28 protein-coding genes and 4 CRISPR repeat arrays (1 of these 32 cut by a window edge) are annotated in these 50,075 nt (G+C 54.8%); of the genes, 19 read left to right on the top strand and 9 right to left on the bottom strand.

The window, feature by feature from the left end:
* The 12 genes from E6C55_RS01525 to tnpA form a co-directional block, all read left to right on the top strand.
* Window positions 1-1,320: the 3' portion of a sensor histidine kinase gene (locus E6C55_RS01525; RefSeq protein ID WP_168735395.1), read on the top strand. 414 nt of this gene lie to the left of the window's left edge; the window shows 1,320 of its 1,734 coding nt (coding positions 415-1,734); the start codon falls outside the window, past its left edge; its stop codon occupies window positions 1,318-1,320.
* Window positions 1,321-2,215: 895 nt separating this feature from the next.
* A complete protein-coding gene (locus E6C55_RS01530) occupies window positions 2,216-8,239 on the top strand; it encodes an Ig-like domain-containing protein (RefSeq protein ID WP_136367993.1) in 6,024 nt (2,007 codons plus the stop codon).
* Between the two features lie 68 nt (window positions 8,240-8,307).
* Window positions 8,308-9,702 (top strand): BNR repeat-containing protein, encoded by a 1,395-nt coding sequence (locus tag E6C55_RS01535; protein WP_136367994.1) that lies wholly within the window; start codon window positions 8,308-8,310, stop codon window positions 9,700-9,702.
* 91 nt (window positions 9,703-9,793) lie between these two features.
* Entirely contained in the window at window positions 9,794-11,188 is a 1,395-nt protein-coding gene (locus E6C55_RS01540) for an MDR family MFS transporter (RefSeq protein WP_136367995.1), read from the top strand.
* A gap of 129 nt (window positions 11,189-11,317) precedes the next feature.
* Window positions 11,318-13,013: a CRISPR direct-repeat array (repeat unit 33 nt; unit sequence ATTTCAATCCACGCAACCCATACGGGTTGCGAC).
* 458 nt (window positions 13,014-13,471) lie between these two features.
* Window positions 13,472-15,781, top strand: a complete 2,310-nt coding sequence (locus E6C55_RS01545; RefSeq protein WP_168735396.1) for a helix-turn-helix domain-containing protein — start codon at window positions 13,472-13,474, stop codon at window positions 15,779-15,781.
* A gap of 234 nt (window positions 15,782-16,015) precedes the next feature.
* The gene (locus E6C55_RS01550) at window positions 16,016-16,927 is read left to right on the top strand and encodes an ABC transporter permease (protein WP_230986461.1); all 912 of its coding nucleotides are present in this window, start codon (window positions 16,016-16,018) and stop codon (window positions 16,925-16,927) included.
* 1 nt (window position 16,928) lies between these two features.
* Window positions 16,929-17,822 (top strand): carbohydrate ABC transporter permease, encoded by an 894-nt coding sequence (locus E6C55_RS01555; protein ID WP_136367998.1) that lies wholly within the window; start codon window positions 16,929-16,931, stop codon window positions 17,820-17,822.
* Between the two features lie 65 nt (window positions 17,823-17,887).
* Complete coding sequence (locus E6C55_RS01560) at window positions 17,888-19,483, top strand: extracellular solute-binding protein (RefSeq protein ID WP_230986462.1); 1,596 nt, start codon at window positions 17,888-17,890, stop codon at window positions 19,481-19,483.
* A 152-nt stretch (window positions 19,484-19,635) separates the two neighbouring features.
* Window positions 19,636-20,994 (top strand): FAD-dependent oxidoreductase, encoded by a 1,359-nt coding sequence (locus E6C55_RS01565; protein ID WP_136367999.1) that lies wholly within the window; start codon window positions 19,636-19,638, stop codon window positions 20,992-20,994.
* A 125-nt stretch (window positions 20,995-21,119) separates the two neighbouring features.
* Complete coding sequence (locus E6C55_RS01570) at window positions 21,120-24,356, top strand: hypothetical protein (protein ID WP_136368000.1); 3,237 nt, start codon at window positions 21,120-21,122, stop codon at window positions 24,354-24,356.
* The gene (locus E6C55_RS01575) at window positions 24,353-26,647 is read left to right on the top strand and encodes a family 78 glycoside hydrolase catalytic domain (protein WP_211093503.1); all 2,295 of its coding nucleotides are present in this window, start codon (window positions 24,353-24,355) and stop codon (window positions 26,645-26,647) included. The genes E6C55_RS01570 and E6C55_RS01575 overlap by 4 nt, the downstream gene beginning before the upstream one ends.
* A gap of 155 nt (window positions 26,648-26,802) precedes the next feature.
* A complete protein-coding gene (tnpA, locus tag E6C55_RS01580) occupies window positions 26,803-27,219 on the top strand; it encodes an IS200/IS605 family transposase (protein ID WP_136368001.1) in 417 nt (138 codons plus the stop codon).
* Between the two features lie 396 nt (window positions 27,220-27,615).
* A CRISPR array of direct repeats spans window positions 27,616-28,466; the repeat unit is 33 nt; unit sequence ATTTCAATCCACGCAACCCATACGGGTTGCGAC.
* Window positions 28,467-28,990: 524 nt separating this feature from the next.
* Here tnpA and E6C55_RS01585 read toward each other — a convergent pair.
* Both E6C55_RS01585 and E6C55_RS01590 read right to left on the bottom strand, forming a co-directional pair.
* Window positions 28,991-29,296: a nucleotidyltransferase domain-containing protein gene (locus E6C55_RS01585; RefSeq protein ID WP_136368002.1), complete on the bottom strand. Its 306-nt coding sequence runs from the start codon at window positions 29,294-29,296 to the stop codon at window positions 28,991-28,993.
* Window positions 29,275-29,661 carry a HEPN domain-containing protein gene (locus E6C55_RS01590; RefSeq protein WP_136368003.1) on the bottom strand — a complete coding sequence of 129 codons (387 nt, stop codon included), beginning with the start codon at window positions 29,659-29,661 and terminating at the stop codon, window positions 29,275-29,277. The genes E6C55_RS01585 and E6C55_RS01590 overlap by 22 nt, the downstream gene beginning before the upstream one ends.
* 272 nt (window positions 29,662-29,933) lie before the next feature.
* A CRISPR array of direct repeats spans window positions 29,934-33,339; the repeat unit is 33 nt; unit sequence ATTTCAATCCACGCAACCCATACGGGTTGCGAC.
* A gap of 391 nt (window positions 33,340-33,730) precedes the next feature.
* Here E6C55_RS01590 and cas6 point away from each other — a divergent pair.
* The 7 genes from cas6 to E6C55_RS01625 are packed head-to-tail and all read left to right on the top strand — an operon-like array spanning window position 33,731 to window position 43,163.
* Entirely contained in the window at window positions 33,731-34,639 is a 909-nt protein-coding gene (gene cas6, locus E6C55_RS01595; RefSeq protein ID WP_136368004.1) for a CRISPR system precrRNA processing endoribonuclease RAMP protein Cas6, read from the top strand.
* A gap of 15 nt (window positions 34,640-34,654) precedes the next feature.
* Window positions 34,655-35,590 carry a DUF6602 domain-containing protein gene (locus E6C55_RS01600; protein WP_136368005.1) on the top strand — a complete coding sequence of 312 codons (936 nt, stop codon included), beginning with the start codon at window positions 34,655-34,657 and terminating at the stop codon, window positions 35,588-35,590.
* The gene (locus tag E6C55_RS01605; protein WP_136368006.1) at window positions 35,587-37,134 is read left to right on the top strand and encodes a Cas10/Cmr2 second palm domain-containing protein; all 1,548 of its coding nucleotides are present in this window, start codon (window positions 35,587-35,589) and stop codon (window positions 37,132-37,134) included. Before E6C55_RS01600 ends, E6C55_RS01605 begins: the two co-directional genes overlap by 4 nt.
* Window positions 37,131-39,314, top strand: coding sequence for a hypothetical protein (locus E6C55_RS01610; protein ID WP_136368007.1), 2,184 nt, complete (start codon window positions 37,131-37,133; stop codon window positions 39,312-39,314). The genes E6C55_RS01605 and E6C55_RS01610 overlap by 4 nt, the downstream gene beginning before the upstream one ends.
* Window positions 39,311-40,726, top strand: a complete 1,416-nt coding sequence (locus tag E6C55_RS01615) for an RAMP superfamily CRISPR-associated protein (protein ID WP_168735397.1) — start codon at window positions 39,311-39,313, stop codon at window positions 40,724-40,726. Before E6C55_RS01610 ends, E6C55_RS01615 begins: the two co-directional genes overlap by 4 nt.
* On the top strand, window positions 40,723-41,337 hold the full coding sequence (gene csx19 / locus E6C55_RS01620) for a type III-D CRISPR-associated protein Csx19 (RefSeq protein WP_136368009.1): 615 nt from the start codon (window positions 40,723-40,725) through the stop codon (window positions 41,335-41,337). The genes E6C55_RS01615 and csx19 overlap by 4 nt, the downstream gene beginning before the upstream one ends.
* Complete coding sequence (locus tag E6C55_RS01625; RefSeq protein ID WP_136368010.1) at window positions 41,334-43,163, top strand: RAMP superfamily CRISPR-associated protein; 1,830 nt, start codon at window positions 41,334-41,336, stop codon at window positions 43,161-43,163. The genes csx19 and E6C55_RS01625 overlap by 4 nt, the downstream gene beginning before the upstream one ends.
* 721 nt (window positions 43,164-43,884) lie before the next feature.
* On the opposite strand, the gene E6C55_RS01630 is transcribed toward E6C55_RS01625, so the two are convergent.
* The 7 genes from E6C55_RS01630 to E6C55_RS01660 form a co-directional block, all read right to left on the bottom strand.
* On the bottom strand, window positions 43,885-44,397 hold the full coding sequence (locus tag E6C55_RS01630) for a P-loop NTPase family protein (protein WP_136368011.1): 513 nt from the start codon (window positions 44,395-44,397) through the stop codon (window positions 43,885-43,887).
* A gap of 50 nt (window positions 44,398-44,447) precedes the next feature.
* Complete coding sequence (locus E6C55_RS01635) at window positions 44,448-45,035, bottom strand: DJ-1/PfpI family protein (protein ID WP_136368012.1); 588 nt, start codon at window positions 45,033-45,035, stop codon at window positions 44,448-44,450.
* 134 nt (window positions 45,036-45,169) lie between these two features.
* Window positions 45,170-45,608: a CRISPR direct-repeat array (repeat unit 34 nt; unit sequence AATTTCAATCCACGCAACCCATGCGGGTTGCGAC).
* A 322-nt stretch (window positions 45,609-45,930) separates the two neighbouring features.
* Entirely contained in the window at window positions 45,931-46,458 is a 528-nt protein-coding gene (locus E6C55_RS01640) for a YfiT family bacillithiol transferase (RefSeq protein ID WP_136368013.1), read from the bottom strand.
* 92 nt (window positions 46,459-46,550) lie between these two features.
* Window positions 46,551-46,805, bottom strand: coding sequence for a hypothetical protein (locus tag E6C55_RS01645; protein ID WP_136368014.1), 255 nt, complete (start codon window positions 46,803-46,805; stop codon window positions 46,551-46,553).
* Between the two features lie 49 nt (window positions 46,806-46,854).
* On the bottom strand, window positions 46,855-47,316 hold the full coding sequence (locus E6C55_RS01650) for a GNAT family N-acetyltransferase (protein WP_136368015.1): 462 nt from the start codon (window positions 47,314-47,316) through the stop codon (window positions 46,855-46,857).
* 1,164 nt (window positions 47,317-48,480) lie between these two features.
* Window positions 48,481-48,735, bottom strand: a complete 255-nt coding sequence (locus E6C55_RS01655) for a hypothetical protein (protein WP_136368016.1) — start codon at window positions 48,733-48,735, stop codon at window positions 48,481-48,483.
* 241 nt (window positions 48,736-48,976) lie between these two features.
* Window positions 48,977-49,504: a GIY-YIG nuclease family protein gene (locus E6C55_RS01660; RefSeq protein ID WP_136368017.1), complete on the bottom strand. Its 528-nt coding sequence runs from the start codon at window positions 49,502-49,504 to the stop codon at window positions 48,977-48,979.
* Window positions 49,505-50,075: the final 571 nt, after the last annotated feature.

Genomic DNA, 50,075 nt, shown 5'->3' on the forward strand with positions numbered 1-50,075 from the left:
GACGAGAACGTGCCGTTCGAGAACACGTTATTAAGCCTTCGCTTGACGAACAACCGGCTACCGTTATGGGTGGAAGCGCACGAAGACGAGTTGTTCGATTCGAAGACCAGGGTGCTGAGCCTGCTGCTCGAGCCGGCCTCGCGCGGAGCGAACGGGGATATTCGCGTCATCGTGAACGTCTCCGAGGAAGCGCTCCGTCAGTTCATTACGGACAATCTCGAGAAGGAGAGCGGTCAATTCCTGTTGTTCAGCGAGAGCGGACAACAGGTTATCGCGCCTTCCGGAGAAGCCGAGGAAGCGGCGGCCGATCCCGGATTCGCAGCCGAGCTGAGCGGGGAAGGCGGGTCATTCCGCTATCGGAAGGGCGATCGGGATGAACTCGTGAATTATTCTCGCATTGATTTTCCAACCAACTGGGTGCTTGTGTTCCTGCAGGATCGTCAGCTTGTCTTCCGGGATATTCGTTCGATCCAATGGGGCGGTCTTGCGGTGTTCTTCGGCTTGGCTCCCTTGGCGTTGTTCCTGGCCGGGCGAATGGCGGTGCTGCTGCTTCGGCCGCTTCATCAACTGCAGCTTCTCATGCGAAGGGTCGAGGACAACAATCTGAATGTGCGCTACAGCAGTCCGTACCGGGATGAATTCGCTCTGGTAGGGTTGCGGTTCAATCAGATGCTGGAGAAAATCGGGGAGCTGATCGGTCACGTGACGCAAGCGGAGAGGGAGAAGCGGCTGCTGGAGATCAAGGCGCTTCAGGCGCAGATCAACCCGCACTTCCTGTACAACACGCTGAACACGATCCTGTGGAAGTCGGAGACGGCCCGCCATGGCGATGTGCAGGAGATGATCGTCTCGCTGTCGCAATTGTTCCGCCTCGGCTTGAACAACGGACAGGAGATGACGCCCTTAGGCAAGGAACTGGACCACGTGACCGAGTATATGCGGCTCCAGCAGCAGTGCTATGAGGATCTGTTCGTCTTCGAGATCTCGGTGAACGATGAGGAGTTGCTTGATCTGCCCGTTCCGAAGCTGCTGCTGCAGCCGTTGGTTGAGAACAGCATTCTGCACGGCTTCGAGGAACTGGAGGATCTCGGGCTGATCTCGATCTCCGTTGTCGGGAGCCCGGACTGGCTGATCATTCGGATTGCGGACAACGGCAAGGGCTTCGAGACTGCCGAGCCGGAGGGAGGCTACGCACTCGGCAATATCCGAAGAAGGCTGCTGCTCTACTTCGGCGAGACGGCGACGATGACGTTCCGCAGCCGCCCGTTCTCGTGGACCGAAGTCGAATTGAAGCTGCCTATGGCTCAACTGAGGTTCTGACGGGGGACAAAGTGGACAAACCCGCTCACGGGTATACGGCCTCACTTACTCATCCAACCGCGCATCCGCTACTTATCCGCCACTCATCCGCCACTCATCCAACCACTCATCCAACCACTCATCCATCCGCGGCTCCCCCACTCTCGCATGCCTTCGGGCATGTTTTTTGTGGAAGCGGGGGGACCCGTCATGCAAGAACAGCTGTCATCCCCTGCCAAGAACAGTTGTCACCCCTGCCATGAAAATATTGCGTATGCGGTCATCCGAACCGTGCCATATCCCCTCCGGAGGCATTAGGTCTCTTCTCCCCTTCGTTCAGGATAGGGCACATACGGCGATCACCCGGCGGCGGCCGGTTGACGGCGATGGTGGGTACGGCCACTGAGGTGCATGCAGAGGAACAGGCCGATCTGAGACCGAAGACGATAATCGTAAGGGGAGGTTCCTGAGCCGCGGGGAGAAGAGGCATAAGCGTTCAAAAGGGGGACAGTCCTCTTGTTATAACCATAATGTGGAATTTATTCGGGCGGATTTTTGGGTTGGCGATACTTGTCTCAATGCGTTACAGACCGCCATTAGGAGGGAATAGCCACTCCCTGACGGTTCCTCTTGTTGGCCAAACAGTGACGGCAGCGGCAAGAGGAAGGAAGAGAGCAGGATTCCTCCCTTCGAATCATCGGATATTGCCTTCTCCTCAGGAATGTAAGCGCTACAATGAGAAGCGAATCGGCAGCGAAAGGGGGGCGGCCGGAGAGAAGGAGGGGAGTGGGAATGGCGAGGAAAGGAACGGAGAAGAACGGCAGGGGAAAGCAGCAGGGAAGGGGAAGGAGAGGGGAAGGAGAGGCATTCTTGGCACAGGTGGAACAACTTTAACGGGGAAACGGAGCGGACAACAATGAGTCGGATCATGGCCATGGACAGAAGAACGGTTGCAATGGGGCTGCTGCTGATCTGGGTAACCGGATGGTGCCTGGGATGGCTGACGCCGGCGAGGGCTGATGCCGAAGAGGGGGCGTCGATGCTGGTCAACGGCGGTTACGAGACGTTGTCGGGCAGCGTTCCGGCAAGCTGGACGTTGTCGATCAACAGCGGCACCGTAACGATGAGCGCAGATGCGGCGATCTTCCGAAGCGGCGGCCGCGCGCTGAAGCTGACGGCGGGATCGGTGTCCCGCGGTTCGGCTTATCAGCGGGTGAACGTGCAGGAGAAGCGGTATTATCGCATCTCCCAATGGGTTAGAACAGAGAGCGTAACGACCGGAACGACCGCCGATTACGGGGGCTCCATGCGGATTCAGTTCCAGAACGGAAGCGGAGTCAGCACGGGAGCGAGCGTCATCTTCGGCAGCGTGAAGGGCACGTCCGACTGGACGGAGCTGCAGACGATCGTTTACGCTCCGGCCGGGACGACGCGCATCATCGTGGAGAGCTTCCTGTGGGGGGCATCCGGCACGGTCTGGTTCGACGATGCCAGCATGGCGATAGCGGACAATCTGCTGCTGAACGGCGGCTTCGAGGGGACGACTTCCGGCCTGCCTGCCGGTTGGTCGACATCGACGTTCACTGGCGTCTCTTCTGCGGCGCTCGACACAGACGTCTTCCGGACGGGGCAGCAGTCCGTTCGCATCGAGGCGGAGGAGACCGCCAGACGATCGGTCGGGCAGACGTTCACAGGGGTTCAGGAGGCGCAGTATTACGATTTGAGCTACTGGGTCAAGACCGAGGGAATCGTCTCGAGCGATCTCGGAACGGCGGTGAGGGTCGACTTCTTCGGCAGCGGGTCGACCCCTCTGCTGAGACAGTTCCTCGGGGCGAGGACGGGCACGTCCGATTGGTCGCTCGTCAAGGCAAGGCTGCAGGCGCCGGCCGGAGCGACAAGAGTCATCATCGATGCGTTCCTGTGGAACGCGTCGGGCAAGCTGTGGGTCGATGACGTCAAGCTGGCCCACGTCAAGCCGGTCACCGGGCTGACGCTGAGCGGGGGGCCGGGCGGCTCGATGGACATCGGGCAGACGCTTCAGCTCACGGCTGCGGTCAGCCCGTCCGATGCGAGCAATCCGCTCGTGAGCTGGACCAGCTCCAATCCGTCGGTAGTCGGGGTAGCGAACGGCCTGCTGACGGCGAACGGGAACGGGAGGGCCGTCATAACGGCTTCCTCCGACGACAACCCCGAGCTGTCCGCTCGTTATTATGTCGCGGTCGGCAGTCCGTACGTTCCCGTCACCGGCCTCGCCATCGACGAGCAGGAAGCTGCGCTGGAGGTCGGTGAGACGATATCGCTGCATGCGGCCGTGACGCCGAGCGATGCGATGAATCCGACCGTGAGCTGGAGCAGCTCCGACCCGGCAACGGCAACGGTGTCGGCGAACGGCATCGTCTCAGGTGTGAAGGCGGGCGAGGCCACCCTTACGGCGACAAGCGAGGAGGGAGCATTCACAGCTTCGATTGTCGTGACGGTGAACGCTCCGACGGCGCATCTGGTCAACGGCGGCTTCGAAGCTGTGACGTCGGGGTCGGCGGACAAGTGGACGGACCGCAGCGCGGACGGATGGACGAACGTAACCTTCTTCGATCAGAGCGTTCCCACGGTTACGGTCGACGAGACTATTGCCCATACCGGCAGCCGCTCGTTGCGAATATCGGCTTCCCCGCAAGGGAAGGCGACGGTGTCGCAGATGACGACGACCGTCTCCGGCGGAGAGGTGTATCGCATCGGCGGCTGGATCAAGACGAGCGGTGTGACGAATCGGGCCTTCCTGCGCACGATGTTCACCGATGCCGGGGGAGTCTCCTCCAGCTTCCTGACGGCCAGCGTCACCGGCACGCGCGATTGGACTTACGTGGAGCATGATGTGACGGCGCCGGCGAATGCGGTGAAGCTGGAGGTGAGCGCCTATTACGATACGGGCGCGGGAACGGCCTGGTTCGACGATCTTCAGCTTCGGCGCTGGATACCGGTGGAAGGCTTGCAAGTCAGCCCGGACATCGTTGCTCTGTCGCCGGGAGAGACGGCAGCGCTTCAGACGACGGCTCTTCCCGCCCTTGCGAGCAATTCCGCCGTACGGTGGAGCAGCTCGAATTCGGGAATTGCAACGGTAGCCGATGGGATCGTTACAGCGGTCGCCGCAGGCAAGGCGGTCGTGACTGCCGTATCGGACGAGGGAAGCTTCGCGGCCAGAACGGTTGTCGCCGTAGGCCCGGAGCCGGAGGTGCTGGAGCCGAGGACGTACGAGATTGCGCTCGGGGAAGACGAGGACCGTGCGATTGTGTTCGACGTCGCGGATAGCGAGGGACGGACGCTCGCCTATGAAGCGTTGTCCTACCCGCTGCATGGTTCGATCTCGATCGACGACAGCGGGGCGGCCAGCTACCTTCCCGACCGCAATTATAACGGCGACGATGTCCTGGAAGTCGCCTATACGAACGGCAGCGGAGGAATCGGCAAGGCGACGGTGCTGCTGACCGTGCTTCCCGAGGAGGACGCTCCGTCCGCATCTGCGGGGCAGGCATCGACTGTCCGGACCGAAGCCGTATCGGGCGCGGCGTCCGCCGCCGACCCCGACGGGGACGCCCTGACCTACTCTGTCGTCGACGGGCCTCTGCACGGGACGGTCGGGATGCAGCCGGACGGAACCTGGACGTATACGCCGCAAGGGAGCTTCGTCGGCCTGGACAGCTTCGTCTACCGGGCGAGCGACGGGGAGTTGTTCGCCGATGCTTCGATAGCGGTCTATGTCGGCCCTGCCGGCAGCGACGTGCTGGCAGGGCTGGACGTCCCGGCCCAGCATCCGAGGCTGATGGCGACGGCGGACGACTTCGCATCCATCCGCTCCTTGATCGGAACCGACGAGAACATGAGCCGATGGTTCGGCAACGTGAAGGCCCAAGCGGGCGTCATTATCGCCAGCCCGACGTCGCAATATGTGAAGCCGGACGGTCTGCGGCTGCTGGACACTTCTCGCGAGGTGCTTCGCCGCATGCAGGTGCTCGGCCTCATGTACCAAGTGACCGGCGAGGCCAAGTATGTTACTCGGGCCTGGGCCGAGCTGGAGGCCGCCGCCGGATTCCCGGATTGGAACGCATCGCGCCACTTCCTGGATGCGGCAGAGATGACCCACGCGTTCGCGATCGGCTTCGATTGGTTCTACGAGGCTTGGACGGCCGAGCAGCGAGAGACGATTCGCGATGCGATCGAGGAGTACGGGCTTCGAGAGGCGCTTAAGGAATATGACAATCCCGTCAACTGGTCGATCGCGACGACCAATTGGAACTCGGTGTCCAACGGCGGCATTGCTCTCGGCGCGCTTGCCATTGCGGACGAGACGCCGGCGTTGACCGCCCTGTCGGGAAGGATTCTCGAGGAAGCGATCAAGTCGCTCCCGGCGATGCTGAACGAATACGGCCCTGACGGCGGTTGGCCGGAAGGCACGATCTACTGGGAATACGGCACACAATATGCCGTCTATCTGCTCTCCGGACTGCAGACGGCCGTCGGAACGGACTTCGGCCTGTCGGAATTCCCGGGCTTCGCAGACGCGGTTGACTTCCCTCAATACATGAACGGGACCAAGGGAACGTTCAACTTCGCGGATTCTTCGCCGGACGTCATTCATTCGCCGGTTGCGCTCTGGTTCGCCGACCGCTTCTCGAAGCCGGAGGATGCGGGGTATTACCGCTCGGTCAGCACGGCCGGCAGCGGTTCCGTTCTGGAGATGCTCTGGTACCGGCCGGAGCTGTACCAGAGCCCGCAGGAGCCTGAATCGCTCGACCGCCTCTTCGAGCACGTCGGGGCGGCGACGCTGCGAAGCTCGTGGAATGACGAGAACGCGTTGTTCGTCGGCTTCAAGGGAGGAGACAACGGCGTCAATCATGCCGATCTGGACAACGGAAGCTTCGTTCTCGACGCTCTGGGCATGCGGTGGGCAGTCGATCTCGGAAGAGACGATTACAACCTGCCCGAATACTTCTCGGGCAAGCGGTGGACGTATTACCGCAAGCGGGCCGAGGGGCATAACACGCTGTCGATCAATCCCGGCTCGGGACCGGACCAGAGTCCGCAAGGGAGCGGAACGTTCGAGAAGTTCGTCGGGAATGCGGGCGCGTCCATGGCGGTTCTCGATCTGACGGACGTCTATCCCGACGCGGTGTCCGTCAAGCGGGGCATGACGCTCGACAAGGAGCGGACGGAGGTGCTGATTCAGGACGAAGTGAGGCTCCGTCAGCCATCGGACGTATGGTGGTTCATGCACACCCCCGCAGAGATCGAGGTGGCGGCCGACGGCAGATCGGCCATGCTGACGATCCTCGACCGCAAAGTATGGGTGCAGCTTATCGGAGCCGAAGGAGCGGGCTTCGAAGTCATGGCGGCCGATCCGCTGCCAGTCTCGCCCGATCCCGACGGCCAGGCGGATAACGGCAATTACCGCAAGCTGGCGATTCACATGAGTGGCGTTGTTCAGGAGACGTTCGCCGTCCGGTTCGTGCCGTTGGCGCCGGGAGACGCGATCCCTGCCGAAGCGCCGAGCCTTGTACCGCTTGCGGACTGGGAGCTGCCGGGAGGCGAGGCGCCGCGGCTGTCGCAGATCGCGGCGGACGGCGAGCCGCTCGCGGACTTCGCGCCGAACCGCTATCTCTACGAGATCGAGCTTCCGGCCGATGCCGGGCAACCCCCTGCGCTCACGGCTTCCTCGGTTTCCGCTTCGGCGCAGGTTGCCGTCTATCAAGCGGCGGAGTTGCCGGGCGTTGCCAAGATTGCGGTGACGGAGGGAGGAAGAGAAGCGGTCTATACGGTCAGCTTCACCCGCGCTCCGGTTCCGATCGTTCCGGTCGTCACGACGCCGGAAGAGATGTCTTCCTATGAGCGGATTCCGATCTACGGGGTGTCCGTCAGCGGAATGGACCAATCGTATGCTCCGTCGAGAGCGACCGATCTTGACCTGAGCGCGGAATCCCGTTGGTCCGATTCCGGGGAATCATGGATCAAGTTCGATCTCGGCGACGTTCGCGACATCGACAGCATCGCCCTGGCGTTCTTCAAGGGAGACGCGAGGACGACCCGCTTCGACCTGATGGCTTCCGAGGACGGCTTCCTCTGGCATCGGTTGTTCTCGGGAAGCAGCACCGGGACGACGCTGAATTACGAGCGTTACGATCTGCCGGGAACAAGAGCCCGCTACGTGGCCGTATTGGGGCATGGCAATTCCGAGAATAACTTCTCTAGCTTCACCGAGATCGGCTTCTATCGAATGACGGATTCGGAGGAAGGAGAGGGAACAGGGGAAGACAATTTGACTCCGGGAGATGAAGGCTCGGAAGACGATGGGCAAGCGGTCGTCCTAGCTGCGGGCGCTCCGGGCCAGCCGGTCCTCTATGACGATTCAGGATGGTCTTCGGGGCTGAGGGACGGGAACTATGCAATAACCGCACAGATGTGGTGGGGGAACAACGGGACGCTGTATCGGTTGTACGAGAATGGCGAGTTGATTGAACAGCGGCAGTTGGATGACGCTACCCCGCAGGCTCAATCGGTAACGGCGAACATCGAAGGCCGCCCGAATGGCACCTATGTCTATACGTGCACGCTCAGCAACATCTTCGGCGCAACGGATTGCTCTCCTCATACGGTGACCGTCACCGACGCGCTGCCCGGAATGCCGACGCTCTCAAGCGACAATTGGGATCGGGACGGGAACTATCGAATCGCGATGGATATGTGGTGGGGAACGAACGCCACGGTTTACCGATTATACGAGAACGGGGCGCTTATCGACGAACAGGCACTGTCGAGCCGGACGCCTCAAGCGCAGTCGGCAGTCACCGTCTTGTCGGGGAAGGCTCCGGGTATCTACAGGTACAAGGCGGAGTTGGCCAATTCCGCCGGTTCGACCTTCGGAACGGAGATCGAAGTAACGGTTAGCTAACGAATCCGAATCGGGACGGTCCCGGCAGCCGAGAGAAGCTCCGGGACCGTCCATAGGGGGAGAGCGCAATGACCTATCGACCACGTTGGAAGAAGCTCGGAGCGGCTGCGATCGTCGCGACGCTTCTGGCAGGTGCATCGCTTGGGGGCTTCCCGGCCGGCGCAGTTCCGGCCGTCACCGTTGCCGGAGGCGTGGTCATCGACAGCCAGGTCCACGTCCTGAATACAGCGCCGTTCGATCAGGACAAAGTGATTACGTACCAAGGCTATCAATATACGATTTATTGGGATAGCGACTACAAGCTGGTCCTCTCACGGCGGAAGCTGTCGGACAATAGCGTGCAGAGCATCGTATTCGCGAATACGGTCGACAATCCGACCGACGGCCATTACAACACGACGATCGGCATCAGTCCGGGAGACGGGCGACTGCACCTCTCTTACGGCCACCACAACACAACGCATCATTATCGAGTGTCGTCGGCAGCTTGGCTGACGTCGCCTCCGGCAACGATATCCACCTCTCAATTCGGCGCCGAGACGCACCAGACGACCTCCGCGACGGAGGATAGTATCACGTATCCTCGCTACTTCAACGACAAGAACGGCAAACTCTATTTTTCCTACCGGTATGGGGGTTCCGGGGACGGCGAGGATTACCTGAACAAGTATGACAGCTCCACCGGCACATGGACTTCAGTCGGCAAGCTGTTCTCCAAGTCCGGGACGTACGTCGGCGCACTGGGGACCACCGTCTCCCGGAACGCCTACGTGGACGATTTTATTTTCGATGACGATAACCGTCTTCACATGACTTGGACCTGGCGGGAGAGCTACGTATCCCATGCGTGGAATCACGACATTCATTACGCCTACAGCGACGACTACGGGGTGACCTGGTATAACAATGCAGGGACGAAGGTTGCCGATCTGGCGGCGGGGGACCCGATAGCCATCGGCGATCCGGGGCTGGTTGTCGTCTCCGTGCCGCAGAATAGCTGGCTGATCAATCAGGGGACGATGGTGGTCGATGCCGACGGGCAGCCGCATCTGTTCACGCAGCGGTCGACGGCGACGAATGCCGCGCTCTCTTCCGCCAACGTCCATCAGATTCACTACTGGAGGAATGCTTCGGGGACATGGGGGCAGGCGTGGATCACGGATACAACGCAAGCGCACGGAAGCACATGGCCGAGAGGTCAGGTCGTCATGTCCGAGGCGGGCAACGCGTACTTCTTCTACAGCAAGAACAACCAGTTGGTCGTCTCCGAAGCCAAGGCGGCGAACCAGTGGGCGACGAGCGACACGGGTAGCCTTCTTAACGGAGTCGTTCCTTCCGGGGAGGGATGGGTGTTCGACCGCTGGAGGTTCGCGAGCGACGGCGTCGTATCCCTGCCATCCGTCGAGAAGTCCGGCACTCTCTACCAATACGCGATCCGGGACTTCACGCTTCCGTCCTCGTAACCGGGGCGAAAATCATTGACATCTCCGGCGAGCCTCTTGATAATAGGAAGGCAATCCAACTTCTTATTTGGGAAACGAGGCTCTTATCATCATGGCTAAACGCACCAACGTGAGGTGGGTCGTCGCCGGCCTGCTGATCGCGCTGTTCATCGGAGCGCTCGACGTCACTGTCGTCAGCACCGCCACCAAGCATATCATCGCCGACCTGAAGGGCACGAGCCTGTTCAGTTGGGTGTTCACGATCTATACGCTGACGACGTGCGTCACGACGCCGATCTTCGGCAAGCTGACGGACTTGTTCGGTCGCAAAATCGTTTTCTTAATCGGGATCGTTCTGTTTATTCTGGGATCGGTACTGTGCGGGTTCGCCCATTCGATGACGGCGCTCATCTTCTATCGGGCTATTCAGGGCATCGGGGCCGGCGCGCTTAATCCCGTCTGCTTCACGATCGTCGCCGACCTGTTCACGGGAGAGAAGCGCGGCCGCATGATGGGCGTGTTCGCCTCCGTCTGGTCGATCGCCGGCCTGTTCGGCCCGCTCGTCGGGGGTTACTTCGTCGACCAAGTCTCCTGGCGCTGGATCTTCTTCATCAACCTGCCGCTTGGCGTGCTCTCTCTTCTCTTCGTGGCGACGTGCCTGCACGAGAAGTTCGATCGCCAGAGGAAAAGCATCGATTATGCAGGGGCGGCGACGTTCACCGTCGCAATCACCGCGCTGCTGTACGCGATTCTGAGCGGAGGGGAGAAGATCGCCTGGAATTCCGCCGCTATGTTCGCTCTGCTCGCTGTCAGCTTTGTTTTCCTCATCATGTTCTTCTGGATCGAAGCCAAGGCGAAGGAGCCGATGATTCCGCTCAGCCTGTTCCGCAACCGCGTCATGAACGTCTCCAACCTGAGCGGCTTCCTGAGCTTCGCGATCTCGTCGGGCGTCACGATCTATGCGCCGCTCTGGATTCAGTCGATCCAGGGGCACACGGCGACGCAGTCCGGCCTGCTCGTCATGCCGATGACGCTCGCGTGGCCGCTGGCGGCGAACCTGGTTGGACGCTATATGTACCGGCTCGGCATCAAGGCCAGCGTCGTGTTCGGCGCGATCGTCGTGCTCGGCGGCTCGGTCTGGCTGGCCACGCTCGGCGCGGCATCGCCGTACTGGTACTGGATCGGCATCATGGCGATCATCGGCTTCGGCATGGGCTTCTGCTCGACCCCGGCAACGGTCATGGTCCAATCGGCCGTGGGCTTCGAATCTCGCGGTGTCGCCATGTCGACCAATTCGCTCATCCGCTCCATGGGGCAGACGATCGGGGTGGCGGTTTTCGGAACGATTTTCAACCACTATGTGCTCTCCGATGCCGCGCCTGCTGCCGATCTGGTCGACGGCATGCACGCCATCTTCGCGCTGATGCTCGCCATCGCCGCCGTCCATCTTCTTGCTGTCGTCTTCCTGCCCCGGCACAAGAAGGTCATGGCCGGACAGGTGTCGTAGGAATCGGGGGGGCGGAATCACAATCAGCCAAGCGCTTCCTGAATGACACGCAACTGGTATGATTTCAATCGTCGCAACCCCGTATGGGTTGCGACTTTTGACGGTTAAAGGAAAGGCTCCAGATTATCTATTTCAATCCATTCAACCTGTATGGGTTGCCACGAGTTATGGGGAAAAGTGGAAGCGATAAACAATCCACGCACCCCATACGGGTTGCGACGAGTCGGTCACACCGTTTGTCTATGACGAGGGAATTTCAATCCACGCAACCCATATGGGTTGCGACACGGCGTGACCTATGTCGGGGTGCGGGCGGCAGCGATTTCAATCCACGCAACCCATACGGGTTGCGACGAGAATTGCTTCTACGAGTGGTGGCGTACGGAGATTTCAATCCACGCAACCCATACGGGTTGCGACGGGTCCAAATGCGTTTCCTAACCGGCAATTGACGATTTCAATCCACGCAACCCATACGGGTTGCGACAATCATGTCGTCCAACGCCGTCTCCCTTCCGAGGTAATTTCAATCCACGCAACCCATACGGGTTGCGACGGCGTTGCCGATGTAATGGGCGCGGGCCAAGTAGTCATTTCAATCCACGCAACCCATACGGGTTGCGACATTGGCAAGTTGAACACCTGCCTCGCGTGGTACGAATTTCAATCCACGCAACCCATACGGGTTGCGACGCATCGATGCGATCAGTTTCAACTCGATATCGGCATTTCAATCCACGCAACCCATACGGGTTGCGACGGTATGATCGAGATCGCCGCGGCGCCGGTGCTCATTTCAATCCACGCAACCCATACGGGTTGCGACAAGAAACATCATGCGCAACTTCTACGCAATTCAATTTCAATCCACGCAACCCATACGGGTTGCGACTCGGCCACCAAGCTTCTCCTTGGACATCTCGAGCATTTCAATCCACGCAACCCATACGGGTTGCGACCAGTAGAGCAAGTTATCCAAAACAGAAAGGAAGATATTTCAATCCACGCAACCCATACGGGTTGCGACCCTGCCCAATTTCACGCTTCAGCCGACCGCGTTCATTTCAATCCACGCAACCCATACGGGTTGCGACCCTTGTAATAGGCGATATCCGGCTCCCGGTTCTGATTTCAATCCACGCAACCCATACGGGTTGCGACAACGGCTCCGGCTCGCCCAGAAAGCGCCGGACCATTTCAATCCACGCAACCCATACGGGTTGCGACGTCTTGTGTCCGAAAACATGCCGTCGATCCCGCATTTCAATCCACGCAACCCATACGGGTTGCGACTTGGCCCACTTCTGCAGATCGATCTTGCCGAGCATTTCAATCCACGCAACCCATACGGGTTGCGACAATCGCCTGGTATCCCTCCGACCCGATACCAGTATTTCAATCCACGCAACCCATACGGGTTGCGACTCACAGGCACCGAAATTCCAATGCCTGATACTGATTTCAATCCACGCAACCCATACGGGTTGCGACAATGCAGTTGTTCCGTTACCTCGATCACGAAACATTTCAATCCACGCAACCCATACGGGTTGCGACGGAATTGTGGCTCTCCGGCTGGAACGGGAGCGTTATTTCAATCCACGCAACCCATACGGGTTGCGACCAATCAGCGGGCACCGTCGGAAATGTAGAAGTCGATTTCAATCCACGCAACCCATACGGGTTGCGACCCATAGCCGAGAAGGTTCCAGAGATCGCATAAGAATTTCAATCCACGCAACCCATACGGGTTGCGACAATGGAGGGCTTAACAATGTGCCAAATTATCAAAATTTCAATCCACGCAACCCATACGGGTTGCGACAGCGCCTGTAGCGAGCCCTTGCGGGAGTAAGGCTCCGGGCAGCAAAAGTGCGAATGTCGAAATCAAGACCTCCAACAGAAGCTGGAAATCCCCTCAAAAACCCGCCAGCCCAAGCGTGGCGCGTGGTGCGAATCCCCCCGGAAAATCATGTGAGCTTGCCATTCGCACCGGAGATCAGCCACGCTTCCATTCTACCATTTGCATACAGGGGATGACATCCTCTTTTTCCAAGTGAGAAGATTTACCTCCTGTTAAGGGGATCGACCATTCCATCCACGGGCTCGTACAGGTTGCGGCAGCGTCGGGTACTGGGCACTACACCCTCTTCTCCCAATCGGCCCCCTGGCAGGAACACAGGAGAAGATGTGGAATTATACTAAATTCCGCGTTTTTGTCGAAGGATGGATTCCTGGGCGTGATTGGAAACCGGGATTGAGGAGGCTGTGAAGGCTAATATGATGAAATTCGGCGTTTCGGGGAAGATCATGCTGATCTATGGAAGTCTGTTCTTGGCCGTCATATCGCTTGCTTTTGTCTTCTCGTATAAGAGCACGGTTGGAGGCTTGGAGCAGCAGCTCAAGACAACGAACATGGCGCTGCTTAAGCAGATCGATCAGAAGATGGAGCTATCGTTCCAGCAGACAGAATCGAGCCTGCTGCAGTTGACGAGCGAGCTTGAGTTCGTCTACTTCATGAACGACAGCTACATGGACAATGCCCAGAAGAACGATAACTTCTTCGCCTTGAGCGCCAAGCTGACCAAGTTCCTGAACAACAACCTGCAATTCTCCTCCATCATGGCGTATTCCGCCGAGAGCGGGAGCATTCTGTCCGACCAATTCTATACGACGAAGGAGCAGTCGGAGAACAGCTGGATGAAGGATTACCTGGAGATTCCGGATTATTTCGAGTGGTTGACGACGCATAAGATCTGGGATGGCAAAATCAATCGGGATGTGGTGACGCTGATCCGCTCGTACCCGCCGATTAGCGCTCCCGGATTCCGCACGGGGGTCGTGGCGGCCAACATCGATGTGGATGTGCTGTACCGGATGATCCACGATGTGTATGAGGAAGAAGCGGCGGGGCACACGTTTATTCTGGATAAGACCGGACAGGTGGTCGTCCATGACGATGCTTCCATGCTTTATAGCGGAATGAGCGAGCTTCCCTACATAAAGAAGATGGTGACGGGTCCCGACAGCGGGACGTACAGTGCCGTGGTGGACGGTGTGAAGCAGACGGTATCGTATATCACTTCTTCCTATACGGGATGGAAGATTGTAAACATTGTGCCGGAGAGCCAGATGTACAAGCCGCTTGTCGTCACCCGGAATTTGCTGATTATGCTGGCGCTTGTGCTGCTCATCACGGCTTTTGTCATTCTCTTCGTCATCAACCGGCGCACCTTCAGCCCGATTGACCGGATGCTCGGCAAGCTGTCCCGGCACGGCCGGCCGATCGTTGCCGGAGCGCCCGAATCCGCTGCGCGGGGCGTATCCTACCTGGAGAGCTTCCTTGATCAAATGTTCGTGGATCGGGACAAGCTGGAGCGGCAGCTTCGGGATTCGAAGCCGATGCTGAAGTGGCGGACCGTCATGGATGTGCTGACGGGATACCGGACGGACTTCGCTGTTATAGCGCCTCATCTCGATTTCACCGGAAGCCGGCTTTTCCCCGAATGGTATGTGGTGTGTACGGCGGAGATCAGCAAGGAAGGAGAGCTTCAGCCTCGGGATCAAACCTTGTACGCCTATGCTCTGTGCAATGTGGCCGAAGAGATCATCAACACGGAGAACGCCGGGGCGGCCATCGATCTGGGCGGAGGCCGGGTCGTTATCGTGTTCAGCTTCGCGGAAGGAGATGAGGAGCAGAACCATCTGCGGGCGATGGCGCTGCTGGAGCAGATTCTTAACGTGATGAATCGCCAGATCGGACTGACGGTCATCGCCGGCTTGGGAAGGGGATACCGGGAGCTGAAGGATGTTCCCCTGTCGTATGCCGAGTCGCAGCAGGCTCTGCATTACAAGAAGGTAGCGGGCAATCACGGAGTGATCTCCATTCTGGACGTTCAGGCGCCGGACAATCAGGATTATTATCGGATGGTCCGGATGATCGACAAGATTGTGGACGCTTTGAAGCGGGGCGAGCTGGAGAAGGGCATTCCCTATGTGCAAGAGACGTTCCAGGAAGCGGTGAGCAGCAACCTTCCCCCGGATCTGCTTCGCCAGTTCTCGTTCGAACTGGTGATGCGGGCCGCTCAAACAATGGAATCGATCGGGATGGATACGGAAGAGACCTTGAATGAGATCGGGAACCTGTACGAACGGATTAACCGCTGCGAGAATTGGCGGGAGACGGAGCAGATGGTGGAAGCCGTGCTTCTTGGTTTTGCCGACAAGATCGAGAAGAGGCGCAGCCAGCGAGGGAAGAACGAGCATGTCGGCCGCATTCTGGAATACATCCAGGACAATTACCGGGACAGCGGATTATCCCTCGACCGGCTGGCCGAGGAGTTTGATCTTCATCCGACGTATATCAGCAAGCTGTTCAAGGAGCAGATGGAGGATAACTTCATCGACTATCTGATCAAAATCCGGATTGAAGCGGCCAAGAAGCTGCTCGGCGACAAGTCCATCAAGATCAGCGACATCTCCGACTCTATCGGCTACATGCATACCCGCAGCTTCACCCGTACCTTCAAGAAGTACACGGGGCTGACGCCAACCGAATATCGCGAGCAGGTGCTGGGCCCTTCCAGTCCGTAGCCGTAAGCCTCGCTCCGACCAATCAAAGCCCGTCCGCGCTTCCTTCAAGAGGCGTCGGACGGGCTTTTTCGCTGCTTAAACCAAAAAAATCACCTTACTGCAAGAAAAGTGAAGCCCCAAAAACCAAGAAATGTGCCCGATTTGGGAAGCGGTCTGTATTCGACAGAGGGGGTTATCCGTTACGATGACGCTGTCAACCGGAACAATCGAATGTCAGGAGAAGGTGAGAGAGAGTTGAAAGTAAGTGTGCGGAAGGGTCTCAGGCGGGATAGATCCTTATATCTGATGCTGTTTCCCGTCATCGTATTTTATGCGCTGTTTAAGTATTCTCCCTTGTTCGGCGAGATTATCGCCTTCAAGAACTATCGATTCGTCGATGGAATTGTGGGCAGCGATTGGGTAGGCCTGAACAACTTCAGGATGCTGTTCGGAAGCGCGGACTTCTGGCGGGTGCTGCGGAACACGCTGCTGCTGAACGTGTACAGCCTGGCAGTTGGGTTCCCGGTGCCCATTGTGCTGGCTTTGCTTCTGAACGAGGTGAGAGTGGAGGGCTACAAGCGTCTGGTGCAGAACCTGCTGTATGTTCCGCACTTCATCTCATGGGTAGTTCTGGGCGGCATTCTGATTGCGCTGTTATCGCCCAGCACCGGTGTGGTCAATCTGGTCTTGACGCATGTGTTCGGCATCGAGCCTATCTATTTTATGGCCAAGTCCGCCTGGTGGCCGGTCGCCTACACCGCATCCTCCATATGGAGAGAGGCCGGCTGGGGCACCATTCTTTATCTGGCGGCCATGGCGTCCATTGATCCGCAACTGTATGAAGCGTCCAGGATCGACGGGGCAGGCAAGCTTCGGCAAATCTGGCATATTACGCTGCCGGGCATTCGCGGCACGATTGCCATCCTGCTGATTCTGCGAATGGGCAGCATGATGGATGTTGGCTTGGAGCAGACTCTTGCCCTGCAGAACGATTCCGTTCTGGACGTGGCGGATGTCATCAGCACTTATGTGTACCGGGTGGGGTTGCAGAATATGAATTACAGCTACACCACGGCATTGGGACTGTTCCAATCGCTGATCGGTCTGATTCTGGTGGTCGGCGTGAACCGGATTATTCGGCTCTTCGGAGAGAGGGGGCTTTGGTAGGATGAAGCAAGCCGGGTCGCGGCTGTCCCCGAGGTCGTTCGCGGGACACGCGTTGAACTATGTCTTTCTGGGGCTTCTGTCGCTGTGCACGCTCTATCCCTTCGCCTATGAGATATCCGCGTCCTTCAGCAGCAGCAGGGCGATTACGGCCGGGGAGGTGTTCGTCTGGCCGGTGGAATTCAACACGGAAGCGTATAAGCGGCTGTTCGAGGACGGGCAACTGATTCATGCCATGGGCAACACCGTCTTCGTAACGGCCGTAGGAACGCTGCTGAACATGATCATGAACGTGCTGGCCGCCTATCCGTTGTCGCGGAAGCGCCTGATCGGCCGGGGGCCGCTCCTGCTGTTTATTACCTTCACGATGATCTTCGTGTCCGGCATTATTCCCAATTTTATTCTGATCCGATCCTTGGGCTTGATGGATTCCTACTGGGCGTTGTGGCTGCCCGGGCTGATCAGCACCTACAACATGTTTGTGATGAAAAGCTTCATGGAGGGGCTTCCGGAGGAGATCGAGGAGTCGGCGTCCATTGACGGCGCAGGCAACTGGCGGATTCTCGGCCAGATTGTGCTGCCGCTGTGCAAGCCCATTCTGGCGGCATTATCGCTGTTCTACGCCGTCGGCTGGTGGAATTCCTACTTTAACGTCATGCTGTACATTACCAGCTCCGACCTGCACACTTTGATGCTGAAGCTTTATCAGATTATCAAGCAGGTGGATGCGAGTCTGTTGGACGGCGGAGGAGGCGAAGGCGTCTCTAATAGCAGGCTCACACCCGAGGGAATCAAGGCGGCTTCCGTCGTGATCGCGATTGCACCCATCCTGTGCGTATACCCGTTTTTACAGAAGCATTTTGTCAAAGGCGTGTTGATCGGTTCCGTTAAGGGCTGATATCATGGGGGCGATTCGCCCTATTGATATAGATGGAAGATTACCAATATAAGGGGATGATGCAATTGGCAACAGGGACGAAGATGGGGGCGCTGGCGTTGGCGGCTTGCTTGTCCGTATCCGCGCTTGCGGCGTGCGGCTCCAACAACGGGGCTTCCTCCGCGGAGAGCTCCACGGGGGCTTCCGGGGGAGGTCAGGCGGCAACCGAGCCGAAGACGGAGATCAGTATCTCCATGTACGATCGCGGCGAGGTCGTGTCCGCCGAAGGCAACTATGAGAACAATCGTTGGACCAAGTGGATCAACGAGAATGGGCCTGCCATCGTGAGCTGGGTGCCCGTGCCGCGCAACGAAGCCCAGACCAAGCTGAACACGCTGATCGCCTCCGGCGGCGCCCCGGACCTCATCTGGGAATACGACCGGAATTACATTGCCCAGTTGGCCAACCAAGGCGCGATTCAACCGATCGACGAGTATATCGAGAAGTACAGTACCACGTTCAAAAGCTACTTGGCGGAGCATCCCGAGCTGAAGCCGTATCTGATGGTCAACGGGAAGATGTATGCGGTGTCCAGCCTGCGCGGAGTGGAGTCGGTCGCCAATGCCGGCATGTGGATCAGGCAGGATTGGCTCGATAAACTCGGGCTGCAGGCGCCGACGACGACGGAGGAGTTCTTCGAGGTGGCTCGCAAGTTCAAGGAAGCCGATCTCGACGGCAACGGGAAGGCCGATACGGTTCCGATCGTGTTCAACTCCAACGGGCCTACGGTTATGCGCAACCTGTTCGCCGCCCACTGGGGCCAGTGGTACCTGGAGGACGGCGTGCTGGAATTCGGCAGAATCAGCGATCGCTACATGGAGAGCATGGCCTTCCAGAAGCAATTGTACGATGAGGGCCTCCTCGATCAGGAATACATCACGGACAAGAGCGCCCAGCGGGCCACGCAATTATGGACAACGGGGAAGGCCGGGATTTTCCTGGGTTCCTGGGATATGGAGAGCCTGTTCAAGGATCTGAAGAGCAATGATCCCGACGCACAGATGACCGCGCTGGAGCCGTTCACGACCAAGTTCGGCAAGAACGGGCTGCTTCAGTCCGCAATTCCCAATATTCTGGTCAGCTTCAACAGCAAGATGAAGGAGGACGAGATCGAGGCCGCCGTCAAGTTCCTGGACTGGATGCTGGAGACGGGCTGGAAGCCGCTGAGATATGGGGAGGAGAACGTCCATTACAAGACGGTCGACGGCGCTCCGCAAATCATCGATGCCGAGAAGTTCCGCACGGAGGTCCAGTATGCCAAGGAATACGCCGTGATCAATCAGTATGAGCTGAAGCCGGAATGGTTCTCCGTCATGGCCGCAACCGACGAGCTGTCCCAGGAATACGCCAAGGAGAGGGCCAATTCGCTTACTGTCGCCATGAAGAACAAGTTCCGCCGGGATATTCCGTACAGCCCGGACCTTCCGGAGCTGAGCCAGCTTATCGCTACCTTCAACCCGATTGCCGAGCAGATCGAAGCCAAGATTGTGACGGGCGGCTCCAGTATGACTGCCGAGGCCGGCATGGAAGAGGCGCGCAAGGAGTGGAGTCGTCTGGGCGGGGACAATGTGAACAAGCTGGCCAACGAGTGGTACCAGCAGAATAAGGCGCAGTTGGAGTAGCGAGGGGCCCAAAATCGAGGGGCCGAGAGCTCGAGAGGTCGTGAGGTCGTGAGGTCGTGAGGTCGTGAGGTCGTGAGGTCGAGAGAGCGAGAGAGCGAGAGAGCGGCCTCCTTCATCCCGGCAGCCATCAACAGAAGAAACGAGTGATCTCCATGTATGTTCTAATGCCGCAGCAGCACATTCAAGTGGTTCAGACGGCCGATGTGGTTGTGGCCGGGGGCGGGCCTGCAGGCTATGCCGCTGCCTTGGCCGCCGCCCGGAGCGGAGCGCGGACCGTTCTCATCGAGCGTTACGGATTTACCGGAGGAGTCGCCACCAACTCCATGGTCACCGCCTTCGCCAGCGGATTCCACGACGGGGAGCGGATGATCATCGGCGGAATCTTCCGGGAATTGCGGGAGCGGTTGTATAGGCAGGGCGCTCTGATCAAATCCGATGCGTTCGAGCCGTTCGACCCCGAGCGGATGATCTTCCAGCAATTAAAGGACCTTACGGAAGCGGGGGTCCGGATGCGGCTTCATACTCTCGTGACGGATGTCGTCATGAAGGGCAACCGGATTGACGCCGTCATCGTGGAGAGCAAGTCCGGCAGACAGGCGATCAAGGCGGATGTGTTCGTGGATGCCACAGGAGACGGAGACGTGGCGGTCCGGGCGGGGGCGGACTTCCGGCTCGGCCGCGTTCATGACGGGTTGACGCAGCCGGGCACGATGATCTTCGCCGTGGGAGGCGTAGACGCGGACAAGGTGCCGGCGATTCATACCATGATGCCCGAGCCGGGAGCTCCGGGGCACATCAGCGGCAAGCGGCACTTGATTCTGGAAGGCTACCGGGAGGAGGTAGCCAGAGCCAAGGAAGCCGGCTATCTGGCTCATGTTCCCCGCAAGAACCTCGGCATCTGCTGGAACCTGCCGGGTCAGCCCGACGTCGTATTCGCCAACTTCACCCGGATTCCGATGGTGAATGGAACGCTTGGCGAGGATCTGGCCAGAGGGGAGCTGGAGGGCCGAGTTCAAGCGGAGGAGGCGGTGGAATTTTTCCGGGATTACCTGCCCGGCTTCGAGAAGTGCTATCTTCTGAGAGTCGCTCCGCAGATCGGAATCCGGGAGACCCGGAGAATCGATGGCGTGTATACGCTGACGGGGGAGGATGTCACGGGCCTGAGGCAGTTCGAGGATGTGGTCGTCCAGGCCCACTATATGATGGACATCCACGATCCTCTGGGCAAGGACACGGAGACGGTCAAGCTCAAGAAGGGCACGTCCTACGATATTCCTTACCGCTGCATGCTCCCGGCCAAGGGGCCGGAGAACCTCATGGTATCCGGGCGGGCGATCTCGGCTACCCACGAGGCATTGTCCTCCCTCCGGGTCATGTCCATCTCCATGGCTCTCGGAGAAGCGGCCGGAACCGCAGCCGCCTTGTCCTCAGCGGGCAAGGTAACTCCGGGAGCGCTGGACGTTCGCCGGCTTCAGGCGAAGCTGCTTGAGAACGGAGCTATCTTGAAGTAACGGCGAGGAAGCAAACGGCAGCATGAATCAGACGGCAGCATGGACCTGGTCATCCGTTCTTGCTGCCGTTTGCCGTTTGTTTATAGCTCAGAGAACATACGGATAAACCGGAGGAGGGCATTAAGGTGAAGAAGTGGCTGGCTATGATATGGATTCTGGCCCTGTTGGGACAAGCCGCCCCCGTTGCGGCTGCGGAGAGCGCAGCGATACGGGTGGAGGGCGAGAATTATTCCTATGCGAATCAAACGCCGGTAAGCCTAACCGAACGTGACAAGACCAATATTAAAACAACCGAAATCAGCAACCAGGATCATTTTCAATATAAGAGTGCTACCTCAACCCTTCCTGCAAGCGGATACATTGTGAGCTATACCGTATCTGTCCCGGAGGCGGGCGCGTACAGTCTGGAGATTATGGCCTCGCCGCTGTCCAACAGCAACCATTCCCCTTACCAGCTCAAGGTGAACGAAGGAGAGTACGCCGACGTGACCACGGCGGATGCGGTGAAGATCGGGCAGATCGACACGCCGGCCAATATTTTCTACAAGTACAAGCTGCAGCCTGTCATCCTGATGGAAGGGAGCAATACGATCTCCTTCCGGATTCTGAACGGCCGTTCCTCGGACGGGCGAGTCTTCTTCTTCCTGGATTACTTCGAGCTTGCCAAGCTTCCCTGGGAATTGACGCGAATTACCGCCAACGCTCCGAACCATGTGTTCGAAGAGCAAGACACGAAGGAGGTGACGATCCGCTTCACTGAGGAGACGAAGAGTGTGCATGAAGTGGTGTACAGCGTCGCCGACTACTACGGGGCAACGGTGTTGTCGGGAAGTGCAGCGCTTCCGCCGGGCGCCTCCGTCTACACCTTCGAGCTGCCGTCGTTGGCCCGAGGCCATTATACCGTCACCGCAGAGGCGGACGGCAATGGCCGGGTATTGAAGGAGTACCTCTCCGTGGTCATGAACGAGAGCGAACGCGCCTCCTATTCGGCAACTCCGTTCGCCGTCGATGTCGCGGGCGGGTTCCTGGTGTCCAAGGACAAGATCGGCGACTATGCCCGGGCCCTGCGGCTGACGGGGGTGAAGTATGCTCGGGAACGGCTGCCGTGGGGAACGGTCGGCGCCGTCTACGGCACCGACGACTTCAGCACCTACGATGCGTACAATGCGGCATATGCGGCCAACGGCATCCGGGTGCTGGAGATGGGCCACAGCGCTCCGGCCTGGACGAAGGAGGAAGGCAAGAAGCTGCCCAATGATCTATTGGCCGCTTATCAATATGCCAAGACGGCCTCCGCCCGGTACGGGGCCGAAGCCGACTGGGAATTCTGGAACGAGCCGGACATCGGCTATACGGCCGACAGCGAGACGGCGGACCAGTATGCCGCTTACCTTAAAGCCAGCGCCTTGGGCGTGCGGGATTCCGGGACTTCGTCGTTAGTGTCTCTGGCGGGCATCGCTTACCCTCCGGGCAGCTATGTGGACCTCTTGATGCAGAACGACGCCGACGATTATGTCGATATTTACAACTTCCACGGCCATCGCAAGGGGGACACCGACACCAAGCTTATCGACTTGCCTCCCACCTTCCAGGTGAATAAGGAGTTCATTGAAGGCTACGGGTTGGCAAATAAACGCATCTACGCCTCCGAGGTCGGCGTCTCGCTAAGCTTGCAGGATGGCGAGGAGAACCTGACGATGGAGCAGATGCGCAAGCAGGCGAGATACTTGTCCACCTCTGCGGTGGAATCCTTGGCCATGGGGGTGGATAAGCACTTCTGGTTTGTCTTCCCCCATTATATGGAGAAGGGACTCTCCTGGGGCAGCTTCACGGCGCAGCATACTCCCTATGCCTGGGTGAACGCTCAGAGCGCCATCACCCATGCGCTTGGCGAAGGCACCTATATGGGCAAGCTTGCGGGACTGCCGGAAGGAGTGGACAGCTACGTATTCCGGGACGGAACGGACAGCGTTGTCGCCTTCTGGAGCGAGGAGAGCACGCCGTTTGCTCTGGAGACGGGTTATGCTCAAGGCATGCTTACGGACATTATGGGCAATGATGCGGAGCTTGCTTCGGCTAACGGCAGCTTCGCTCTGACTGCGGGGCCGGATATTCAGTATTTGCGCGTGTCCGGGGATGTGGGCGGGCTGACGGCTCCCTATTACGGCCAGAGCTTCGCCGCTCCCGCCGAGCTGTCCGCTGCCGACCGGGTGGTGCTGACCCAGCGTTATCCTGCAGCCGGAGCCGAGCAAGCGAAGAGCAAGGGCTATCTGCTGGACCGGACAAGCGCCACGACGATTGAAGTGGACGTCTACAACTTCAACGATACGACGGTAAGCGGCGTTGTATACGGAGCTGCATACGGCGGCTGGAGCCTGGCCGCCCCCTCGCAGTCGGTAACGGTAGCTCCCTTCGGCAAGGAGACGCTTGCCTTCACGCTGGAGGGAAGCAGCCAAGTGTTGGCGGATGCGGGAGCTCCTGTGGTATTCGCCGCGGAGATCGGCGGGGATCGGACGTCGCGATCGCTTGCTCTGGTCGCTTCCAATGAAGTGACCGTTGTGCAGCCCAGTCTGGTTGTGCCCGATTACGACCAGCCCGGACTCTGGGACAACAATGTCTCGAGCGGTACAACGTTGACCACATCTTCCCCCGAGTCGGGCGTCATTCAATTCGACCTGCAGATGGGGGACGGGGACAAGTGGGCCTATCCGAACTTCGTCTTGCCGGACAATGCAAGCTTCGCGGACACGGAGGGTGTGGTATTCGATGTTTATTTCCCCGAACCGGTGGCCGGGGTTGTGGTCCGGAGCTTTATGTACGAGAGCAATGGAGCGGGATATTTTACGCTGAACGGGTTGAATCCGGTCGGGGGCTGGCAGCAGTTCAAGATTCCCTGGTCGGACTTCTCCTCCTTCGGCACTCCGGACGACAACTTCCATCTGGACCCGGAGGAGATCCGCAGCTTCAGCATTGGGCTCAACACCGCAACGGAGAAAAATCTGTCTTTCCGGGTACGGAACCTGGGCGTGTACACCCAACCGGATACGGGCATCTACAGCAAGATTGCCGACCTGCTTCCGGCTCATGGCCAGGAGGTAACGGCGGGCACGGTGACGATTACCGCCAATCTGGTGCAGGGCGAGATTCCGGTGCCGGAGGAGACGGTACAGGTGCTGGCAGACGGTGTTCCGGTGAGCTTCCAATGGGTCGGCTCGAGCATTGCCGCTTCCGTTGGGATGGAGCCGGGCACGCATACGGTGACGGTGAAGGGCTTCGACGTGAACGGGAGGCTCGTGTCCGCCAAGTCCGTGGTGGCGGCAATTGAGGAGGCTTGCGAGGAGCCGGAATCGGGCAGCCCATGAATATGGATAAACGGCCGATCGAGGAGGGCGGAAGGTGCGGGGACTGCGCGGACGATAGCGAACCGCGGCATGGGGAATGGCACGGGCAGTGGATAGCGGACCCGCGATTGATTCGGCTTGAACCGCTTCCTGTTTATCATAGGGAGCATGACAAACGGAGCTTAAGCGGTCATGAACCGACGTTGGCGAACCAGCATATGCTCGTACGCAAGCGCGTTCGGCTGGAGAAGACATGCCGCGAAGCCTGGATGCGAATAACCGCAGACGATTATTACAAGCTTTATATTAATGGGAGTTTGGCAGGTCAGGGGCCGGCACAGAGCTATTCTCATCATTATTACTATAATCAATATGAGATAAGCTCTTACCTGCAGCCGGGCGATAACGTCATTGCCGTTCATCTCTACTACCACGGGCTCATTTGCCGTTCCTACAGCAGCGGGGATAACCGACAGGGGATGATCGCCGAGCTCTGGGGAGACGGTCGGCTGCTCGCGGCCACCGACGAGAGCTGGAGATACTCTCGGGCGGAAGAATACGGGGAGGCGGAGATCGTCGGCTACAACACCCAATTTGCAGAAAATGTGGATCTGAGGAAACGAAGCAAGGGTTGGCGAACTCCCGGGTTTGACGATTCTGCCTGGCCGACGGCAACTGTTCATCCGCAGCACGGGCATAGCCTGGTGAATCAGCCGACACCGACTGTGGAAGTGTACAAGCGATATCCTTCTACGGTTCGACCGATAGAAGGAGGCGTCTTCCTGGACTTCGGCACTCTGTTGACCGGCCAGGTCCGAGCAGTCGTCACCGGGCCGGTCGGCGCGAGTGTCGAGATCCGATACGGCGAGGAGTTGGACGAGCAGGGGCGGGTACGTTGGAAAATGCGCTGCAGCTGCGTCTATCGGGACACGTGGATTCTGTCGGGCGAGGAAGAGGAGCTGGAGGCGTACGATTACAAGTCGTTCCGCTATGCCGAGATTGTTGCCGGCCCGCAGAGCCCGCAGGTGAGCTTGCCGGTCTCGTCCATAGCAGCCGTGGTTCGTCACTATCCCTATCCCGAGGAAGCCTGCCGGTTCGAGTCCTCAAGCTCCCGCCTCAATGCCATCTGGGCAATCTGCGCCAACGGAATTCGGTACGGCACGCAAGAAAATTACGTAGACTGCCCCTCTCGCGAGAAGGGGCAGTATCTGGGCGACAATACCGTCATTACCCACGCTCACGCTTATTTGTCCGGAGACCTGCGTATGTATCGGAAAGCGCTGCAGGAATTCTCCCTTCTGGCCGAGGAGGTGTGTCCGGGACTGATGGCTGTGGCTCCCGGTCACCACATGCAGGAGATAGCCGACTTCTCCCTGCAATGGCCGATGCAACTGCTGCGATATTATCGAATGAGCGGAGATCTGGCCTTTCTCCGCTCCATGGCTCCGATAGCGGAAGGGGTAATCGGATACTTCGCTCAATACTTGGGGGAGGACGGACTGCTCTATTCCGTCAACGGGAAGTGGAATTTGGTCGATTGGCCGGACAACCTTCGGGATGGCTATGACTTCAACCTTGCCAACGGTCATGCCGACGGCTGCCACAATGTGATCAACAGCTTCTATTACGGCGCATTGGAGGCGGTGAAGGAGATCCGGCAAGCTCTGGGGCTCCCGGCCGACCTGCAGGAGCTGGCGGAGTTCCGCAATTCCTTCCGCGAGCGCTTCTATCGAGAAGATCGAAGACTGTTCGCTGACGCGGCCGAGTCGGAGCATTGCTCCCTCCACGCCAATGCGCTGCCTCTTCTCTTCGGACTGGCACCGGAGAAGGCGCGGGATTCTATCGTGGCGTTGATTCGCCGGAAACGTCTCAGTTGCGGCGTTTATATGGCTTACTTTGTCCTCAAGGCCTTGGCGGCGGCGGGTGAATACGATCTGCTCTACGAGTTGATCGTGTCGGAGGATCTCCATTCCTGGAACACGATGCTGGAGGAAGGAGCCACCGCCTGCTTCGAGACTTGGTCCAAGGAGCTGAAGTGGAATACGAGCTTGTGCCATCCCTGGGCAAGCTCGCCGATCCCGCTCTTTATTGAAGAGATTGCCGGCCTCTCTCCGCTTGCTCCGGGGTGGACGTTCATTGCCTTTGACCCGCATATTCCGGATTCGCTGGAATGGTTCCGCCTGGCCATCCCTACCCCGGAAGGCGAGATTCGCTTGGAGTGCAGAGCCGGAGAGGTCAAGCTTGTTGTTCCGGACCATTGCGCCGTCATCCGCACAACTCAAGATGCAGGCCGGGGCAGCGCGATGGAATAGTCAATGAAGCCCGGGGAGGGTTAACTCCAGATTAAGCCCCACGCTATGCGTGGGAGAACGGAATAGGAAGAGCCGATGCCGATGACGGAAAAGCCCTCCTCTGCTATACTGGCTACGGTTTCGCAGGCCAAAGTCAGCAGCAGAGGAGGGCATCCATGGACAATTCGAGTCTATCACATACGAAATGGGATTGCACGTACCACATCGTATTCATCCCCAAATACAGGCGCAAGGTCATGTACGGGGAATTGCGAAATGATATTCGCGAAATTATCAAAAAGCTGTGCGAGTACAGAGAAGTCGCGATTGTAGAAGGAAGCGTCTGTGCTGATCACATCCATCTCTGTGTCAAAATCCCGCCAAAGACGAGTGTGTCGGAGTTTATTGGCTACTTGAAAGGGAAAAGCGCACTGATGATATTTGATCGGCATCCCGAGTACCGCCAGAAAGGAAACCGACATTTCTGGGCAAAGGGATACTACGTAAACACCGTAGGGAGAAATGAGGCTGAGATTCGCAAATACATCCAGAACCAAGTAAAAGCGGATCAACTCGAAGATAAAAAGCAATAATGCTGCCCCTTTAGGGGCAGCAAGCGAAAATGGCTTGCGAAACTACGCCTTTAGGCGTTGCCAGTACCAGGCCCCTTATAGGGGCAAAATCAAGCCACCCGTTGAACGGGTGGTCCGTGACTATATAAGCTGAACGAATGAATCTATCCCAGTAAGTTAAAACCGCATATCGCTGCGGACCGGAAGTACTTGATCGACTGCCCGGCTATGTGAAATTTCACATTCGTTGGTCTCGTCTGGCCCAGAACGAATGAATAAACATGAAATTCCGGCTACATTTCGTGACCTGGGTCCACATTGCGTGGGGCATCGAAACAGATGAGTCCGTTAAGTTTCCTAGTTCAACTTGTATAGCTCGCCTACGATGTACAAGGACGTGCCGGCAGTAGTTAATGGATTTCAATCCACGCAACCCATACGGGTTGCGACGGCGGCAACACGCCGGAAACTCCGGCCAACAAGTGATTTCAATCCACGCAACCCATACGGGTTGCGACCCGCGATCACGCCGTAAACGACCACGCAGCCAATCGCATTTCAATCCACGCAACCCATACGGGTTGCGACGTCGTGCCATCCGATGCAACATCCAGTTGCGGTTTCGGATTTCAATCCACGCAACCCATACGGGTTGCGACGTATGTCACATCCTCAACATCCACTTTGAAAATATTTCAATCCACGCAACCCATACGGGTTGCGACTTTTGACCGTGCCGGCGCTGATGATCTCGTCCACATTTCAATCCACGCAACCCATACGGGTTGCGACGCCGTAGCCGAAGTAGCATCAACAACCAAATCCGAATTTCAATCCACGCAACCCATACGGGTTGCGACGAGGAGATCAAAAACGAGGAGACATTCGACCTAGAATTTCAATCCACGCAACCCATACGGGTTGCGACCCGATCGGCTGAAGCCGAACGACAAAGGGCTAGAGATTTCAATCCACGCAACCCATACGGGTTGCGACGACCCAACGGATTCCGGGGCGAGAACTCGTTCGCACATTTCAATCCACGCAACCCATACGGGTTGCGACCGGGAAGTTCAGCTCATGCGGACGATCTACCGCCGATTTCAATCCACGCAACCCATACGGGTTGCGACATCGACTGGATAGACAGCACGATCGCGGAACTTGAATTTCAATCCACGCAACCCATACGGGTTGCGACTGAATTACTACGTGGGCAACCAGTGGATCGGCTGATTTCAATCCACGCAACCCATACGGGTTGCGACAGCGCCGCAGATGAGCCCTTGCGAGAGTAAGGCTCAGGGCAGCAAAAGTGCGAATGGAGAAATAAGGACCACAAAGAGAAGCTAAAAATCCCCTCAAAAACCTGCCAGCCCAGTTGTGGTGCGTGGTGCGAATCCCCCCGGAAAACCATGTGAGCTTGCCATTCGCACCAAGGCATTAAACCGAAAGTACGCTATTATGGCAGCCTGCGTTTATGCAGATCAAGAATCATTTTACCATCGATATACAGGGGGATGCACCTTCATTTACCAAATACGGGTATGGCTATAAAGAAAATCGTGCTATCACTTGCCATAGAGAATTCCGCGTATTTACAAAGTTGAAACCATTCAAATTCCAACGTCGATTATAAGAGAAGCAGTGACTTCTATGCTAATAAGTAGCTGTTGTTATTACAAGTTAGCATGAAGACGTGTATCGTCGGGAAGGAGGGGCGCAAAATGAAAATGGGCACGTAAGAAGTAACTGTTCAGTAGGATATTCTTAAAAATCAATTTCATTGTGATTACCCTATCAATACATAGCCGTCATTAATAATTTGGTTGATGAACCCACTTTTATCCTTCTGTTCTTCTAATAAAATAGGTTCGATTCTTAAATCCAGGTTTCTTCTTAGACGAAAGAGCTTCGCTTCTGTGTCTAGAAAATCTTCATCAATTCGGTCCACAATTACGGCGATATCGATATCACTGTCATTATTTTGATTTCCTTTGACCTGTGAGCCATATAGAATGACCTTCGTTACTGGTAATTCATTTGCAACCAATTCGGCGTAGTTTTTTGCGATTTCTATAACTGAGTTACTATCCATATTCTCATCTCCTCGGTTTGGCTGAGAATTTTTTTGCACCTTTCCAATGTTAACGATTTCATAATTCGTTCCTTATCAGTTGGATATCTAGCCTCGACATTCAGTGGTTCTAAAAGGTCTAACAGATCTTTCTGTTCTTCGCTCATTTTATCGTAAAGGCCAGAGGTTCTTGCAAGGATGGACAGATTGTGTGAACGTGGGGCCGCTTCTTGAGTAAGTTTTGTAATTGCTGCCTTTATAGTCTTCTCGATCACTTGGTGGCAAATAAAACCAACATATAAGTATCTGCCGGTACTTAGCATCGCTTTTGCAGTCTCGATATCATATTCAGCCAACTCTAACCAGTAATTCACTTTGTCATCCATAACACACCTCAATTTGAAAAGATAAAGGGAGTATTAACGTGCTGCATTATAAAGGGGAGGGGGCTCACCGTATCTTTTGTAAGAAAAATTCACATAGAAAATGCGGATTGTGACACGATTACTCGGTGCTTACAATTTGGAATATTGCAGATTTCAATCCACACACCCCATACGGAATGAGATATATGAATAAGGTTACCTTAATCAAACTAGGATTTCAATCCACACATCCTGTTTGGGTTGCCACGAGTTATGGGGAAAAGTGGAATCGGTATACAATCCACGCAACCCATACGGGTTGCGACTCCAGATTCTCCACGGTGAGGCTTCGGTTATAGATTTCAATCCACGCAACCCATACGGGTTGCGACACGGATACGCGGCCCCATAACCGATCCACTCCTGATTTCAATCCACGCAACCCATACGGGTTGCGACGACAACGGCGTTCGCATCTGGTCCGAGTGGGCCGATATTTCAATCCACGCAACCCATACGGGTTGCGACTCCGGAGGCAACCGCAGGCGCAGAGCCAGTGACATTTCAATCCACGCAACCCATACGGGTTGCGACCGGTTATGTTATTGACGCCGGGCAGTAGGTGAATATTTCAATCCACGCAACCCATACGGGTTGCGACTTCGGCTTCTTCTTGGCTGCTGTTCTGGCATCTGGATTTCAATCCACGCAACCCATACGGGTTGCGACGTCATCCGGTATCGTCAGGCGATTGTCCCGGTAATTTCAATCCACGCAACCCATACGGGTTGCGACTTACTTGGACTTGTTTGGCCAAGTACGATTTTTGATTTCAATCCACGCAACCCATACGGGTTGCGACATGACCATGTTTTGATGAGGAGGCAACCAATCATATTTCAATCCACGCAACCCATACGGGTTGCGACATGTCAAGCGCGTGACACGTCGCTATGGGAAGGTATTTCAATCCACGCAACCCATACGGGTTGCGACGACAGCGGCACAGCGTGCGGTATTTGCCGGAGAGGATTTCAATCCACGCAACCCATACGGGTTGCGACAGGTGATGGTATTCGTTGCCCGGAACCGGATCTCATTTCAATCCACGCAACCCATACGGGTTGCGACGCGGATATGCCGGCGTGGTGACGGGGCTCACCTCATTTCAATCCACGCAACCCATACGGGTTGCGACGTCGGATGAGGAGCGGATGCGCCGGATGATGGAAATTTCAATCCACGCAACCCATACGGGTTGCGACGAGCGACTGGAGCCGCTTGCCGAATCCGGAATAGATTTCAATCCACGCAACCCATACGGGTTGCGACTGGGCAGATCGTTTGTGTTATTACGAATGGCGAGGAAGATTTCAATCCACGCAACCCATACGGGTTGCGACGACGTACCTCATGACGAAGCTCGCGCTTAAGATGATATTTCAATCCACGCAACCCATACGGGTTGCGACCGAAATCAGAGACATCCTTGCCGAATGGTTTGCATTTCAATCCACGCAACCCATACGGGTTGCGACCGATTAATCTCCTCTCGCAACTGATCGGCCAGAAGATTTCAATCCACGCAACCCATACGGGTTGCGACAAATTTGGGTATGGGAGGCGATTAGCCATCCGTGATTTCAATCCACGCAACCCATACGGGTTGCGACGAGGAGTGATGCGCCTTCTTCTTTTTCTGGTTTATTTCAATCCACGCAACCCATACGGGTTGCGACGCCCAGTTCGCTTTACCGATGCCGACGTCCACGATATTTCAATCCACGCAACCCATACGGGTTGCGACTAATTTGCGATCGGCCATGCTCCGTTGTGAAAAAATTTCAATCCACGCAACCCATACGGGTTGCGACCCGATGCGTCACGGGCGGCCAACGTCGAAGCCGTCATTTCAATCCACGCAACCCATACGGGTTGCGACGTTACCAGCATAGTGGGATTTCTTCGCCAGCGCCATTTCAATCCACGCAACCCATACGGGTTGCGACGACGGCGACGCGGCACTCCAGGCCGTAGTAGCTATTTCAATCCACGCAACCCATACGGGTTGCGACGTTGGAGCGGATGCCCATCAAAATCCAGGGCAAGATTTCAATCCACGCAACCCATACGGGTTGCGACCGAAGCGCTTGAGCGCCCAGGGTTGACCGAGGTCCAATTTCAATCCACGCAACCCATACGGGTTGCGACAGTTGGGCGAGCCTCTTTACCTATCGCCAGAAATGATTTCAATCCACGCAACCCATACGGGTTGCGACCAGGAGACGGCCGCGCCGGTCGAATTCTGGTTCGAATTTCAATCCACGCAACCCATACGGGTTGCGACCACACCTTGGCCTTAGCCCTCTCAATATACTGTTATTTCAATCCACGCAACCCATACGGGTTGCGACGAATCTCATCTGGCATAAGCTCGTCCGAGGAACGATTTCAATCCACGCAACCCATACGGGTTGCGACCTTGGTCCGTGGCGAGAATGACTGGTCCATGGAATTTCAATCCACGCAACCCATACGGGTTGCGACGAGCTGAAGTACGGGCACCTGAAGACGGCAAGGCTATTTCAATCCACGCAACCCATACGGGTTGCGACTCGTGTCCGTCACGAGTTTCGGGTAGTACACCACATTTCAATCCACGCAACCCATACGGGTTGCGACGCTCATAAAAATGGAAATACTTATCTCCAAATATAATTTCAATCCACGCAACCCATACGGGTTGCGACGGTCGTAAAACTCCATCGTTCCCATGTTCGATTCGGCATTTCAATCCACGCAACCCATACGGGTTGCGACATCGGCCCAGCCGTCCCGAATGCTGCGGAGACGCGATTTCAATCCACGCAACCCATACGGGTTGCGACACCTCTCATCATCCCACGGTAGAGCGTCCAACTCATTTCAATCCACGCAACCCATACGGGTTGCGACCTGCGCCATCATCACCACTCCCTGACGATTCGCATTTCAATCCACGCAACCCATACGGGTTGCGACACGGTCACGAAGGAGACGGCGAAATGTACGCGAAATTTCAATCCACGCAACCCATACGGGTTGCGACACGCAGGTTCCGGAAAAGGTGGCGGAGGATCGTTTATTTCAATCCACGCAACCCATACGGGTTGCGACCAGGCCGGGGGCCTGGAATGTGGTCGGGGTGCGAATTTCAATCCACGCAACCCATACGGGTTGCGACAAGTGGTTACGTGAGTACGAATTTTATATCAAGGAATTTCAATCCACGCAACCCATACGGGTTGCGACCCGCGCGCGTCGTCCAATTCCTTCGCGAGACGTATTTCAATCCACGCAACCCATACGGGTTGCGACTCCCTTTCCGTGAAAATAAAAACGCCCTCGAGACATTTCAATCCACGCAACCCATACGGGTTGCGACGAGCTGGCACACTGGGATCACGACAATGATTATCTATTTCAATCCACGCAACCCATACGGGTTGCGACGCCGGGACATTGGCAAGTGTCGCGGTTGATCCGTCAAAATTTCAATCCACGCAACCCATACGGGTTGCGACCGCCGACCGGTCGTAAAATGGTGCGACTACGTAACCATTTCAATCCACGCAACCCATACGGGTTGCGACCGCATTAGAGCGCATGACAGAACGCGCAATAACAATTTCAATCCACGCAACCCATACGGGTTGCGACAGCGCCTGTAGCGAGCCCTTGCGGGAGTAGGGCTCCGGGCAGCAAAAGTGCGAATGTCGAAATCAAGACCTCCAAAAGAAGCTGAAAATCCCATCAAAAACCCGCCAGCCCAAGCGTGGCGCGTGGTGCGAATCCCCCCGGAAAATCATGTGAGCTTGCCATTCGCACCAGAGATCAGCCGCGCTTCTATTCTACCATTTGCATACAGGGGATTACATCCTCTTTTTCCAAATGAGAAATTTAACCTCCTGTTGTCACCAAGTTAGAGAAGATAACGCTTTAATAGCAGGAAGATCAGACGGAATGTAGAATAAAAGAATAAATTACCAACTTTTGTCGATCGATGGATTCAAGAATGTTACTAAAGATTTGATCTGAGGAGGTCGCTAGGTTGGATCATATTCAACTGTTGACCCTGCATGCCATCTACGAGGCGGACAGCGAAGGTCGGCTTCCGGCCTATCTGGGTTCCACGATTCGGGGGGTGATCGGCCATCGGCTCAGGGAATATGCCTGTCAGCATCCGAATCTCCCTTGTCACAGGTGTACTTTGTCGAAGGAGTGTTCCTATGCGCTTCACTTCTGTTCGCCGGGCAATGAGGGCGGGGCTGTCAATCCCTATGTGCTTCGTCCGCTTGTTCGTGATAAGGAGATCTGGCATGCAGGGGAGCGAATGACGTTCGAGATCACTTTGATCGGAAGGACGTCGGAGCAGGCAGCTTTCTTCATTGATGCCTTACAGGATGACAGGAGGCAAGGCTGGGGGGCTGGCCGGATGCCGTTCCGGCTTCAGCAGATTGTTGATCCCATTCGAGGAACGTTGATCTGGAGTGACGGCAGGACCTGGCTTCGCAACTGCCAGCCGATGCCGATTCCGCTGGAGCAGAGGCGAGCGAGGTCGGTATTGTTGCGATTCGACCATCCGTTGAGGCTTCTGGTGAATCGACGGTTGAGAAATTCCCTGTCCTTCGTCGACCTGATCCAGTCGTTGACCCGGCGATTGTCTCTGCTCTCGCAGGCGTATACGGACAAGCATGTGCAATGGAATGAGGAAGACCTGTTGAAGGCCGCCTCCAAGATCCATACAGCAGCGGAGCGGTGGCGTCCCGTTGACTTCAAGAGATACTCGATTAACCGGGCAGAAGGTGACAAGCTGAGCCTTCCCGCAATTGAGGGCTGGGTTCGATACGAGGGAGACCTGACCCCCTTTACGCCGCTTCTTGCAGCCGGAGAACGAATTCACATTGGCAAAAATGCGACGATAGGCTTTGGGCGTTACCAAGCAATTTATGATCAGTAGGCGGAGGGGATACGAATGAAGATGCAGAAGGACATTGATCGGGCATCCGGACATTATAAGGTTCTGGAAGCGATTGTTCAGAATTACGAAGATTTGGCCGCCTCGCACGCGAGCCAACTGAACTTGAATTCGCCGAACAGCCCGTACACGACGGGATCGCATCGGGAGGCGATCTGGAAGGGATTGTTCGAGCAGATCGTGCCCCGCAAGTTCTGCGTGGATCAGAATGTGTTCATTATCGATTCCAACGGAACCATCTCAAACGAGGTTGATATCGCCATTTTCGATGAACAGTATACTCCTTATATTTTCCGATACGGGAAGATCAAATACATTCCGATCGAGGCGGTCGCCGTAGCCATTCAATGCAAGAGCACAAGTGTCAAGGGGGTTCCCGAATGGGCCGCATCCATAAGAGAATTGCACACTTCACTCGATTCCGTTGCCAGAGTCATTAGCGGATTAAAAGACAATAGCCTCCCAGCCAAGGAGAAACCGCAGACCTCAACCCGTCCGATCCTGATTCTATGCGCGATGATGAAGTCACTCCCGAAAGAATCGGTTATAGAGGCCTTCGACATCATTCTGAATGTGAACAAGAGCGAGAAATTGGAGTTGTATATTCCGAAATTAACACAGAACTATGCATATTGGAGCCACTTGCTTAACCATCGGGTGGGGGAAGTCAACGAATTTAGCGACGAGGGCGTTCCAGAGTTCAGACTGCTCAAGGACAACGCTAACAAAGAACGAACCCTTGCCGATCTTCGAGTCGATTCGAACGGGGAAGAGAACGTCATCCTGTCCCTCACCTACCAGTTGAACCAGTTGCTGATGCTGATCAACAATCCGTTGTTCTTCCCTCATCGCGCTTACGCCAACCTGTTCAAGCGAGTCAAACAAGGCATGAGCAACAAGACGGGCACATCCGGGGGAGGAACGAAGGCATGATCGTCACAATGTATAGTATCAGCGGAATTCAAGGGTACATTTTCCAATCCAATCGTATGAGAGAGAACATTGGGGCCTCCCGAATTGTCGGGCAGGTGCTGAAGAAGGGTCTGCCGGAGGCGCTGGAGTCGAGAAGACGCGAGGGAATCCGGATCATCTCGGACTGGGAGGGGACAACCCGCTTCAGCATTGGGGAACAAGCCGAGGTGGCGATTGAAGTTGTTTACAACGGTGGGGGCAGTGCTATTGTGGTCTATCGCGACATTGAGGATTATCATGCGGTGAACGAGCATCTGGCGCGAAGATTGCTGGAGACGAGCTATACGCTACATCTTGCCGTTGCTGCGATCCCGTCGGAGCTCGAGGACTTCTATCAGGACAAGGAGAAGCTGGAGCTGCGAATGGAGACGATCAAGAACCGGGCGATTCGTCCGCAACCGCCGGGCGCGTTCCCGGTGTCTGAGCAGGATGGAGATTCCGGTCTTCCCATTACTGGTTACGATAGTCACGTCAAGCGTCCCGTGTCCACACTGCAGCGGTTAAAGCTGGCAGCAGGACATGACGTGGCGAAGAATATGGTTTCTGAGATCGAGGCTGCCGAGGGGATGGGGAAGTGGGCGCTCGAGATGAAGGATTTGATCAAAGGCAATGGAGAGGACAGTTATGTCGCAGTTGTCCACCTGGATGGCAACGGCATGGGGCGACAGATCGGGGAACGGCTGCGACAGTGGAGAGGGAGAGGCTATTCGGAAGCCGTTGCGGAGATGAGGACAATATCCAAGCAGCTAACGTCGACCTACCGGCGATTGTTTGATCTGACTGTCGCCGAGATCGAGGCAGCGATGCCCGAGGAGAGCTTGAAGCTGTGGAAGAAACAGCTGCCGATTCGCCCGCTTATTCTGGATGGAGATGATATCACCTTCATTTGTTTGGGAGAATGGGGGATACCGTTGGCTGCACGGCTTCTGCGCAAGCTGGAGAGCCATTCGTTTGACGAATCGGGTGAGTTGTCGGTATCGTCTTGCGCTGGCGTTGCTCTGGTACACAGCCATTTTCCATTCCGGATCGCGTACGAAGTGGCGGAGGAATGCTGTCAGCAGGCCAAGCGAAAGAGGGTGCAGGAGGGAGGGACCGACGCATATCTCGATTTTAAAATCGTCCAAGGAAGCAATCCGCATCATGAGCGGCATGAGAAAAGGTACGCCAGGCCGTTCCGCATCTCGACGAGGAACGACGATGCGGGCCGAGTGGATGACTTGTCCTGGCTCGCGAAGTGTCTGGACAAGCTGGGAGACGGGGCCTGGCCGAGAGGAAGACTGGAACAGCTATATGCTGTCCTGCTTGGTGAACCGGGAGAGTTGGACATGTATTTAAAGGAGTGTGGCTCTCGCGGGTACACGTTGAATCAGATATGTCCGGATTGGGATGAGTCTGGCACGGTACCGCTAGCATTGATTGACGCGTTGGAGCTGTTGGGACGGTTCGAGAGCTGGGTGTGGGAGCATTCTCCGAATCAAATGGAAGCCGGGGAGGTGTTGGCATGAGGACCAGGTGGCTGGAGATTGAGCTGCGAAGTGAGCTGTGCACGGCAACCGGCGATACGTCGAGCGGTCTGATTGATATCGAGATTGCTCATGACCGTGGATTGCCGACCGTTCCGGCCAAGCGGCTGAAGGGCAGTTTGCTGGATGTCGGGCGAGAACTGGAGGATTGGGGAGTGCTGACACCCGATCGATTGAGGGCGCTCTTCGGTGTTCCAGGACAACCGACAAGTTCCCGCCTGCATGTGTTAGATGCTCACCTGTACAAGGTTCCAACTGCGAACGGCCCGATTGTCATTGACGAATATGATGCATTGCAGGCGCAGTTGAAGCAAGAGCAATGGACGGAACAAGATATTCTGTCCTCCTTCACCGATCTATACACACGCACGGCAGTGGATCAGATGACGGGCTCGGCGAAGGTCCATGCTTTAAGAACGATGCGAGCCGCTCGCGAGGGGCTTGTCTTGCGCAGCAGGATCGAGATAGATACGAGCGGCGCGGCAGATCCGGCGGAATTGGAAGAGACGCTGTGCCTATGTGCCAAAGGGCTGCGACGTCTCGGGCTGGCCAACACAAGGGGGAGTGGCGAAGTTCGCTGTACTCTGTCTGAACTGGAAGAGACTAATCAGACGGAAGATACAGCATATGCTCACTTTCCTTCGATAGAAGGACCAGAGGTGGATATCGTTCCCTTCCGCTTGGAATTGGAGCAGCCGATTATGATGGCGGGGCGCACCGGGCTGGGGGGGAGCAGCGACAACTGGATTCCTGGCGGTGCCTTGCTTGGAGCGTTCGCGGGCCTGTACATACGGGCGTACCGACTTGGCGACAGGGCTCACGAGGATGAGCGGTTCGCCCGGATTTTCCTCCGAGGAGGGGTTCAGTTCGGGTATGCTCTTCCGCTTGTGGGTGATGCGGTATTCGTTCCTTGCCCCTTGTCCTGGCAGCGGGAGAAGAACACCGATCACGGCTTCGATCTGAATGAACGTTCCTCGCCGGAAGGGGGCGTCCTTCGGGCCATCGGATCGTTCGTTTATCGGGAGCAAGGACGGCTCTTCTGCCACCAAGTGCTTAAGCAGGTGCGAATGCATCACGCGAGGGCAGCCAATCGGGCTCTGGGACGAGCGATTGGCGGGGAAGCGGCAGTTGAACAATCACGGGGGTTGGAGAACGCAGGAGCCACGGAATCGCCGGATGGAGGGCAGTTGTACCAGTATGAGTCGATTGCGCCGGGCCAGACCTTCTACGGTTTGCTGCGAGGCAGGGCGGAGGATGTGAGTCTGCTTCTGGAATTGGCACAGGAACGCGGCAGCCGCTTAAGGCTTGGAAGGGCGCGAACGGCCGAGTATGGCAACGTTCGGTTCGTACCGGGCGGGGATCGCCTCGCGCCGCTGTTGCCGTCGGGGAAGAAGGATGGGGCACGAGCAACCCTCTTCGCTCTTCATCTGATTACCCCGTTGTTCTTGCTGGATCAGGACGGGCGTCCGGACCCCAACCCTCGTTGGTTGCTGGAACAGATGGGGGAGAGGCTAGAATGCGAAGTTCTCTTGAAGCAAGCCCGGCTTCGCTATACGGTCCTGTCGGGCTTTAATGCCAAGTGGCGGCTGCCCAAGTCGCAGCGCGAGGCGCTGGATGCCGGTTCCACACTTCTTGTTCGGTTGAATCGGCCAGAGACGGCCGAGCGATTGGAACGGTCGCTGTGGGGCTGGAACACGGGAGAGGGAGAAGGGCAAATTCGATTTGTAGCGATCGACGAATTCGAAGGAGAGGGTGTTAACTGGGGAGATGGACCATCTTTCCGACTGGAGAGCATGAAGACGGAACCTTTGGGACCGGCAGCGGAGGTGAGCGAATCTGAGGTTGAGACGCATCTGCTTGTTCAATGGCTTCGGCGGGTTCGAACGGAAGGGGCGACTCGCCGCACAGGGGCGCAAGCGGGCGCCGATGAAGCCGGCAAGCAGGAGTTGAAGATCGGATCAACGAAGATCAGGCAGCTCATGGCTTGGTTTGAGGCTGGTGGCCGAAGCTATGCATCTCTGCTCAACCGGATAGAACAGATTATGGATGGGGAACTGAGGCAGCTATGCTTGCGGCAGGTCGAGCCCTGCGAGCAACAGACAGAGGAGTTCATCCGAGGGTACCTGCGCACTCTGGAATTGAAAGCGAGGAAGCAGCCGTGACCAATCCAATCATCAAGCGATTCTATCTATCGATTGAAGGTACTTTGGTTTCTCCATTGACTGCCGGTTCCGGTCTGGATGAGGAGACGGACAATGATCTTGTGCTTGACGCGGAGGGGCGGCCTTATCTGCCTGGTAGTTCTATAGCCGGGGCGTTCCGGCATTATCTGCTGGCGAGCTTCGATCATGAAGAGGAGATTAAGGCTTTGTTCGGCACGGATGGCGGATACAGAAGTCGATTGTACTGCAATCATGTACGGTTCACTGCTTCTGAAGCCGGAAGCGGCAACGCGGCGGCGATATCCCGCAGGGACGGCGTGAAGCTGGATCGCTTCAAGACGGCTGTAGATCAGGCTCGCTATACGGTACAGACCATTGACAGCGGCACCGCCTGTCGGATTCGGTTGGAATGGCTTGTGCGCGAGAACGACCGAGGACGCGAGGAGGTAGAGGAGGCGCTGATCTGTGCGCTTATTGACGCGCTTGCAGAGGGTACGTTGACGCTGGGAGCCAAGGCGAATCGCGGCTACGGGCGGTTGCGCGTCGAATCGGTGCGTCTGAAGAGCTTCCGGCATATCGGTACCGGGGGGCAGGAATCAAGCATGGCTTGGCTGGATTGGGATTGGGATCGCTTCGACAAGCAATTGATTTGGGAACGAGGGCACAGCGTATTGCGGAGCAACAGCGGAAGACAAGCACTTGAGAGGTTGACAATCTGGCATGAGCTAAGGGTTAAGCTGGGAGTTGCTCAGACGTTGATGATTAGAGAGTATATCGTCGATTCGGTCAAGGAGGATTACGGTCAGCTTCTGGGGGAGTTGGACGGTATGCGGCAGGCCGTCATTCCCGGAACAAGTTGGGCAGGAGCGATTCGGCGGCAGCTCACTTTTCTATTGGAGGAGATATTGGCATCAACAGAGCTTGCAGCCGAAGCGATGAGAGAACTGTTCGGCCCGCGGTCAGACGAAGAGCAATGGGGAAACACACTCCAATCATTGACGGCATCGCGATTAAGAGTGGAAGAATCCATCGTGACCGGAGGAGTATCGTTGCCGACAACCCGTACTGCAATCGATCGATTCACCGGCGGCGTCGTATCGGGGGCCTTGTTCACGACACGTCCATGGGCAGGAGGGACGACCGAATTGATCATTCGCTGGCGGGAGTCGGCACTTCCAACTTTAGCGGAGCCGTCCTGCGAAGCGATCTGTGGTCTGCTGATCTGGGCAATTCGGGACATGGAGAACGGCTTGCTGTCGATCGGCGGAGAGAGCGGCATAGGGCGCGGAATATTGAGCAGGCAGGGTCCGATCCTGCTTGATCGGGAGCCGCTTGATGGCCGGGAAGCGACTTGCGGCGCGGAGGCACTGCGATGGCTTCGAGAAAGCTTTGAAAGGAGAGCTGGCGAATGAATCTGATGTCATTGTCCGGAAGTATGGTTCATCGAGGGGAAGGTGATGATTCTGAAGTTTTGGCCGCAGCGGCTAGGTTGCTTAGCCGTATCCCCACCATATATGCCTACGTCATTCTTGACCATGCTGTAGCTTTCGGCCGTTGGGAACAGGGGACGATAATGATAGGACTGGATCGAGCCTTACACCAATTGGAGAATCTATTGCATGTTCAAGAGCTGAGACTGTTCCATGAGCTGGGTGAATTCAAGGCGACGAGAGTCGATGAGCGATTCCGTTGGCGTTATCGTCTCGATGAAGCTGCAGAGAAACCTATTGATGTGTTGGATGAGACACATAAGCTGTGGGGCATCTCCCGATCTGGAACCGATCCGAATGGATGGACCTGGCTGCAATCCGGGAGAGGCACGTCCATATATCTTCCTTATGGGCAAACAGGTTGTGTTGAATATGGAGTAGCGGTGCGCCACTATATCCAGTTCCATCGTCAGCATCCGGCCCTCGAGCCGGGCGAGGAGGCCAACAGTCTATATCGGTTCGTGGACGAGCGGATGGTTGCCTTGGTCGATTGGCAGGACTACCTGAAGAAGCAAGGAGGAGCGCAGGCATGACTTATAACTTCGTCAATCCCTACAATTTCGTGCCCTTCGAAGGAAAATGTCGTCGTTCGCCGTTACAGAAGGGAGGAACGGGGGACAAGACTCTGACTGGTTATATTCAATGTGAGCTGACTACGCTAACACCGATTTTTATTCCCAATACCTCGAATGATAAGGCGCTTCATAAGGAGGTGGAACAGGAAGGGGCGAGCTATGACTTCTACTCCTATGCCGACCTTGGCACAGACAACAAGGGGGCAGCTAACGACCGCTATCAGCAACCGGTCATCCCCGGTTCTGAGCTGCGAGGCGTCATTCGGAGCGTGCACGAGGCGGCCTTCAACGGCTGTATGTCGTCCGTTGACCTAAATCGCCTGTTGCATCGCCGAACCAACAAGATCAAGAAGCCGGGCTTGCTCCGCAGGAATTGTTCGGGTGAATGGGAGTTGCTGGAGTGCAGCCGTGAGGGATTGAAGAAATGGCGAACAAAAAAGCTGGTTGAAGGGCAAAAGATTTACCTTGATCGACACCAGAGAGGAGATAGAGATTTTCGAGAGTACAGACAAGGGAGATACGAGCAAGAAGCGTATTTTCACAAAGGAGAATTCTTCGGCAAGAAGACGAAAGAGTCGGCATTTGTGCCTGGTAAAATGATTGTTGGGGTTAGTGAGAGAGAAATCAAGCGATTCAAGCGGCTATTAAATGGCTATAAGAACGGAGAATTTAAGACCAAGACCGAGGGTCATAATCAATACGAGGCTTATATCAGGTATGTCGGGGATTTAGAGAACCTGCCATTAAACAGATGGATTCCGGTTTACTACGAGCCTTATAAGGATAATCAAGGCAATGATATGGCAGCATACTTCACGCCAGCGATGATGTCTCAGGAAGTATTCGATACCAGTATTAAGCAGTTGCTTCACGAGCATGGCGAATATGAGCCATGTCAGGATCGGGGGAACGTGTGCCCGGTCTGCGTCTTGTTCGGCATGACGGGGACGACCTCAATCGCTTCGCGTGTTCGCATATCGGACGCCAGAGTTGAAGAGCAAGCAGACGGCGATGCAAGTCGATTTTTTATGCAAGATACAGTATGGCCGGAGCTTGGTGAACCGAAGCCGAGCGCCGTTGAATTCTACACGTACCATCTCAACAATCAAGTGAGATCATTTAGTCCCAAGTACGAATACTGGACCTATGATTACAAGAGAGTAGGAACCAACCTTCAGTTCCTGTCGAGCAAGGACATTCAACTCAGGGGCCGCAAGTTTTATTGGCATAGCGAGCCGGGCGTTCATGCCGAAGTCGAACTGTCGAGCATGAGGCAGCGTGTTCGTCCGGTCAAGGACAACGTTGTGTTTAAGTTCCGACTTTACTTCGACCGAGTAACGGAAGATGAATTGGCGAGGCTCTGCTGGACCTTAACGTTCAATGATTCCGATTGCGCTCACAAGATCGGGCGCGGGAAGCCGATTGGCTTCGGAAGTGTGCGGATCAAGACTGCAGAGATCAAGGTGCGGACAATTGATCCGGTCACGGGGGAATGGCTGTTGACCGACTATGAGGCCGATCGGCTGCCGGTGAACAAGCTCAGTCTTACCAAGCCTATGCAAGATCTTCAACGGATCGCGAACTGGACTAGTAGTAAGCACAGTCGGGTAACTTATCCCTTCATTGACTCGAAGAACAACGCCTCGAGTTCAGGAATCAATGACTCCGCATCTCATCAGTGGTTTAAACAGAACAGAATAGAAAAAACACATCGCAGCGAATTCAAAGATGTACTGCATCGCATTCAGGAAGATGCTCCGGATTCGGTGAACAAAGAAAGGTGAAGGAGACGGGCAAGAAAGAAGCCGTGCCAGCCGTTGGCTGATACGGCTTTTTTTCTGCTTGTCATAAGGAAGGGGATATGATTTAAGGGTGCGCTATATGAGATTCTCAGTTATGCTCCCTTTAATAACACGCATCCTGTTCTGGTTATGACAGCGACAGAGGAATGGCAAAAGGAGGTGCTCACTTCAATGCACGCAACCCGTACGGGTTGCGACGAATGAGGCTGTGCAACCCACACTTGATCGGCTATTTCAATCCACGCAACCCGTACGGGTTGCGACTCCACCGCCGTAACACCTGCCCCGTCCGCGAATCATTTCAATCCACGCAACCCGTACGGGTTGCGACGCGATTCCTCTAGTAATTACTTCGGTTATGAGGTCATTTCAATCCACGCAACCCGTACGGGTTGCGACATCAAGGACAAGGTCGATATTAGCAGCGAGGATCTATTTCAATCCACGCAACCCGAACGGGTTGCGACAGCGACGCAGATGAGCCCTTGCGAGAGTAAGGCTCAGGGCAGCAAAAGTGCGAATGAAGAAAGAAAGCCCTCCAAGAGCAGCTAAAAATTCCCTCAAAAACCCGCCAGCCCAGTTGTGGCGCGAGGTGCGAATCTCCCCGGAAAACCATGTGAGCTTGCCATTCGCACCAAGACGAGGCTTTGGACCGAAAGTCCGATATTATCGGAGCCGCCGCTCATCCAGGTTCAGATTCATTTTAACATCGACATGCAGGGAATTCATCAGCTAATACATTCATGACGTCGCGCCTGCTTCGTACGATGTGAGGAGTTTGGCGGTACTGTTTAACGAGATCAATAACTTGTTGCACATCATACCGATGATTCCACTCTACTAACATTTTCCGCAGGTTGCTGAGAGATTGCTTGTAATTCCATGGACGGATGCCGGTTCGGGACAGAATAAACCGTTTAACGATTCGATAATCGCGCACATACACATGGGGATTCAGAACAAAAACAAAGTCGGCTATCGCGATGGAAGTCAGTGTCCACTCCTTATATTGGACCCCCTCGACGATCCATGATTCCGAGTCCAGAATGGCTTGGAATGTCGCATCTCTAACCTGCTCGGGGTACTTAAGGCCGTCTTCGCTTCTGTCCCAGATCACATTATCAATCTCGTAATAGGGGATACCGTAGTGCCCCGATAATTGCTTGGCCAGCGTCGACTTGCCGCTTCCGCATGATCCGATAATTCGAATTCTCAAGAGGGCACCTCTTATTCGCTAAGCAGACCTTACCCCAGTCTGATCGGCTTTCACTTGGAAATCTCCACAATCTCTTGTGCCGAATATGGATAGTCGATCTGTTGTTTAACGGTCTCTACGGCTTGGTGGTTGACCAGGAGGCCTACGATATACAAGGCAAGGTCGATCGATGTCGCCACTCCGCCAGCCGTTATGGTTTGTCCGTCCTTGACAATTCGCGCTCTGACTAGTTCCTTGCAATAGGGTTTCAGAAGCTCATAGGCGTTGGGGTTGGTTGTTGCATGCTTTTCTCTTAGCATACCGGCTGCTCCAAGAAGAAGCGCCCCCGTGCAGACGGACACTTTATACGGGACACGTTCGGCTGTTCTCAGCCATGACACGAATTCTTCGTCGAATCGCAGCCTTCTTGTTCCCTTTCCTCCCGGAACATAAACCATATCGTACTCGGAGAGATCCGGGTGGATTTTATTCACCTTGATCGCTAATCCAAGCTCATCCGATACTTCTTCCGATAAGCCGCAGATATCCCAAGTGGTTCCCTTCGTTTCCTCGAACAGATTAAGCCTGTAGATCACATCGTAGAATCCGATAAAATCCAAGAACGTAATGCCGTTAAAGACAACGAACGCGATTCTCATTTTGTGGGCCTCCTTGGTTCAAGCTGAGCTAGAACTCCAAGACGGATGTCTCGCGTTGCAGCAAGCACTATTTCAATCCACGCCCCGTATTGGGGGCGACTATGTTACCAATGTTGATGCCGGAAATGGACTGATATTTCAATCCGCGCAACCCATGCGGGTTGCGACCCGCGGCGCCGGCTCCTGGGTGAGCAACCAACTTGATATTTCAATCCACGCAACCCATGCGGGTTGCGACGCGATCGGGGCCGCATTCGAACGGCTTAGGATTTCAATCCACGCAACCCATGCGGGTTGCGACGGAGAATGGGTTACACATATATCAACGGAGATTGATAATTTCAATCCACGCAACCCATGCGGGTTGCGACGAATATAACGATGACCAGTACCAGGCCTTCTACGAATTTCAATCCACGCAACCCATGCGGGTTGCGACTCGGCCGAGGGGTCGTATGTAACGAAGTTCTTGGAATTTCAATCCACGCAACCCATGCGGGTTGCGACGGTCGCGGTTGCTAAGGCGGTTGTGCCGGCGAAATTTCAATCCACGCAACCCATGCGGGTTGCGACAGCGCCTGTAGCGAGCCCTTGCGGGAGTAAGGCTCAGGGCAGCAAAAGTGCGAATGGAGAAATAAAGACCTCCAAGAGAAGCTAAAAATCCCCTCAAAAACCCGCCAGCCCAGTTGTGGCGCGTGGTGCGAATCCCCCCGGAAAACCATGTGAGCTTGCCATTCGCACCAAGGCAATAAACCGAAAGTACGCTATTATCGCAGCCTGCGTTTATGCAGATCCAGAACCATTTTACCATCGTTATACAGGATAATGAATCCTCTTTTACTAAATTCGGGAATGGCTATAAAACAAATTATATATCAGAATTTGCCCACTTAAGCTAGAGGGACTTGCTGAGCAAAAAGTTCTCAATCTGCGCGGTGTGATGCTGGCCGTGCCATACGAATCGTTGCAGCGCAACATCTAATGTGATCTCTCCCAGCAACGAAGTCACCAGCGTTCTTTGAAATTGTGCGGCGGTTAACCTCTCCAATAGCAAATGGAAGCGCTTATGTAGGAGCTTTAGCAAAAGAAGGGAGTCTTCAACGGCGATCCTCATGTAATCGCTCTGCTCGGCGAATAGATCCTCTCTATAGCTGTTGGCCATCGGTTTGTCCTCGGTTAGTGCTCTTTTGAACCTCAGATACGAGTTCATATCGTTATCCGCCATGTGATGCACAATCTGTTTTACTGTCCAGCCGTTGTCCCGGTAGGGAATGTCGAGCAACTGGGGGGAGCAACGAGCCAACAGGCTTCCAAGCTTCGTCGTTATCTCCGGCATCTGAGCAATAACAAGCTTCCGATCACTGGCGGACAGATGAGCAACGGGCTTAAAAAGGCCGATTGGGTACCTGATAGGATCTAGCATTTTAACTAACCTCCTCTCATACTTCTCCTGAACTCTACAAAACGATTTTTCTCAAAAAGGTAATTCGCTATTTGAGAATTGAGTTGTTGTATTCATACCCGGATTCCTAACCATTTGCGCTCTATAATACTTAATTCAGTCTTGCTTGTATGAGCAACATATAATTCTCGGTTAGGTTCTGCCTTATGAATTAGTTTGTATTCATTTAAAGCGTCCTTGCCTTCTGCGTATTGATTAATTAATGCTATTCGATCAACGATTCTTCTACCATTATCAGAATGAGCTTCTATTGCTTCGAAAAGCACCCACTGATCTGGAAAATGGTTTCTTAATGTTTCCCAATTCATGGCGCTACCTCATTATGTTAGATGATGTTCCTGTCTTCTTGCTTTGCTCTCAAAATTCTTTCTTAAGCCTGATCATGTCCCGGCATTGAATTCCGTCTTCATATATTTCTTCTTCATAATTCCTTATAAAGAATTCATGATCTATACCTATTATTCTAAACCCGCTTTTCTGATATAGCTTTAATTGTTGCAGACTTGAATTGCCCGTCCCAATTTCAATTGCATTAGCATTTAGCTTTTGAGCTGTTTCGATTGCAATTTGCAATAACTGCTTTCCAATACCTTTGCCTTGGTATTCTTCCCTAACAGCGATATTAACGATCTCATAGGTCATGGGGTGTGTATGAATTAATACAAATTCTCCAATCAGTTCTTCCTTTACGAACGCCAAAAAGCAAATTCCGCGAGCAAAATAATCATCTATTAATTGCTTTGACGGATCTGCAAGTAGTAATAGATCGTAGGGAATAATATCATGATTAGGATCAAAAAGTCTAAATTGAATTTCCATTCTTCTTTGCTCCTTTGTGTTCTTGCAGGAAGTTCGACTAAGTATTTGTTAGGAAAATGGTCTGCATTTCAATCTACGCAGTCCTCGCAGACTGCGATAGCGATCCCGGCCTCGGCAAAACTGAAACGCTGAAATTTCAATCCACGCAACCCGTGCAGGTTGCGACGATTCGCGGATTCCAATGTTGCGACTTGCTTATTATTTCAATCCACGCAACCCGTGCAGGTTGCGACACCCGCGACCCTGAATTCCGAGCTACGACAACTGATTTCAATCCACGCAACCCGTGCAGGTTGCGACGACGCCTATAGCGAACCCTTGCGAGAGTAAGGCTAATGGCAGCAAAAGTGCGAATGGAGAAAGAAGGACCTACAAGAGAAGCTAAAATTTCCCTCAAAAACCTGCCAGCCCAGTTGTGGTGCGTGGTGCGAATCCCCCCAGAAAACCATGTGAGCTTGCCATTCGCACCAAGGCATTGGACCGAAAGTATGCTATTATCGCAGCCTCCGTACTATCAGACACATTTCCATTTTACCATCGACATACAGGGGAATACATTCTCTTCTGCCAAATACGAGTATAGCTATAATGAAATCCGGACTCTTTCTTGCCGTGGAGTAACGTCTTATCATAGGACGAACTTGATTGCTACTGAAGTGGCTTACAATCTTAAGGTTACGCTGTCCATATAATGCTTGCTTCTATGTTGCTGCGCATCATCGAAGTTGTCCATTTAAGATTGTCCCGTTAGGGAAAGTATTATGGGGAGTAACGATCTAGCAGACTTCCAAGCTTCGTACAAATCTACTTTGAAGATGCTTCGAACTGGCCGTAGGGTGAATTGTAGTGATAATGCTGTGTTATATTATGGTATTTGTTTCCGATTTTACTTGCAAATCAATATTAATTCATTCAAGTCAATTATCCCTTTTGCTTTTAATAAAAAATCCATTCCTATAATCCCATTGATATTTATCCCATAATGCATCTAAGACATCTTCTAGTTCGACAGTCAACCCAATCTCTTCAACACATCTAATTTTAAGATCGTACTTGAGGAACCTGTATCTATTAATACTTGAGGTAGTATTATGCTTTGATTATTGTAATACACCGTAATCTCAATAAAAGGTAAATCGCTATTCGAAAGCTGAATTGCTGTATTCATATCCGAACTTCTAACCATTTGCGTTCTATAATGTTTAATTCAGTTTTGCTTGTATGAGCAACATATAATTCTCGGTTAGGTTCTGTCTTATGAATTAGTTTGTATTCATTTAAAGCGTCCTTGCCTTCTGCATATTGATTAATTAATGCTATTCGATCAACCAATCTTCTACCGTTATCAGAATGAGCTTCTATTGCTTCGAAAAGCACCCACTGATCTGGAAAATGGTTTCTTAATGTTTCCCAATTCATGGATCCACCTCATTCTTGAGCTTATAAAAAAATTATAGCATATCTTTAGGAACTTTCCGCCCATGTGGACTTTCGTATAACATTCTTGTATTCACGACGCCCCACCACCTTAAGACGAAGGGGAGGCCACGATGCGGTTAGGTAGTACGGTGTGTCTGGCTGAACGAACTTCTATCGGACCGAGGGCTCAATGATTTAATGTGTTAATGTAGTGTTGTTTGCTTCCTTCATTGAGAAACAATCAAAACTTCCTTAGATTCATTAAATAACTTCTAAATTCAATATTTTCTACATTATGATTATCCTTAATGTTTAATGGAGGTTTAAAATAATCAATTACCTCCTTTTCTATTAGACTAGGTTCAGGATGAACAAAAAAATGGAGATTAATATTTTCTTTCATCCAGTCGGATAATTTCAATTCGTCAGCTTTTGAGAATTTATATTTAGACGTTCCAATATCATTATTGGATTGAATTCTTTCCAATCCAAATAGAGAGCCCAGGCTCTTGCGAAGTGTAGAGCCTCTTGCATTTCCATTAAAATGACTTCTATAATCTCTAGTCCTTAAGCTTCTATTGGAAATTCCAACATAAATTACAGGGCGACTATTAAGATATGAATAATTTAGCGATTGCATTGGGGAAGGTAATTGATTTATTGAATTCGTCGTGATGCAATATACACCTGTTGCGTGAGGTATTATTTTGGGATTGTCAAATAGAGGATTGAATAAATTGATTGATAAATCGTTCGAAAATTCACTCATTTTAATCACTCCCTATGGTTTTAAGCGATTTCTAATAACTATTATATCCACGAAAATAATCTGCATTTCAATCCACGCAGCCCGCGCGAGCTGCGACTACGGTCCAGCGGATCATCGACGACCTGGAGACATTTCAATCCACGCAGCCCGCGCGAGCTGCGACTCTGAGTGGTGGAATGACTACTTGCATGAGGCGGAATTTCAATCCACGCAGCCCGCGCGAACTGCGACCGCAGGAATGCAGGAGCAACATCCCGCAAGTAAACATTTCAATCCACGCAGCCCGCGCGAACTGCGACGCTCAAGGAGGAGATCGAGCTTGCCGAGCTGCAGATTTCAATCCACGCAGCCCGCGCAGGCTGCGACGAATTCAAGAACTGTTTGAAAGGAGGAACAACGTATTTCAATCCACGCAGCCCGCGCAGGCTGCGACTCGTTTTTCAGCCTGAATCCCCGCGATATTATAACGTGGATTTCGCAAAATCCGCGTAATATCGCGGTTTTTTGCTATTTATGGCTTGCCAATCTTAGCCATTACACGTTATAATTATAACGTGGAATGGGGAGATCT

This window comes from Cohnella fermenti (assembly GCF_004801405.1).
Classification (GTDB): Bacteria; Bacillota; Bacilli; order Paenibacillales; family Paenibacillaceae; genus Cohnella; species Cohnella fermenti.

Coding starts and splice junctions, on each gene's coding strand:
- E6C55_RS01655 (WP_136368016.1), bottom strand. CDS start 48,735: ATGAATTGGGAAACATTAAGAAACCATTTTCCAGATCAGTGGGTGCTT.
- E6C55_RS01585 (WP_136368002.1), bottom strand. CDS start 29,296: ATGGATAGTAACTCAGTTATAGAAATCGCAAAAAACTACGCCGAATTG.
- E6C55_RS01640 (WP_136368013.1), bottom strand. CDS start 46,458: ATGCTAGATCCTATCAGGTACCCAATCGGCCTTTTTAAGCCCGTTGCT.
- E6C55_RS01625 (WP_136368010.1), top strand. CDS start 41,334: ATGACTTATAACTTCGTCAATCCCTACAATTTCGTGCCCTTCGAAGGA.
- E6C55_RS01635 (WP_136368012.1), bottom strand. CDS start 45,035: ATGAGAATCGCGTTCGTTGTCTTTAACGGCATTACGTTCTTGGATTTT.
- csx19 (WP_136368009.1), top strand. CDS start 40,723: ATGAATCTGATGTCATTGTCCGGAAGTATGGTTCATCGAGGGGAAGGT.
- E6C55_RS01540 (WP_136367995.1), top strand. CDS start 9,794: ATGGCTAAACGCACCAACGTGAGGTGGGTCGTCGCCGGCCTGCTGATC.
- E6C55_RS01610 (WP_136368007.1), top strand. CDS start 37,131: ATGAGGACCAGGTGGCTGGAGATTGAGCTGCGAAGTGAGCTGTGCACG.
- E6C55_RS01660 (WP_136368017.1), bottom strand. CDS start 49,504: ATGAGTGAATTTTCGAACGATTTATCAATCAATTTATTCAATCCTCTA.
- tnpA (WP_136368001.1), top strand. CDS start 26,803: ATGGACAATTCGAGTCTATCACATACGAAATGGGATTGCACGTACCAC.
- E6C55_RS01555 (WP_136367998.1), top strand. CDS start 16,929: ATGAAGCAAGCCGGGTCGCGGCTGTCCCCGAGGTCGTTCGCGGGACAC.
- E6C55_RS01590 (WP_136368003.1), bottom strand. CDS start 29,661: ATGGATGACAAAGTGAATTACTGGTTAGAGTTGGCTGAATATGATATC.
- E6C55_RS01575 (WP_211093503.1), top strand. CDS start 24,353: ATGAATATGGATAAACGGCCGATCGAGGAGGGCGGAAGGTGCGGGGAC.
- E6C55_RS01545 (WP_168735396.1), top strand. CDS start 13,472: ATGAAATTCGGCGTTTCGGGGAAGATCATGCTGATCTATGGAAGTCTG.
- E6C55_RS01530 (WP_136367993.1), top strand. CDS start 2,216: ATGAGTCGGATCATGGCCATGGACAGAAGAACGGTTGCAATGGGGCTG.
- E6C55_RS01535 (WP_136367994.1), top strand. CDS start 8,308: ATGACCTATCGACCACGTTGGAAGAAGCTCGGAGCGGCTGCGATCGTC.
- E6C55_RS01605 (WP_136368006.1), top strand. CDS start 35,587: ATGATCGTCACAATGTATAGTATCAGCGGAATTCAAGGGTACATTTTC.
- E6C55_RS01565 (WP_136367999.1), top strand. CDS start 19,636: ATGTATGTTCTAATGCCGCAGCAGCACATTCAAGTGGTTCAGACGGCC.
- E6C55_RS01600 (WP_136368005.1), top strand. CDS start 34,655: ATGAAGATGCAGAAGGACATTGATCGGGCATCCGGACATTATAAGGTT.
- E6C55_RS01645 (WP_136368014.1), bottom strand. CDS start 46,805: ATGAATTGGGAAACATTAAGAAACCATTTTCCAGATCAGTGGGTGCTT.
- E6C55_RS01650 (WP_136368015.1), bottom strand. CDS start 47,316: ATGGAAATTCAATTTAGACTTTTTGATCCTAATCATGATATTATTCCC.